Source organism: Hydrogenophaga sp. 2FB (assembly GCF_005503365.1).
In the GTDB taxonomy this organism is placed as follows: domain Bacteria; phylum Pseudomonadota; class Gammaproteobacteria; order Burkholderiales; family Burkholderiaceae_C; genus Hydrogenophaga.
Genome location: NZ_SCML01000007.1, coordinates 112,226 through 152,716, shown reverse-complemented (window position 1 = coordinate 152,716; position 40,491 = coordinate 112,226). Strand labels below are relative to the sequence as shown.

General features: G+C 67.2%; 36 protein-coding genes (1 of these 36 running past the window's edge). 16 read left to right on the top strand and 20 right to left on the bottom strand.

Annotated features, from left to right (window positions below; all coding sequences use genetic code 11):
• Positions 1-94 precede the first annotated feature (94 nt).
• Together FFS09_RS06630 and FFS09_RS06625 are read right to left on the bottom strand one after the other, a co-directional pair.
• On the bottom strand, positions 95-1,318 hold the full coding sequence (locus FFS09_RS06630) for an MFS transporter (RefSeq protein WP_137918070.1): 1,224 nt from the start codon (positions 1,316-1,318) through the stop codon (positions 95-97).
• Positions 1,319-1,376: 58 nt separating this feature from the next.
• On the bottom strand, positions 1,377-2,066 hold the full coding sequence (locus FFS09_RS06625; RefSeq protein ID WP_137918069.1) for an OmpA family protein: 690 nt from the start codon (positions 2,064-2,066) through the stop codon (positions 1,377-1,379).
• 66 nt (positions 2,067-2,132) lie between these two features.
• Here FFS09_RS06625 and FFS09_RS06620 point away from each other — a divergent pair, with 66 nt between their 5' ends.
• The gene (locus tag FFS09_RS06620; RefSeq protein ID WP_137918068.1) at positions 2,133-3,953 is read left to right on the top strand and encodes a patatin-like phospholipase family protein; all 1,821 of its coding nucleotides are present in this window, start codon (positions 2,133-2,135) and stop codon (positions 3,951-3,953) included.
• 7 nt (positions 3,954-3,960) lie between these two features.
• Positions 3,961-6,114 (top strand): CHASE2 domain-containing protein, encoded by a 2,154-nt coding sequence (locus FFS09_RS06615; protein ID WP_252374261.1) that lies wholly within the window; start codon positions 3,961-3,963, stop codon positions 6,112-6,114.
• A 5-nt stretch (positions 6,115-6,119) separates the two neighbouring features.
• On the opposite strand, the gene FFS09_RS06610 is transcribed toward FFS09_RS06615, so the two are convergent.
• Positions 6,120-6,596 (bottom strand): FecR family protein, encoded by a 477-nt coding sequence (locus tag FFS09_RS06610; RefSeq protein ID WP_137918067.1) that lies wholly within the window; start codon positions 6,594-6,596, stop codon positions 6,120-6,122.
• A 255-nt stretch (positions 6,597-6,851) separates the two neighbouring features.
• Between FFS09_RS06610 and FFS09_RS06605 the strand changes: the two genes are divergently transcribed.
• The 5 genes from FFS09_RS06605 to FFS09_RS06585 all read left to right on the top strand — a co-directional run bounded on the left by FFS09_RS06605 (position 6,852) and on the right by FFS09_RS06585 (position 11,756).
• Positions 6,852-7,844, top strand: a complete 993-nt coding sequence (locus FFS09_RS06605; RefSeq protein WP_137918066.1) for a Bug family tripartite tricarboxylate transporter substrate binding protein — start codon at positions 6,852-6,854, stop codon at positions 7,842-7,844.
• A 6-nt stretch (positions 7,845-7,850) separates the two neighbouring features.
• Entirely contained in the window at positions 7,851-8,819 is a 969-nt protein-coding gene (locus FFS09_RS06600) for a D-2-hydroxyacid dehydrogenase family protein (RefSeq protein ID WP_137918065.1), read from the top strand.
• A 96-nt stretch (positions 8,820-8,915) separates the two neighbouring features.
• The gene (locus tag FFS09_RS06595; RefSeq protein WP_171019888.1) at positions 8,916-10,049 is read left to right on the top strand and encodes a mandelate racemase/muconate lactonizing enzyme family protein; all 1,134 of its coding nucleotides are present in this window, start codon (positions 8,916-8,918) and stop codon (positions 10,047-10,049) included.
• Positions 10,042-11,046 (top strand): Bug family tripartite tricarboxylate transporter substrate binding protein, encoded by a 1,005-nt coding sequence (locus tag FFS09_RS06590; RefSeq protein ID WP_171019887.1) that lies wholly within the window; start codon positions 10,042-10,044, stop codon positions 11,044-11,046. Before FFS09_RS06595 ends, FFS09_RS06590 begins: the two co-directional genes overlap by 8 nt.
• A 77-nt stretch (positions 11,047-11,123) precedes the next feature.
• Complete coding sequence (locus FFS09_RS06585; RefSeq protein ID WP_137918062.1) at positions 11,124-11,756, top strand: MarR family winged helix-turn-helix transcriptional regulator; 633 nt, start codon at positions 11,124-11,126, stop codon at positions 11,754-11,756.
• Here the strand turns inward: FFS09_RS06585 and FFS09_RS06580 are convergent.
• The 7 genes from FFS09_RS06580 to FFS09_RS06550 are packed head-to-tail and all read right to left on the bottom strand — an operon-like array spanning position 11,714 to position 19,048.
• A complete protein-coding gene (locus FFS09_RS06580; RefSeq protein ID WP_137918061.1) occupies positions 11,714-12,712 on the bottom strand; it encodes a hydroxymethylglutaryl-CoA lyase in 999 nt (332 codons plus the stop codon). The genes FFS09_RS06585 and FFS09_RS06580 overlap by 43 nt on opposite strands.
• Complete coding sequence (locus FFS09_RS06575) at positions 12,709-14,367, bottom strand: AMP-binding protein (RefSeq protein ID WP_252374260.1); 1,659 nt, start codon at positions 14,365-14,367, stop codon at positions 12,709-12,711. Before FFS09_RS06575 ends, FFS09_RS06580 begins: the two co-directional genes overlap by 4 nt.
• Positions 14,351-15,133: an enoyl-CoA hydratase/isomerase family protein gene (locus tag FFS09_RS06570; RefSeq protein WP_252374259.1), complete on the bottom strand. Its 783-nt coding sequence runs from the start codon at positions 15,131-15,133 to the stop codon at positions 14,351-14,353. Before FFS09_RS06570 ends, FFS09_RS06575 begins: the two co-directional genes overlap by 17 nt.
• Before the next feature lie 8 nt (positions 15,134-15,141).
• A complete protein-coding gene (locus FFS09_RS06565) occupies positions 15,142-16,116 on the bottom strand; it encodes a Bug family tripartite tricarboxylate transporter substrate binding protein (protein WP_137918060.1) in 975 nt (324 codons plus the stop codon).
• 25 nt (positions 16,117-16,141) lie between these two features.
• Positions 16,142-17,338, bottom strand: a complete 1,197-nt coding sequence (locus FFS09_RS06560) for a CaiB/BaiF CoA transferase family protein (protein ID WP_137918059.1) — start codon at positions 17,336-17,338, stop codon at positions 16,142-16,144.
• Positions 17,335-18,066: an enoyl-CoA hydratase/isomerase family protein gene (locus FFS09_RS06555; RefSeq protein WP_137918058.1), complete on the bottom strand. Its 732-nt coding sequence runs from the start codon at positions 18,064-18,066 to the stop codon at positions 17,335-17,337. The genes FFS09_RS06560 and FFS09_RS06555 overlap by 4 nt, the downstream gene beginning before the upstream one ends.
• 22 nt (positions 18,067-18,088) lie before the next feature.
• On the bottom strand, positions 18,089-19,048 hold the full coding sequence (locus FFS09_RS06550; RefSeq protein WP_137918057.1) for an NAD(P)H-dependent flavin oxidoreductase: 960 nt from the start codon (positions 19,046-19,048) through the stop codon (positions 18,089-18,091).
• 64 nt (positions 19,049-19,112) lie between these two features.
• Here FFS09_RS06550 and FFS09_RS06545 point away from each other — a divergent pair, with 64 nt between their 5' ends.
• Both FFS09_RS06545 and FFS09_RS06540 read left to right on the top strand, forming a co-directional pair.
• Positions 19,113-20,381: a CaiB/BaiF CoA transferase family protein gene (locus tag FFS09_RS06545; RefSeq protein WP_137918056.1), complete on the top strand. Its 1,269-nt coding sequence runs from the start codon at positions 19,113-19,115 to the stop codon at positions 20,379-20,381.
• Between the two features lie 11 nt (positions 20,382-20,392).
• Positions 20,393-21,376 carry a Bug family tripartite tricarboxylate transporter substrate binding protein gene (locus FFS09_RS06540; RefSeq protein ID WP_137918055.1) on the top strand — a complete coding sequence of 328 codons (984 nt, stop codon included), beginning with the start codon at positions 20,393-20,395 and terminating at the stop codon, positions 21,374-21,376.
• Here FFS09_RS06540 and FFS09_RS06535 read toward each other — a convergent pair whose 3' ends face one another.
• Genes FFS09_RS06535 through FFS09_RS06520 form a run of 4 tightly spaced genes read right to left on the bottom strand, consistent with a single transcriptional unit; the run spans position 21,377 to position 26,163 of the window.
• Positions 21,377-22,255 carry an alpha/beta fold hydrolase gene (locus FFS09_RS06535; protein WP_137918054.1) on the bottom strand — a complete coding sequence of 293 codons (879 nt, stop codon included), beginning with the start codon at positions 22,253-22,255 and terminating at the stop codon, positions 21,377-21,379.
• An 18-nt stretch (positions 22,256-22,273) separates the two neighbouring features.
• Positions 22,274-24,355, bottom strand: a complete 2,082-nt coding sequence (locus FFS09_RS06530; RefSeq protein WP_171019886.1) for an acetate--CoA ligase family protein — start codon at positions 24,353-24,355, stop codon at positions 22,274-22,276.
• Positions 24,356-24,360: 5 nt separating this feature from the next.
• Positions 24,361-25,155: an enoyl-CoA hydratase/isomerase family protein gene (locus FFS09_RS06525; RefSeq protein WP_137918052.1), complete on the bottom strand. Its 795-nt coding sequence runs from the start codon at positions 25,153-25,155 to the stop codon at positions 24,361-24,363.
• Positions 25,156-25,182: 27 nt separating this feature from the next.
• Positions 25,183-26,163: a tripartite tricarboxylate transporter substrate binding protein gene (locus FFS09_RS06520; protein WP_137918051.1), complete on the bottom strand. Its 981-nt coding sequence runs from the start codon at positions 26,161-26,163 to the stop codon at positions 25,183-25,185.
• A gap of 184 nt (positions 26,164-26,347) precedes the next feature.
• Here FFS09_RS06520 and FFS09_RS06515 point away from each other — a divergent pair, with 184 nt between their 5' ends.
• Positions 26,348-27,151, top strand: coding sequence for an IclR family transcriptional regulator (locus FFS09_RS06515; protein WP_137918050.1), 804 nt, complete (start codon positions 26,348-26,350; stop codon positions 27,149-27,151).
• A gap of 21 nt (positions 27,152-27,172) precedes the next feature.
• Here the strand turns inward: FFS09_RS06515 and FFS09_RS06510 are convergent, their stop codons facing one another.
• From FFS09_RS06510 to FFS09_RS06490, 5 genes are all read right to left on the bottom strand, one after another.
• Complete coding sequence (locus tag FFS09_RS06510; protein WP_137918049.1) at positions 27,173-27,394, bottom strand: hypothetical protein; 222 nt, start codon at positions 27,392-27,394, stop codon at positions 27,173-27,175.
• 147 nt (positions 27,395-27,541) lie between these two features.
• The gene (locus FFS09_RS06505; protein WP_137918048.1) at positions 27,542-27,991 is read right to left on the bottom strand and encodes a hemerythrin domain-containing protein; all 450 of its coding nucleotides are present in this window, start codon (positions 27,989-27,991) and stop codon (positions 27,542-27,544) included.
• Positions 27,992-28,198: 207 nt separating this feature from the next.
• On the bottom strand, positions 28,199-29,383 hold the full coding sequence (locus FFS09_RS06500) for a branched-chain amino acid ABC transporter substrate-binding protein (RefSeq protein WP_137918047.1): 1,185 nt from the start codon (positions 29,381-29,383) through the stop codon (positions 28,199-28,201).
• Positions 29,384-29,569: 186 nt separating this feature from the next.
• Positions 29,570-30,007: a DNA polymerase III subunit chi gene (locus tag FFS09_RS06495; RefSeq protein WP_137918046.1), complete on the bottom strand. Its 438-nt coding sequence runs from the start codon at positions 30,005-30,007 to the stop codon at positions 29,570-29,572.
• An 11-nt stretch (positions 30,008-30,018) separates the two neighbouring features.
• Positions 30,019-31,524 carry a leucyl aminopeptidase gene (locus FFS09_RS06490; RefSeq protein WP_137918045.1) on the bottom strand — a complete coding sequence of 502 codons (1,506 nt, stop codon included), beginning with the start codon at positions 31,522-31,524 and terminating at the stop codon, positions 30,019-30,021.
• A gap of 25 nt (positions 31,525-31,549) precedes the next feature.
• Here FFS09_RS06490 and lptF point away from each other — a divergent pair, with 25 nt between their 5' ends.
• The 5 genes from lptF to FFS09_RS06465 are packed head-to-tail and all read left to right on the top strand — an operon-like array spanning position 31,550 to position 36,289.
• On the top strand, positions 31,550-32,671 hold the full coding sequence (lptF, locus tag FFS09_RS06485; RefSeq protein WP_137918044.1) for an LPS export ABC transporter permease LptF: 1,122 nt from the start codon (positions 31,550-31,552) through the stop codon (positions 32,669-32,671).
• Entirely contained in the window at positions 32,668-33,786 is a 1,119-nt protein-coding gene (gene lptG / locus FFS09_RS06480; protein ID WP_137918043.1) for an LPS export ABC transporter permease LptG, read from the top strand. Before lptF ends, lptG begins: the two co-directional genes overlap by 4 nt.
• 4 nt (positions 33,787-33,790) lie before the next feature.
• Positions 33,791-34,156 carry a sirohydrochlorin chelatase gene (locus tag FFS09_RS06475; protein ID WP_137918042.1) on the top strand — a complete coding sequence of 122 codons (366 nt, stop codon included), beginning with the start codon at positions 33,791-33,793 and terminating at the stop codon, positions 34,154-34,156.
• Positions 34,153-35,097, top strand: a complete 945-nt coding sequence (locus FFS09_RS06470) for a CysB family HTH-type transcriptional regulator (protein WP_137918041.1) — start codon at positions 34,153-34,155, stop codon at positions 35,095-35,097. Before FFS09_RS06475 ends, FFS09_RS06470 begins: the two co-directional genes overlap by 4 nt.
• A gap of 13 nt (positions 35,098-35,110) precedes the next feature.
• Positions 35,111-36,289 (top strand): pyridoxal phosphate-dependent aminotransferase, encoded by a 1,179-nt coding sequence (locus FFS09_RS06465; protein ID WP_137918040.1) that lies wholly within the window; start codon positions 35,111-35,113, stop codon positions 36,287-36,289.
• Positions 36,290-36,301: 12 nt separating this feature from the next.
• On the opposite strand, the gene hrpA is transcribed toward FFS09_RS06465, so the two are convergent.
• Positions 36,302-40,249 carry an ATP-dependent RNA helicase HrpA gene (gene hrpA, locus FFS09_RS06460; protein ID WP_137918039.1) on the bottom strand — a complete coding sequence of 1,316 codons (3,948 nt, stop codon included), beginning with the start codon at positions 40,247-40,249 and terminating at the stop codon, positions 36,302-36,304.
• Between the two features lie 42 nt (positions 40,250-40,291).
• On the opposite strand from hrpA, the gene argA reads away from it, so the two are divergent.
• A protein-coding gene (argA, locus tag FFS09_RS06455) for an amino-acid N-acetyltransferase (protein WP_137918038.1) crosses the window boundary here: on the top strand, positions 40,292-40,491 show its start. 1,141 nt of this gene lie beyond the right edge of the window; 200 of the gene's 1,341 nt are visible here — the first part of the coding sequence; the start codon lies at positions 40,292-40,294; its stop codon lies beyond the right edge, outside the window.

Sequence of the window (40,491 nt, the reverse complement as noted above, 5' to 3'; positions counted from 1 at the left end):
GGGCCGGGCGGGGACAACTCGTGCGCCTGCACATCGGCCTGGAGGACTGCAACGACCTGATCGGCGACCTTGCCCAGGCGCTGGTGCTTCTGGACTAAGAGCCCTGTGTCGCGGCGACCAGGGGCGCGCTGCGCCGCCGCTGCAACCACATCGAAGCGGCAAACACCACCATCCCCCCGACCGCGAGCAGCGCGCCGACCCAGCCGGTCGACGTCCAGCCCAGACCCGCGGCAATCGCCAGGCCGCCCAGCCACGCACCCAGGGCATTGGCCAGGTTGAAGGCCGAGTGGTTCAACGCGGCGGCCAGTGCCTGCGCATCGCCGGCCACGTCCATCAGGCGGATCTGCAGCGCGGGCGCCAGCGCCACCACGGTGCCCACCAGCAGCACGTTGAACGACACGGCGGCCGCATGGGGCGCGGTCAGCTGCATCAACAGCAACACCAGCGCCGACCACACCAGCGTGCCGCCGATGGTGGGCAGCAAGGCCTTGTCGGCCAGGCGCGCGCCCACGAGGTTGCCGGCGATCATGCCGACGCCGAACAGGGCCAGCACCAAGGGCACCGCACCCAGTGAAAGACCGGTGACCTCGATCAAGGTCGGCTTGATGTAGCTGAACACCGCGAACATGCCACCGAAGCCGATGGCGCCGGTGCCCAGCGTGAGCCAGACCTGTGCGTTCTTCAGCGCGCCCAGTTCGCGCAACGGGCTCGCGCCCTCGGGTGCCGGGATATGGGGCAGCGCGCGGTGGATCAGCACGCTGGCGAGCAGGGCAATCACCCCGACCAGCACGAAGGCGCTGCGCCAGCCCCAGTGCTGCCCCAGCCAGGCCGCCATGGGCACGCCGATGAGCGTGGCGCCGGTGAGGCCCAGCATCATCAAGCCCACCGCCTGCGCCCGGCGCCCCGGCGGCACCAGCGAGGCCGCCACGAGGGATGCCACACCGAAGTAGGTGCCGTGCGGCATGCCGGCGATGAAACGCAGCAGGTTCAGGCTCCAGTAGCCCGGCGCGGCCGCGCTGGCCAGATTGCCCAGGCCGAACAGCACCATCAACACGACGAGCAACATGCGCCGCGGCCAGTGGGCGGTGAGGATGGCCAGCAAGGGCGCCCCGACCACCACGCCCAGCGCATAGGCGCTGATCACATGGCCGGCCTGCGGAATGCTGACCGCCAGGCTCGTGGCCACCTCGGGCAGCAGACCCATGATGACGAACTCGCCGGTACCGATGGCGAAACCACCGAGCCCCAAGGCCCAGACGGTGGTGCGAAAAGCGGGATCTGTGGCAGTGTTTTCGGTAGGGGCTGGGTGGGCAGGCATGGGGCGATTTTGTTGCGACGCAGCATTCCGTGCCGGGCAAGGGTCTTCTGTTAGCGGTTCAGCGAATCGTGACCTGCACGCGGCGATTGCGTGGCTCCGCGACGCCATCCCTGGTGGGAATCAGCGGGTTCTTCTTGCCGTGCGATTCCATCGTCAACGCGGAAAACTTCAGCCCCGACGCGCGCAAACGATCGGCCACCGCCTTGGCGCGCTGCGCCGACAGCGCGAGATTGTCCTCGGCACCACCCACGGTATCGGTATGCCCAATCACCACCACCTCGACAACCGCATTCGCGTCCCTGCCCTTCAAACGTTTCAATATCTCGCTGAATTGGCTCTCTGATTCGGCGGTCAACCGGCTCCCACCGCTGACGAAATACAGCATGAAATGCTCGGGCGATGCGGGCAGCGCGGCCTTGGCTTCCGAAAAATCGGCAGCGAATTGCGCCCCACCCAGTTCGGCCTTGACTTCCCGGCCATCGATTCCAGCCATCTGCCCGGCCTGCGTCAACACCTGGCTGCCCTTTTGCCCCGTCACGGTCACCTGGCCCACGGCGCCATCCGGATCGGGCACCAGCACAACATAGGAGCGCGGAATGGTGGGTGCACAGGCCGACAGGAACAACAGGGAGAACAGAAAGCTCGGGATCGGCACCCAACGGCGAAGGTTTTTCATTTCAGATTCTTCTATTTTTTGACGCCAATGATTCGGCGATTTGCCATCAATGGGAAAGCGGAATGATGCCATTCTTGCGAAAAGCCAATACCCCCTAACAGTATCAGTACACTCATCGATTTTTCCGACCTTTGCGATATGAAAAAAGAAAACGACGAAGGCGAGCAGCGGCGCGATCTATTGGCGGTCTATCTGCGCAGCAATTTCCCCGACATTGACGCAGAGACGCTGCGTGACATGCAGGACAGCGTTCAATGGATTGAATTGCGCGCGGGCGATGTGCTGATGGAACAGGGCGCGCCTGGCGATGCCGCCTACCTGACCATCAGCGGCCGCTTGCGCGTGTACGTCAAGACCGATGACGGCGCGCCGCGCATGGTGCGCGAGCTCGGGCGTGGCGAGATCACGGGGGAAATCAGCCTCTACACCGATGCGCCGCGATCGGCCACGGTGGTGGCCATCCGCAGCACCGTGGTGGTGCGGCTGGACAAGGCGCGTTTTACCGCGCTGGTGGCGCGCAACCCGCAGGTGTCGATCGCGCTGACCCGAAAAATCATCGATCGGCTGCAGACGCAGAACGACAGACGTCCCCTGCCCCCGCCCGTCACGGTGACGCTGCTGCCGATCACCGGTGGCGTGGATACCGCGGCCATCGCGCAGCGGCTCGCGCAGGCGCTGGGCCGGTTCGGCAGTGCCTGTTGGGTGGATGCCTCCACCGTGTCATCCCCTGCGGCGGCGGTGCTGGAAGAACTGGAAGCCGAGCACGACTTCGTGCTGATGGTGGCGGACCCCGCGCCGACCGACTGGACGCGGCTGTGCATCAGCCAGAGCGACGAGGTGCTGCTGCTGGCGGACGCGACGCAACCCGCCGCCATTCACCCGGTGGAGACGGCCTGCATGGTCAACCCGCCGCAGCGCAACGAGGCCGCGGAAACGCTGGTGTTGCTGCACCCCGTGAGCACGCAGTCGCCACTCGGCATGCGCCAGTGGGTCGACCGCCGGCCCGTCACGGGCCACGTGAACCTGCGCCCCGAGCTCGATGCCGACATTGCGCGCCTGGCCCGCCTGCTGAGCCGCAACGCGGTGGGCCTGGTGCTGGCCGGTGGCGGCGCGCGCGGCTTTGCGCACCTGGGCGTCTGGAAGGCACTCGACGATCTGGGCATCGAGATCGATTGTGTCGGCGGCACCAGCATGGGGGCCGTGATGGCCGCGGCCATTGCCGCCGACCGCGACATCCCCACCACCATGGACGTGATCCGGCAGGCCTTCAAGATCAACCCCACCGGCGACTACAACCTGCTGCCCCTGATTTCGCTGATCAAGGGCCGGCGGGTGCGGACCGTTGTCGAGCGCTCCATTGCGGCGCTGATGGGTGGGCCGGTCGACATCGCCGATCTCTGGAAAGGCTATTTCTGCATCGCCAGCAACTACTCGCAGGGCTGCGAGATGCAATTGCACAAAGGCGACCTGGGCCGCGCGCTGCGGGCCAGCATTGCCATTCCCGGCGCGCTGCCGCCGGTGGTGGTGGATGGTGAACTGTTCTGCGATGGCGGCACGTTCAACAACTTCCCGGCCGATGTCATGCGCAACATGCGCGGGGTCGGCAAGGTGATCGGTGTGGACCTGAGCGCGCGGCGCGCCCGCACGCTCAATTTCGATGAGATGCCCGGCGCCTGGCAGGTGCTGTTCGACCGGCTCAAGCCGCGCGCAAAGCAGCGCTACCGCGTGCCCTCGCTCGTGGCGTACCTGCTCAATGTGTCGGTGCTCTACAGCGTGTCGCGGCAGTCCGAGTCGCGCCGGCAGACCGACCTGTATTTCAACCCCGAGCTGTTTCGCTTCGGGTTTCTGCAATGGGCACGCTTCTCGGCCATCGTCACGCAGGGCGATGTCCATGCGCGCGAGGTCATTGGCGCCCTGAGCCACACCGAGAAGCAGGCGTGGGGCATCAGGGGGTCCTGAGCGCGGCATGAAGCGAATGCTCTCCCTGCGCTCGGTCGCCGCGTTGCTCAGCCTCGCGACGGCCGCGCTCGGCCTGGTGCTGGTGCTGGCGGACCCGTTGGCGCTCCAATCGCTGCGGCACCAGGGGTTCGACCAGTACCAGCGCTGGCAACCGCGCGCCTACGAGGCGGTGCCGGTGCGGATCATCGACATCGACGAAGCCAGCCTGGAGAAGATCGGCCAATGGCCCTGGCCACGCAACAAACTGGCCGAGCTGGTGGAGCAACTGGGCGCCAAGGGTGCGGCGGCGATCGGCTTCGACGTGGTGTTTGCCGAGCCCGATCGCACCTCCCCGCGCCGCGCTTCGGTCGATTGGGCCTTGTCGCCCGGCCAGGCACGGGCGATCGAGGCGCTGCCGGACAACGACGCGACTTTTGCCAACGCCATCGCCCGGCACAACGTGGTGCTGGGCTTCGCGCTGCGCAGCGACACCGCGGCAACGTCACCGCAGCAGGCCGCCACCCCGAAAGCGCCCTACCGCTATGTGTGGATGGGTGAGCCCAGCCCCCAGGCGCTGCACGGATTTCCCACGGCGGTGCCACCGCTGCCGCCGCTCGATGCAGCGGCTAGCGGAAGCGGCGCGCTGACCTTCGTGCCCGATGGCGACGGTGTGGTGCGCCGCGTGCCCTTGGTGCTGGCGCTGGGTGACACGCCCGTGCCGAGCCTGAGCGCCGAGCTGCTGCGCGTGGTCCAGGGCACGGACAACTACATCCTCCGGCGCGCTGAGGGCGACGCGCCGGCCTTGGCGCAGGTGCGCATCGGCCAGGTCAGCGTGCCCACCAACGCCCAAGGCGAAATGTGGCTGCACTACACAGAAGCGCAGGTCGAGCGCTACGTGCCGGCGTGGAAAGTGTTGGTCGGCGACGTGGACCCCGCTCTGCTGGACGGCCACATCGTGCTCGTGGGCAGTTCCGCGCAAGGCCTGATGGACCTGCGCTTCAACCCGTTGGGCCGCGTGATGCCCGGTGTCGAGGCGCATGCACAAGCCCTGGAACAGATGCTCACGGGGCACTACCTGAACCGACCCAGCTGGGCCGTGGCGGCCGAGGCGATCGCCGTGGTATTGGGTTGTGTGGCGGTGGTGTGGATCGGCATCTTCGTGCCATCGTTGTGGGCCGCGGCCCTCTCACTCGCGCTGGTCGCCGGCGTGTTGTGGGGCGGCTGGTCGGCGTTCTCCAGCCACCGCTTGCTGCTCGACAGCTTCACGCCCGCGCTGGCCTGGGCCGTGGCGTTCGTGCTGGCCAGCCTGTGCCGGCATTTCTGGAGCGAGCGGCAGCAGCGCTGGGTGAAGGAAGCGTTTTCGCGCTACGTATCGCCCAACCGCGTCGAGTACCTGATGAACAACCCGGGGCAGCTGGAGCTGGGCGGCAAGCGCCAGCACTGCAGCTTCATCTTCACCGACCTGGCCGGGTTCACGTCGCTGATGGAGTCGATCGATCCCGCCGCGGCGGTCACCCTGCTCAACCGCTACCTGGAAGCGATGATCTCCATCGCCTTCCGCCACCAGGGCACGCTGGACCGCATCGTGGGCGACGCCCTGGCCATCATGTTCTCCGCGCCCGTGGTGCAGCCCGACCACGCGCAGCGCGCGCTGGACTGCGCGATGGAGATGCATGCCTTCGCCACCGCCTACGCGCGCGATCTGCAGCGCAAAGGCATCGCGTTCGGGCACACGCGCTTCGGCGTGCACTCGGGTGAGGTCATCGTGGGCAACTTCGGCGGCGGCGCGATCTTTGACTACCGCGCGCTCGGCGACCCGGTCAACACCGCCGCGCGCCTGGAGAGCGCGAACAAGCACCTGGGCACGCGGATCTGCGTCTCGCAGACCACGCTGTCGGCCTGCACCAACGTCCTGGCCCGGCCGGTTGGCCAACTCGTGCTCATGGGCAAGAAGCTCGCGCTGCAGGTGTTCGAGCCGCTGCCCGACGTACCGCCGCCGGGGTATGCGCCTCAGGCGACATACGAGGCGGCCTACGAAGCGGTGCGCGATGGCGACGCGTCCGCGCGGGAGCGCTTTGACCGGTTGCGGGAGAGCCACCCCCACGACCCGTTGGTGGCCTTGTACGCGGCGCGGCTGGCGGAGAACGCGCTGGGCGACCGGATCGTGCTCAGCGCCAAGTGATCACATCACTCTTCCGCGACCTTGAGCAGGAACTGCGTGCCGCGCACGCCGATCATCCCGGTGGGGGTCTTGACCGTCACGGCATCGGGCTGCAGCTTGGCGATCACGCCTGACACATAGTCCAGCGTGCCTTTGCCCATGCGCGCACCCAGCTTGAGCTTGCCTTCGCCCGGCTCGTACAGGTAGTCCTCGACGGTGAGCTCCGTGCTCGGCCCGAAGGACATCATGGTGTTGTCCTTGAACATGACGCCCATGCTCGATAACGCGGCGGTCTTGAGCGCGCTGCCCTGGTGCAGGGGTGTGCCGGGCTGGGCTTCGACCACCTTGCCATCGGTCGTGACCGTGGCCGTGCCCTTGACGTTCTTGACGTAACCCACCGGCGCCTTGTCCTGCGCGGTGGCCATGCCGGTCCACGAAGCCAGGGCCACGCCAGCGGCCATCACGAAGAAACGGGCGGAAAGGCGCTGGGATTGGGTCGGCATGGTGTGGGCTCTGTGTCAGGAAACGGGGGCGGTATCGCCCGAAATTTCCAAACACAGGGAGCGCCCAATGCAGGAAAGCGACCGACGAACGGAATGATAAACGTTATGACCGGAAATCAAACCCGCGTTTTTGCGGTGTGTCGGGACCTGGTTTTTCCGCCGGTCGCCATTTCCACTGATTGGAAATGGGGTGGTGCGCGCGCCGGGCAAGCCACCTAAGCTGCCCAGGTTCGATTCACGACAAGGAGACAAGACATGACCGATGACAGCCGCCTGTCGCGCCGCCGCTTCAACGCCTGGGTGGGCGCGGGCCTGACGACGCTGCCCCTGATGGCGCACGCGCAGCAGACGCCCTTCCCCAACCGGCCGATCCGCATCCTGGTGCCCTTCGCGGCCGGCGGGCCCACCGACCTGATGGCGCGCGCCGTGGGCAAGAGCATGTCGACCGCCATCGGGCAGACCGTCGTCATCGAGAACAAGCCCGGCGGTGGCGGCGTGATCGCCATGAGCGACGTCATGCGCCTGCCCGCCGACGGCTACACCCTGGTGTTCCCGTCGATTCTCGCGGTCACCAACCCCGCGCTCATGCCCAACTACCCCTTCGACACGCTGCGCGACTTCGCGCCGCTCACCGTCGTGGGCTTCATCCCGCACGCGCTGGTCGTGCGGCCCGACTTTCCCGCCAAGGACCTGCAAGGGCTGGTCGCCATGGCCAAGGCCAACCCGAACAGCGTCAACTACGGCTCATCGGGCAACGGCACCTCGGCGCACCTGGCCTCGGCCCTGTTCGCGCAGCGCGCCGACATCCGCGCGACCCATGTGCCCTACCGGGGCGCGGCGCCCGCGGTGCAGGACCTGCTGGGCGGCCGGATCCAGTTCATGTTCCTCGACATGAGCTCGGCGCTCACGCAGATCAAGACCGGCAAGCTGCGCGCCCTCGCGGTGGCACCGTCGCGGCGCTTTGCGGGCTTGCCCGATGTGCCCACGGTGGCGGAACAAGGCTACCCCGGCTTCGGCGTGCACGGCTGGTACGGCCTGTTCGCGCGCAGCGGCACGCCCGCGCCCGTCATGCAGGCGCTGCACGCCGAGGTCAAGCGCGCGCTCGATTCGGCCGAGGTGCGCGAACTGTTCCAGGCCCAGGGCATCGAGCCCGGCGGCATGTCTTCCGAGGACTACACGGAACTGGTGCGCAAGGACCTGGCGAGTTGGAAACAGACGGTGCAACAGCTGCAGATCACACTTCAATAAATACCCATGCACATCGCTATTCCGGACGACTACCAGGACTGCGTACGCGGTCTCAACTGTTTCGCCAGGCTCGCCGGCCACGACGTGCGCATCTACAACGATTCCGTCCAGGGCACCGATGCCCTGGCGGCGCGTTTCGCCGATGCGCAAGCCATCGTGCTCACCCGCGAGCGCACCCGCATCGACGCGGCCTTGCTGGACCGCCTGCCCCAGCTGCGCCTGATCTGCCAGACCGGCAAGCTCGCGGGCCATGTGGACCTGGACGCGTGCACCGCGCGCGGTGTGCTGGTGGCCGAGGGCAGCGGCGCGGGTTCGGCCACGGCCGAGATCGCGTGGACACTCGCGCTCGCCAGCCGGCGGCACCTGGTGAGCGAGGTCAACCGGCTGCGCGCGGGGCAATGGCAAGGGCACCTCGGCCAGCAGATGGGCGGCCAGCGCCTGGGCATCTGGAGCTACGGCCGCATTGGCCGGCAAGTGGCAGCGTACGGCCGCGCCTTCGGCATGTCCGTGTGGGTGTGGGGCCGCGATGCGTCCACCGCCGACGCGCGCGCCGATGGCTTCGAGGTCGCACCCTCGCGCGAGGCCTTCTTTGAACAAAGCGACGTGATCAGCCTGCACATCCGCCTGTTCGACGGCACGCTGGGCATCGTCACCGCCGCCGACCTGGCGCGCATGAAACCGACGGCGCTGCTGGTCAACACCAGCCGCGCGGAGCTGATCGAACGCGGCGCGCTCGAACAGGCCCTGGTGCGGGGGCGGCCCGGTTTCGCGGCCGTCGACGTGTACGAAGAAGAGCCGGTGCTGGGCGCTAACCACCCCTTGCTGCGCCTGCCCAATGCGCTGTGCACACCCCACATCGGTTATGTGGAAAAGGACAACTACGAGCGCTACTTCGGCATCGCGTTCGACCACATCGTCGCCTACGCCGAAGGCCGCCTGAACAACGTGCTCAACCCGCAGGCACGCCCTGGATGAGGGTTTTCATCTGGTTAATTTATTTACCCATATAGTTGACTTTAGAAACCAGTATGATCCAATCTGGTTTCTTGAGACATCTATATGGAGTGGCCATTGAGCAACCGCAGCAGCGCTTCACCCGACTTGACGATCGAGCAGGTGGAGATCACGCCTTGCATCCAGCGCCAGGAAGACCCCACCTGGAAGTTCGCGCGCGGCGGCATCCCGCAGATCCACGGCTGGATCGTGACACTGCGCAACGCATCGGGGGAAGCGGGTTGGGGGCACATCCTCTCGACGCCCATTGCCCAGCCCGACATTGAGGGCATGCGCACGGCCATCGAGGCCGCGGTGGGCGTGGCGCACGGTCACAGCGCGCTGGACCAGGAAGGGCTTCTGTCGGCGTTGATGGCCGTGTGCGCCGACCGGCCCAGCGTGCAGGCGGGCTTCACCAATGCCGCGCTCGAACTCGCGGCCCGGGTGTTGAACCTGCCGCTTCACGCGCTGCTCGGCGGCGCGGTGCGGCAGTCCATCCCCACCACGCGGCTGATCCCCATCAAGCCGCCGGACGAAATGGCCAGCCAGGCCCGGCGCCTGCATGCGCAAGGCTATCGGGGTCTCAAGCTGAAACTCAATGGCGATGGCGACGCCGACATTGCCCGCGTCAGGGCCGTGCGCGCCGTGGTCGGCGACAGCGTGCTGTTGACCGTCGACGCGAACCAGGCCTACGAAGCGTCCAATGCCATCGAAGTCTGCCGCGCGCTGAAACACGAAAACGTCACGCTGATGGAGCAGCCCGTGCCCGCCGCCGACGTGGATGGGCTCAAGCGCGTGACCGACAGCGGCTTGCTGCGCATCGAGGCGGACGAATCGATCGGCTCGCTCGCGGGCCTCGTGCGCCTGATCAAGATGGACGCGGCCCACTCCTACAACCTCAAGGTGCCGTACCTGGGCGGGCTGCGCAACACGCTGAAGGCCGTGCACATCTGCGAAGCCGCGGGCGTGCGCTGCCGCCTGGGCGCCATCTTCGCGCCGCGCCTTGCGTCCTCGCAAGCCGCGCACCTGGCGGCGGTGTTGAAGTCGGTCGACGGCGGCGCGGAGATCGCCGAATCGGAGCACCTGCTCGACGACCCCTTCAGCGGATTCGACGCGCGCGATGGCCATGTGCCGGTGCTGGCCGGCCCGGGCAGCGGCGTTCGACTGGCCAGCACCCCGGACAAGCTCAACACAAGGAGACAACATGCGTGATCTGACACCACCCCGCCCCGACCGGCGTCACATGCTGCGCCACATGGGCGCCGCCGCCCTCGCGTCGACCGTTCCCATGGGACAGGTCTGGGCCAAGGACACGTTTCCGGACCGCCCCGTCCGCATCGTCGTGCCCTACACGCCCGGCGCGATCAACGACGTGCTGGCCAGGGCCATCGGCGACAAGATGTCGCGCACGATCGGCCAGTCCGTCATCGTCGACAACCGGCCCGGCGGCAACACGCTCATCGGCACCCAGTTCGTGGCCAAGGCGCCGCCCGATGGCTACACCCTGCTGCAGGTGCCGGGCTCGCACGCCATCAACGCGGCGTTGTTGCCCAAGTTGCCGTACGACTCGATCAACGACTTCAGCTTCATCGCGCTCGTGGCCCGTGCCCCGTTCCTGCTGATCGTCAACAGCGAGCTGCCGTTCAAGTCGGTCGCCGAATTCATGGCCGCGGCCAAGCAGCGCCCTGGCCACTACACCTTTGCCTCGTCGGGCAACGGCGGCAACGCGCACCTGATGGGTGAGCTGCTCAACATGCAGGCCGGCGTGCAGATGCTGCACGTGCCCTACAAGGGAACGACACCGGCGATCAACGACGTGATGGCCGGCCAGGTGCACTGCACCTTCAGCACCTACTCGGGCGCCGCGGCGGCCATCCGCTCCGGCAGGGTTCGCGCCCTCGCGGTCACCAGCGCGCGCAGGGCCGCCGCGTTTCCAGACATTCCGACGATCGCGGAGTCGGGCTACCCGGCCTACGACGCGACCGGCTGGTGGGGATTTGCCGCGCCCGCCGGCACACCCGCGCCCATCGTGGCCAGGCTCCACCAGGAACTCACCACGGCATGCCAGGCGCCCGACCTTGTGCAGAAGATGAAGTCCGAAGGCGTGGACATGCAGGTCTCGAGTTCGGCCGAATTCAAGGCCCACCTCGAGCGCGAGATCGTGGTGTGGAAGGACGTGGTGCGCAAGGCGAACATCAAGGCGGACTGACCGCCTTGTGCGCGATCGCGGCGAAATGGCGCCACTTAGAATGAAACGATGTTTGATTTCCTGCGGGTGACGCATCCATGAGCCTGTCCAAGCGCACCGTGCCTGTACCGCGGGTGATGAGCGATCTCATTTCGACCCGCATCCACGCCCTGGCCAATCTTTCCTCGGCCACGACGACCTTGCGGGTGGAGCGCAAGTACGGCCTGACCTTGCTCGAGTGGCGATCGCTGGGCCAGCTCGGCGGTTTTGCACCGCTGTCGCTGAAAGAGCTGGGGCGCCGTGCGGGCCTGGAGAAAAGTTACGCCAGCCGCACGATCTCCGGCCTCATCGAACGCGGCCTGGTGGCCAGCGAGCGCAGCGATTCGGATGGCCGGGGCGTCATGCTGAGCCTCACCCCCAAGGGCAAGGCCTTGTATCAAACCGCGTTCGAAGATGCCGTCGCCCGCAACGAGCGGTTGTTGAGTCCCTTGAAAGACGAACAGCGGCTGCAGCTGATCGAAATCCTGGGCCTGTTGACGGTCAGCGCCAAACGCGCGCTGGAGAACGAACGCAATGGCGTGGACGACGGCAGCGATGGCGATGCCGGCCCGGCGTCGCGAAAGAAGGCCCGCACCGCCACCCCCGCCAAAGACAGCGCGGAGGGCTCGGTCGATCTGGTCGAGATGCGCTACCTGCTGTCGCGGTTGAACGAACTGGCGGGCATGCGCTGACGCAACGGATTGAGCCCGCTGCGCGCCACGCGCCCATGCAGCTCGCGGCCCAGGGCCTGTTCGCAAGCCTCCACCGTGGCCAGCAGGCCATCCATGTCGATGCCGGTGCGCACGCCCATGTTCTCGAACAGATCCACCAGGTCCTCGGTGCACACGTTGCCGGTGTGCCCACCGCCGTACTTCACCTTGGTCGGGTGCCCGCCCACGCCACCGAAGGCGCAGTCGAAGTGGCTCACGCCCACCTCCAGCGCGGCCACGTAATTCACCAGGCCCGTGCCCCGTGTGTCGTGGAAATGGGCGATGGGCACCACGTCGGGAAACTCGGCGCGCATGCGCGAGAACAAGGCCTTGGTGGTCACCGGTGTTGCCGTGCCAGTGGTGTCGCCCAGCGCCACGTGGCGCACACCGGCGTCGCGCATACGGCCCACGTCGGCGATCACGCTGTCGGGGTCCACGCTGCCTTCGAAGGGGCAACCGAAGGCCATGGACACCGTGCCGATGAGGCGAAACCGCCCCAGCGCCAGAGCGGCCATCTCGCGGATGTTGTTCCATTGATCCTCTCGCGTTCGCGCGAGGTTCTTCAACGAATGGGTGTCGGTGGCCGAGACCAGCAAGCTGATCTCGGTGGCGCCAAATCCGGCGTCCGCATCTGCGATGGCACGCTCGACCGCGCGCAGATTGGCGCAAGTGGCCTTGTAAAACACGCCGCTGCGGCGCGGCAGCGCCTGCAGCATCGCGGTGGCATCGCCAAACTGCGGAATCACCTTGGGGTTGCTGTACGACGTGGCTTCCACGCGCGCAAAGCCCAGCTCGGCAAAGCGCTGCACCAGCGCCACCTTGGTCTCGGTCGGCATGAAGGCCGGCTCGTGCTGCAGGCCGTCGCGGGCGAAGCACTCGCACAGCACGACGTCGCGGCCATCGTCTTCCAGTGAAAAGTTCTGCGCGTTCGTCGTCATGCGGCCACCGTGTCGTTCCGGATGTTCCAGTGCTGGATGGCATGCTCGCGCAGCTTGTTCTTCTGCACCTTGCTGCTGCCCGTCATGCCGATGTGCTCAAAGGTGTCGACCAGCGCGATGTAGCGCGGCACCTTGAAGTTGGCGCAGCGCGCCTTGCACCAGGCCACGAGCTCTTCGCCGCTGGCCTGCTGACCGGGTTTGAGCAGCACGAACGCGCCGGTCACTTCGCCCAGGCGCGCATCGGGCACACCGATCACCTGGGCCTGCTGCACGGCGGGGTGGGCATGCAGCACCTCCTCCACCTCCGCCGGCGCCACGTTTTCGCCGCCCACGCGGAACATGTCCTTCAAGCGGCCGACCATGCGCATGCGCCCATCGCCGCGCTGTTCGCCCAGATCGCCGGTGCGCAACCAGCCATCGGCCGTGAAGGCCTTGGCCGTGGCCTCGGCCATGTTGTAGTAGCCGCGCATGACGTTCCAGCCGCGCACCTGGATCTCGCCCGCACCAGCACCGGGCGCCACGACGGCGCCCGTGTCGGCGTCCACCAGACGCACCTCCACACCGGGGTGCGGGAGCATGAAGCCATCGCGCCGCAGCTCGAACGCATCGCCGTGGTCGCTGAGCAGCACGTTGGGCGAAGCCTCGGACTGGCCGTAGGCGTTGCAGATGTGCGGCACCTGCATCACATCGCGGATCTTCTGCATCACCTCCGGCCCGGCGGCCGCCCATCCACCTTGGAGGTGCAGGCGCTTCGCATCGAAATCGGGGTGCCCCATGAGCATGAGGAAAATGGTGTCGTTGCCCGAGGTCAAGGTGCAACGCTCGGTTTCCAGCACGTCCAGCGCCTGCTTCACGTCGAACTTCGGCAGGCTCAGCAGGCAGCAGCCGGACGTGAGGCTCACCAGCACCGACAGCGTGCTGCCGGCCACGTGGAAGAAGGGCCGGATGCTGAAATAGCGGTCCGCCGCCTTCACGCCCATGCGGCGCGCCACCGAAGCCGCATCGCCCAGCATGTTGGCGTGGCTGAGCATCACCCCCTTGGGGAACGACGTGGTGCCCGAGGTGTACTGGATCAGCAGCGTGTCGTGCGGCGAAACCTGAGCCGATATCTGTTCCAGCGTCGCATCCCGCACGCCAGCGCCATCGGCCAGAAACGCGTCGAAGGTGCGCGCTCCACGCGGCGCAGCGCCACCCACGACCACCGCTTGCGTCAGCAGCGGCAAGGCCTGGCCGGGCAGTTGTGCGTCGACCGCCGGTTCGACCTGGCGCAGCAGCGCCGTGAAATCGAGACCGAGGAAACTGTCGGCGTAGAGCAGCAGTTTCACGTCCGCCTGCTTCAGGCAGAACGCCAGCTCCTCCGCCTTGAAGCGGGTGTTGACCGGCACCGTCACCGCGCCGATGGACGCGCAGGCGAAGAAGGCCGCGATCCACAGCCCCGAGTTGCCCAGCATCAGCCCGACGTGATCGCCCTGGCGGATGCCGGCCGCGTGCAAGCCCGCGGCGATCTTTCGGCTCTGGGCGTTCAACCCGCTCCAGGTCATGCGCTCACCCGGACCCACATAGGCCTCTTCGGCGCCGCGCGCCCGTACCGTCGCGCTCAGCACATGCGAGAGCGTGAGTGGCACCGGCACCCGGTGTTCATCGAGCAGCTGCATCGGTGCCCTCCTTCGCGCCAAAGCCCGCGATGGCCTTCTGCCAGTCGCTGTGGCGCAGGTTCTTCTGGATCGCCAGCAGTTCGATGGCCATGGCGCCCTCGCGCGTCGTGTCCAGGCCTTCGTCGATGCTGTGCTTGGTGAGCTGCACGGTCAGCGGGTTGGCCGCGGCGATCTGCGCCGCCATCTCGGCGATGCGCGCATCGAACGCTTCGGGCGCATACACGTGGTTGACCAGGCCCAGGTCCAGCGCTTCCTGCGCATCCACCACGCGGCCGGTGAACAGCAGTTCCTTGGCCATGCGGCGGCCCACGATGCGGGGCAGGCGCTGCGTCGCACCCACCGTGCCCCAACCCACCTCGGGGTACTTGAACGCGGCCTGCGTGGTGGCCAATACGAAGTCACACGCCGCCGCGATTTCGCCGCCCGAACCGAAGGCCGGGCCCTGCACCGCGGCAATGACCGGCTTGGACAAGGCCTCCAGCGCGCCGTAGGCGGTGAAGCCTTCCACGCGGCGGGCCACCAGGTCGGCGGTGCTGAAGCCCTGGCGTTCCTTCAGGTCCGCGCCGGCGCAGAACACGGCGCCACGGGCGCGCACCACGACCACGCGCACGGCATCGTCGGCGTCCAGCGCCTCGCACACGGCGGTGATCTCGCGGCACATGGCCAGGTTGAGCGCGTTGCGGCTGTCGGGCCGGTTCAGCCAGACGGTGGCCACGGGGCCTTGCAGCTCCAGCTGCAGCATGGTGAGTTCGGGAAGTTTTTTCATCGTGCGGTTCAGTCTTGCAGTTTCATGCCGGTGACCTTCACCAGCTCGGCCAGGCGCTTGCCATCGGCCCGGATGTATTCGGTGGCCTGCGCCTTCATTTGCGGCATCACTTCCGCATTCTGCGCAGTCAGCAGCTTCTTGAATTCGGGCTGCGACTGCACTTTCTGCAGCGCTTTGGTGAGCTTGTCCACCACGGCGGCGGGCGTCCTCGCCGGCACGGCCAGGCTGTACCAGCTGCCGGTCTCCAGGCCTGGCACACCGGCTTCCGCAAACGTCGGCACATCGGGCAGATCGGCCGAGCGCTTGCTGCCGCCATAGGCCAGCGCGCGCATGCGGTCGGCCTTGATGAAGGGCAGCACGGCCGAGATGTTCAGCATGCCCACGTCCACCGAACCCGCCACCAGATCGGTGGCGGCCGGCGCCGCGCCGCGGTACGGCACATGCACCAGGCGCACACCCGCCGCGTGCTTGAACATTTCTCCGCCGATGTGCGGCGAGCTGCCCATGCCCGCCGAGGCGTAGCTCAGCTTGCCGGGTTGGGCCTTGGCCAGCGCGATCAGTTCCTTGAGGTTTTTCGCAGGCACCGAGGGGTGCACCGTGAGGATGTTGGGCACGTTGGCCACCATGCCGACGAACTCGAAGTCGGCGATGCCGTCGTACGGCACCTTGGTGGCGGCGGGCGTGACCGTGTGCGCGGCCGCGGTGCCGATCAGCAGCGTGTAGCCATCGGGTGCGGCCTTGGCCACGAACGCGGCGCCGATGCTGGCGCCGCCACCGGCCTTGTTCTCGACGATCACGGGTTGGCCGAGCGCGTCGCCCAGCTCCTTGGCCAGCGCACGGCCCAGCAGGTCGGCCGGGCCGCCCACCGCGTAGGGGTTGACCAACAGGATCGGGCGCGAGGGGTACGCGTCCTGCGCGAGCGCTTGTGACAGCGGGAAGACGGCGATGGCAGCGGCCATCAGGGCACGGCGAATGGGGTTCATGGGTGTCTCCTGGGGTGGTTGGAATTCAGATGGCGCCGATCGCGCGCAGCGCGTCCCGCTCTTCGTCGCGCAGGCCGAGCTTCTCGCGCAGCACGTCGTCCGTGTGTTCGCCGAGCAGCGGTGGGCGGGTGGCCTCGGGGTCGTCCAGGCCGTGAAAACGCAGCGGCACCTTCATGCCTTTGAAGCGGCCGATCAGGGGATGGTCGTACTCGATCACCATGCCGCGCGCGTTCACGTGCTCGTTGGCGACGACCTCGTCGACCTGCAGGATCGGCCCCGCCGGCACGCCCACCGCATCGCAGCGGCGGCAGAGTTCGTCGCGGTCCAGCTTGCGGATGGCGGCTTGCAATCCGGCCATGACTTCTTCGCGCCGCGCGAGGCGGTCGGCGTTGCGCACGAGACTGGCGTCCGTGGCCCAGGCTTCGAGCCCGAGCAGGTTGCACAGCGGCGCCCAATGCTGGTCACTGCCGGTGATCTGCACCCACTTGCCGTCCGCGCAGACGAAGGCCGCAGACGGAATGCGCCCGGGGTGTTCCGTGCCCAGGCGCTCGGGCACCTCGCCCAGCGTGAACCAGCGCGCGGCCGCAAGCGACAGCAGCCCCACCTGGCCGTCGAACATGGAAAAGTCGACCTGGCTGCCGCGCCCGGTCTTCTCGCACCCGGCCAGCGCCGAGAGGATGGCGACGCAGACCCACAGGCCCGAACTCAGGTCGGCCACGGGCAGGCCCGGCTTCACCGGCCCGCCGCCGCGCTCGCCGGTCAGGCTCATGATGCCGGCCATGGCTTGAAAGACCGTGTCGTAGCCCTTGCGTTTCGCATACGGGCCGGTCATGCCGAAGCCGGTGCAGCTCACGTGCACCAGGCGCGGATTGAGCGCGGAGAGCGTGGCGTAGTCCAGGCCGAATTTCTTCATCGTGCCGACGGGGAAGTTCTCCAGCACCACGTCGGCCTGTGTGGCCAGGCGGCGCACGATGTCCTGGCCTTCCGCGCTGCGCAGGTTCACGGTGATGGACCGCTTGCTGCGGTTGAAGGCCAGGTAATAGGCCGACACGTCACCTCCCTCGCCTTCCACCACAGGTTCGAAGGCACGCGTTTCGTCGCCACTGCCCGGCTGCTCGACCTTGATCACGTCGGCACCCAGTTCGGCCAGGATCATCGAGGCAAACGGACAGGCCAGGACGCGCGAGAGGTCCAGGATGGTGAGGCCTTCGAGCGGTCTCATGCCTTGGCCTTTCGGAAGCCGCGCATCATCACGTTGGCATCGCGGCCGATGTCCAGTGCGGGGCCCAGCGCCAGGTCGGCCACGCGGTGGAAGCTGCGCTTGGTCGTGGCCATGGCCAGCGGGTTCCAGCCCGCGATGGTGGTCGCCATCTTCACGGCCTCGTCCAGCACCTCGGCGTCGGGCACGACGCGGTTGCACAGGCCCCAGGCTTTTGCGCCCACGCCGTCGAGCGGTTCGGCCAGCGAGACGAGTTCGAAGGCCTGCTTGCGGCCCACCTGGCGCACCAGGTTGGCCATGACCACGGCGGCGACGATGCCGTGCTTGAGTTCCGGGTAGCCAAAGCGCACGGTCTCGGACATCACGCACAGGTCGCAGGCGATGGCCAAGCCCGCGCCGCCACCCAACGCGTTGCCGCGCACGGCGGAGACCACCGGTTTGTTCATTTGCGAGAACACCAGGTGCAGGGCCGTGGTGAGATCGGCGCGCGCGGTCACGGCCTGCGGGTCTTCCGGCGTGAGCGCCGAGAACTCGGTGGTGTCCGCGCCCGCGCAGAAGGACTTGCCCGCGCCGGTGAGCACCACGGCGTGGATGGCGCCGTCGCGGTCGGCGGCGCGCAGGCTGTCGAGCAGTTCCTGCGTCAGGCGCGTGTTGAGCGCGTTGTGTTTCTCGGGCCGGTTGAGCGTGAGGATGCGGACGGCGCCGCGGTCTTCGATGAGCAGGTGTTCCATAGGGGATTGATGTTGATGGTGATCAGGCGCTGACCGCGCCCATGGTCTTCATGCGTTCGGTGGCTTCGCGCAGTTCGCGCACGAGTTGCGCCATGACCTCGGCGGCGGGCTGGATGCGCTGCACCAGGCCGGCGGACTGGCCCAGCTCCACCTTGCCCCATTCGATGTCGCCATCGAGCGCGGCCTGCTTCAGGGTGCTTTTCTTGAACAAGGCTTCGTAGTCTTCTTGCGGCACCTGATCGCGCTCGGCGTCGAAGATGGCCTGGGCGAAGGCGTTGCGCAAGCCGCGCACCGGCAGGCTGCGGCGACCCACCAGTACCGTGTCGTGCACGTCGGCCTCGAGCACCGCTGCCTTGTAGTTGGCGTGCACCGTGGCTTCTTCGGTCAGCAAAAAGCGTGTGCCCAGTTGTACCGCGTCCGCGCCGAGCGCGAGCAGGGCCGCGATGCCCCAGCCATCGGCCACGCCGCCACCGGCAATCACGGGGATCGACACCTCCTGCAGCACGCGCCGCACGGTCACGAGGGTGCTGACGTCGTTGACCGGCGGATGCCCGCCGGCCTCGGAGCCCACGACGATCAACGCGTCGACACCGGCGTCCGCCGCCTTCTTCGCGTGTTCCAGCGTGGACACCACCTGGATCCAGGTGGCGCCGATGTCGCGAAAGCGTTGCAGGTGCGCGCGCGGCCCCCCCTGCGAGGCGATCACCACCGGCACGCGCCGCTGGTGCATGGCGTCCAGCAGGTCCTGCACGCCGGGCCGGTACAGCGGGATGTTGACCGCAAAGGGTTTGTCGGTGGCTGCCGCCAGCTCACCGAGCATGCGCACGAAATCGGGCGTGCGCAGCGGCCCCGCGGCCAGCACGCCCAGGCCGCCGGCGTTGGACACCGCGGCCGGCAGCGCCACGCTGGACGAGGCCCAGCTCATGCCCGCCTGGACGATGGGGTGGGCAATGCCCAGTAGCTTGGTGATTCGGGTTTTCATCAGGAAGTCGCTGGTTGATTTGGTTGTTAGAATAAACCAACTAGAAGTCAATTGCAACCAAATCATGGCCATTCAAAAATCCGCTTCCGCATCGGCAACAGGGCCTCGCCTTCCGCTGGCGGGCCTGCGCGTGGTCGACCTCACGTCGGCGGTGGTGGGACCGTATTGCACCCAGGTGCTGGCGGACTACGGTGCCGAGGTCATCAAGGTGGAAGAGAAGTCCGGCGACGTGATCCGCTGGATCTCGGGCAAGTCGCGCACGCCCGGCATGTCGGGCAAGTTCATGCACATGAACCGGAACAAGCGCAGCATCTCGCTGGACCTGAAGCAGGCCTCGGGGCGCGAAGCCTTGATGCAGCTCGTCGATACCGCCGACGTCTTTCTGCACAACATGCGCACCGCCGCGGCCGAGCGCCTGGGCCTGGGCAGCGAACAACTGACGCAGCGCTGCCCGCGCCTGGTCTATTGCGGCATCGTCGGGTTCGGCAGCGGTGGCCGCTACGCGGGACGGCCCGCGTACGACTCCATCCTGCAAGGCGGCACCGCCCTGGCCAGCCTGATGAGCGGCGCGGACGGCGCGCCGCGCTACGTGCCCTATGTGGTGATCGACCGCACGGCCGGGCTCATGGTGGCCCACGCGATCCTGGCCGCGCTGTTCGCGCGCGAGCGCGACGGTGAAGGCCGCACCATCGAGGTGCCGATGTTCGAAAGCTACGCGGGCTTGTTGTTGAGCGAGCACCTGTACGGCCACAGCTTCGAACCGCCCACAGGCCCGCTGGGTGACCGCCGTCTGCTCGACGCGAACGCCAGGCCGGTGCGCACGCGCGACGGTTACGTCTGCATCACCACCAACACCGACGCGCAGGTGCACAAGCTGTTCCATGCGCTCGGGCGCGCGGACCTCGCGGCCGATGCGCGCTTTGCCACGGCGCTGGCGCGCATCGAGCACATCGCGGCGTTCTTCGCGCTGCGCGCGGAGTTGCTCGCGTCGCGCGACACGGCGGAACTCGTCGACCTGCTCCTCGCGCACGACATTCCGTGCATGCCGTGCCACACGCTGGACTCGCTGGTGGCCGACCCGCATTTGCAGGACGTGGGCTTGCTCGAAACCGGCAGCCACCCCACGCAGGGACAGATCCGCCACATCCGCCCGGCCATGCAGATGAGCGGCTTCGAGCCCTCGGTGCGGCTGCCCGCGCCCCACATCGGCGAGCACACCGCCGCCATTCTTTCCGAGCTGGGCTACACGCCCGCGCAGATCGAAGCCTTGTTCTCGGATGGCGCGGCTTACACCGCGCCGGACGCGCCCCCGCACCCACCACAACCCACCTGAGGAGACTTCACATGCTTCAGTTCACCCGCCGCCAGGCATTGACGGGCTTGCTCGCCACCGGCATGGCGCCCTTTGCATCCACCCATGCCCAGACCAACTGGCCGCAGCGGCCCGTGCGCCTCATCGTCGGCTTCGCGCCCGGCGGCGGCAGCGACTTCGTGGCCCGCGCGCTGGCGCAGGACATGGGCGAACTGCTCGGGCAGCCGCTCATCGTCGACAACCGCCCGGGCGCGGGCGGCGCCATCGCCTCGCGCGCGGTCGCCACGGCCGACCCCGATGGCTACAACCTGTTGTTGGGCAGCGCCGCGAACTTCGTGATCAACCCGGTGCTCATGTCCAACCTGCCATACGACGCCGAAAAAGACTTCGCGCCGGTCGGCTCGGTGGCCCGCTTCGGCTACGTGCTGCTGGCCCGCAAGGGCCTGCCCTACAAGTCCGTGGCCGACGTGGTGGCGCATGCGAAGCAGAAGCCGGGTGAATTGACGATCGGCTCGGCCGGCAACGGCTCCAACACGCACCTCGCGGCCGCGGCCTTCCAGCGCGCGGCCGGCATCCAGCTGCGCCACATTCCCTACAAGGGCACCACGCCCGCGCTGACGGACCTGGCCGGCGGCACGATCGACCTGCTCTTCGACTCCGTGCCCACGGTGTTGGGCCAGGTCAAGTCCGGTGCCTTGCGCGCCCTGGCCACCACGGGTCGAACGCGCGAAACCGTGTTGCCCGACCTGCCCACCATGGTGGAAGCGGGTTTACCCAACTTCTCGGCCAGCAACTGGTTCGCGGTGTTCGCGCCGGCGCGCACGCCACCCGACGTGCTCGCGCGCATGAACGCGGCCATTCAGAAAGCCCTGGCCAGCGACCGGCTGCGCGGCCAGTTCGCGGCCAGCGGCAACATCCCGCTGCCGGGCAGCCCGCAGGCGCTGGACCAGTTGGTGAAGGACGAGCGCGTGGCCTACGCCAAACTCATCAAGGACTCCGGCATCACCGCCGACTGATCAGGCCGCGGACAGGGGCTCGCGCAGCCACGCGACCAGCATCGGGTTCACCACATCGGCGCCCTCGTACTGCACCCAGTGGCCGCAGCCACGCACGATGTGCGCGCGGCTGTGGGGAACGGCGGCACTGAGTTGCGGCACGAGCACCTCGGGATCGGCCGTGACGTCGTGCTCGCCCCAGGCCAGAAGGGTCGGCCCTTCTCGCGTGGCGAGCAACTCGATGAGCCCACCTGCGCGCCCCATGTTCTTGCTGCGAAAACGCGTGTGCACACAGGCCTCGGTGTGCACGCGCAAGGCCAGCGCATCGATGTCGTCCGCCGGCACGCTGAGCATGTGCATCGCGAGGTTGTGGCGCATGGCGCGCTCCAGCGCGGGCGCGTCGCCCGCGCGGTACGCCTCGGCCCAGTGCACGAGTTCGCCCTTGGGACGCCGGCGCGTGCCGTGGCCCGCGGAGCCGAGCAAGGCGAGCCGCTGCACGTGGGGCCGCCGCGCGCTCAGGTGCGCGGCCACCAGGCCACCAAAAGAAAAGCCCACCAGGTTGATCGGCGTGTCGGCACCGATCGCGGCATTCAAGGTGGCCAGCGTCGCGTCCAGCAACGCGGGCAGGCCTTCGCCATGCAGGTCGGAATCGCCATAGCCCGGCATGTTCGGCACCCACACCGTGTGCTGCGTGGCCAGCGCGTCGATGTTGCGCACCCAGTGCAGCCAGCTGCCATGCCCGCCGTGCAGCAACACCACCGGGCTGCCGGCACCGAAGGCGCGCCAGGTGACCACGCCATGGGCGGTCTTCACGCGTTCGATGCGGGCGCGTGCGGTGAGGTCGTCGATCAGGACTGGAGCTTCTTGAGCAGCTTGCGCTTCTTGTGAGTCGTCTTTCATGCCCTGCACTGTAGTGCCTCAGGCCAACACCACCACGCCGTCGGCGGCTTTCACCCCGCGGCCCTGGGGCAATACGAACACCGGATTGATCTCGGCCTCGAGCACGCGATCGCCCAGCTGCGCCACCATGCGCGAGAACGCGACGATGGTGGCCACCAGCGCGTCCACGTCGGCCTTGGGCCGGCCGCGGTAGCCGTCGAGCAGCGGCCAGGTCTTGAGCTCGCGCACCATCTCTTCGGCCACCGCCGGGCTCAGGCCCGCGTCGGGTGACATCATGCGCATCGTCGTGTCCTTCAGCAGCTCGGCGGTGATGCCGCCCATGCCCAGCAGGATCGCCGTGCCCAGCACGTCGCGGTGCATGCCCAGGATCAACTCGGTGCCACCCGACACCATCTCCTGCACGAGGAATCGATCGGGTCGCACACCGGCCTTGCGGTGCACCTCGTCGGCCATGGCCGCCATGCGCGCGCCGATCTGCTCGGCGTTCACGCCGACGGCCACACCGCCCACATCGCTCTTGTGCGTGATCTCACGGCTCAGCATCTTCAGCACCACGCGCCCGCCCATGGCCTTCGCGGCTTGCTCGGCTTGCGCTGCCGTGGTGACCACGGTCTCGGCGGTGCACGGCACGTCGAATCGCGTGAACAGGCGCTTGCATTCGGCCTCGTCGAGCGAGCCGATGCCGAGATCCTGCACCGACACGGGCGCACCGGCCAACGCGGCCACAGGCTCGCGCCACTGGCGCGCATGCAGCATGCCGGCCAGCGCCACACTGCAGCTCTCGGCCGAGGTGAAGGCCGGCACGCCGCGCTGCGTGAGCAGGGCCGCCACATCGGGCGCGTGCGGGCTCACGAAGGCGATCACCGGTTTGTCGCTCAGCGGCAAGCAATCCTGAATCGCCCCGGCCATCAACTCGGGCATGGCCAGGCTGGACGAGCCGACGATGATGGTCAGCGCGTCGTAGCTCGGGCTCTCGAGCAGGGCTTTGATGGCGCCGCGCAGCAGATCGGGCTGCAAGCCCGCGAGCGTCACGTCGATCGGGTTGCGGTCCAGCGCGGCGTGGCTGCCGTTTTGCAGATCGCGCAGGCGCTGGGCCGTGGCCTCGTCGGGCGCGGGCGTCTCGAAACCCGTCACCCCCAGGCTGTCGGACACCAGCGTGCCCGCCCCGCCGGTGGACGTGAGCACGGCCACGCGCTTGCCGCGCAGCACGCGCCCGGTGGACAGCGCCACCGGCATGTCGAGCAGATCGCTGAAGGACTGCGCGCGGATCACGCCCACTTCCTTGAACAGCGCGTCGTACATGCGGTCCGCGCCCGCCAGCGCACCGGTGTGCGACACGGCGGCCTGCGCGCCGGCTTCGGAGCGCCCGATCTTGAAGGCCACCACCGGCTTGCCGGCGCGCGCGGCCTTGAGCGCAGCCTGGCGGAAGCGCTCCGGGTGGCGCACGCTTTCCACATACAGCGCGATGACCCTGGTGGCCTCGTCGTCGGCCAGGTGGTCGATGAAATCGGCCAGGTCCAGGTCCACCTCGTTGCTGGTGGAGATGAGTTTGGACAGGCCAATGCCACGCGCCGCGGCGCGCGAGAGCAGCGCGCCCAGAATGCCGCCGCTTTGCGAGACCACGCCCACGGCGCCCTGCGGAAAATGGTCCATCTCCAGCGCGCCGCTGGCCGAGAGCACGATGTTGTCGGTGAGGTTGACCAGGCCGATGGTGTTCGGCCCGAGCAGGCGCATGGGGCCCGCCGCCTCCATCAGTTGCGCCTGGCGGCGCGCGCCCTCCTCGCCCGTTTCGGTGTAGCCGCTGGCGAGCACGATGGCCGCTGCCGTGCCGCGCGCCGCGAGGTCTCGCACCGCCAGGTGGGCGCGCTCGGCGCCGAGCAGCACGATGCCCACGTCGGGCACGCTGGGCAGCGAGGCGATGTCGGCATAGCAGCGCAGGCCATCGATGCTGTCCACGCGCGGGTTCACCGGAAAGATCTCGCCGCGGAACCCATGCTTGCGCAGATAGGCGACCGGACGGCCTGCGGTCTTCTGGGCGTCGGCGGACGCGCCGATGACGGCAACGCTGCGGGGCTGCAGCAGGCGGGCAATGGCGTTCATGTGTGTCATTCCTTGGCGGCGACGGTCTTGCTCAGAAACGCCATGACCGCATCGCGGTGTTCGGTGCTCGTGTAACAGATGCCTTGCGCCTGGCTGCCCTGCGCGAACACCTGGTTCGCCGGCAGCTCGAAGCTCTGGTTGAGGATGTTCTTGCCGAGCGCGAGCGCGGTGGCCGAGCCCTTGCTCAGTTCGCGCGCCCAGGCCTGTGCGTCCGACACCAGTTGTGCGGCAGCGGTTTTGCGGTCGACGATGCCCAGGGCGAGCGCCTCGTCCACCTCCACCTTGCGGCCGGTGAACACCAGTTCTTTCGCTTTGGACAAGCCGACGCGGCGCGGCAGGAAGTACATGCCGCCGCCATCGGGCACGATGCCGCGGTGGATGTAGGACCAGGCAAAGCTGCCCCACTCGCTGGCGATCACGAAGTCGCAGGCCAGCGCGGTGTCAGCGCCCAGGCCCGAGGCCGAGCCGTTCACCGCCGCGATCACCGGCTTGGGCATGGTGTGCAGCAGCATCTGCGTGTGGTGCACGCGCTGCTGGCGGTGCCAGCCGTTGAAGCCCACCTCGCCCGCCGGTGCGTTCATGCGTTTCTCCATGCCGGCGATGTCGCCGCCGGCGCAGAAGGCCTTGCCCGCGCCGGTGAGCACCAGCGCGCGGATGGCCTTGTCGGCCGCCACCTGTTCCAGGGCGTCGATGAATTCGGCGCGCATCGCGTCGCTCATGGCGTTGCGCTTGTCCGGCCGGTTCAGCGTGAGGGTGGCGATACCGGTGTCGACCTGCAGGTCGATGAGGGAGAAGGTCATGGCGGTTCCAGAAGGCGTTGGGTGGACTCAGTTCGAGGTGATGTTGTTTTCCTTGACGATCTTGCGCCAGCGCGCTTCTTCGCCACGGACGTAGCTGTCCAGCTCGGCGGGTGCGCCCGCGCTGATGACCAGGCCTTCCTGCTCCACCTTCTTGCGGAAATCGTCGGTCGCCACGGCCTTCTTCGCGGCCGCGTTGAGCTTGTGGATCACGTCGGCCGGCGTGCCGGCGGGCACGTACAGGCCGTACCAGCTCTCCACCGCATAACCCGGCACGGTTTCGCCCACCGTGGGCAAGTCCTTGAACACGGGGGAGCGCTGGGCGCCAGTGACGGCGATGGCGCGCAGCTTGCCGCTGTCGACCAGGGACGAGACCCCGGCCGCCGTGCCGAACATCATGTTGACCTGGCCGCCTTGCAGGTCGGTCAGGGCCGGGCCCGCGCCACGGTACGGGATGTGGCTGGTCTTCACCTTGGCCAGGTTGTCGAACATCTCGCCCGCGAGGTGCGCGGAGGTGCCATTGCCCTGCGAGGCGTAGGTGAGCTTGCCCGGGTTGGCGCGCGCGGCGTCCACCACGTCCTTCACCGTCTTGTAGGGGCTGTCCGCGCGCACCACCAGCACGTTCGGACCCTTGCCGATCAGGATCACGGGCGCGAAGGCCTTCTCGGTGTCGAAGGGCAGCTTGGGCATCATGCTGGGGTTGACCGCGTGGGCGAAGGTGGCGATCACCACGGTGTAGCCATCGGCCGGGCTCTTGGCCACGGTCTCGGTGCCGATGATGGTGCCGGCCCCGGGCTTGTTCTCGATCACCACCGACTGGCCGAGCTCTTTCGACATGCCCAGGCCGATCGTGCGCGCGATCATGTCGGTGCCGCCACCGGGGGCAAACGGCACCACCAGACGGATCGGTTTGTCGGGGAACTGCTGCGCCAGCGCGACCGAGGTGGTGAGCGTGGCGAGCGCGAGGACGATGCCGCGGCGCAAGGTGGAGGCTGAACGCTGAAGGGTCATGGTGTGTGTCTCCTGGAATATGAATAGGCCAGGAAATGCTACGTTTTCAGTGCCGGTTTGGCACTCCTTCAATTCCATTCAATGGAATTGAGGTGGATGCCATCGGGGTTCTTCATGAGGGCGATGGCGCCTGGATCGCGGATGATGCGGCTTCCACCTCATGGAATTTCATGGACACACGCAGATGAACGAGAACGCAGCAAACAACGAACGGTTCGGCACCTCGCCCACCAACCGCTCGCTGATCCGGGGCATCGACATCCTGCGGGCGTTCCGGCCCGGATCGAGCTGGCTGGGCAACAGCGAACTGGCGGAGCGCACGGGCCTGTCGCCCTCCACCGTCAGCCGCCTCACGCAGACGCTCGTGCTCTGCGGCATGCTGCAGCACGACGGCCTCCGCCGCGCCTACCGACTGGCGCCACCGGTGCTGAGCTTTGCCCACGCGATGCGCGCAGGCTCGTCGGTGCTGGCCCTGGCCGCTCCGCGCATGCGCGCCCTGGCCGAAAGCCAGCGCATCAACGTCGGCCTGGCCGCGCCCGACGGCGACGAGATGGTGTACCTGGAGTCCATCCGCTACAACCGCCGCGTCGCGCTGCGCAACGTGGTTTCCGGCCAGCGCGTGCCCATGGAGCTCACCTCGCTTGGGCGCGCCTACCTCGCGACCCTGTCGGCCCCTCAGAGGCAGCCCTTGTACGAGGTGTTCCAGCGCCGTTGCGGCGCGCAGTGGCGCACCGTGCAGGCCGAGATCGGCAATGCGCTCAAACAGATGCGGGAACAGGGTTTCTGCGCGGCGTCCTGGCAACCCGAGGTGGTGGCGCTGGCCACGCCGCTGGTCACGGCGGAAGGGGTCTACGTGCTGAACCTCAGCGTGTCGACCGACGAACCCCTGCCCTTGGTGGTGCGCACGCTCTCGGGGCCGTTGCAGACGCTGGCCCAGGAACTGCGCGTGGAACTCGATGCCCTGGGCAGCGCGCTAGAGGCGCTCTAGCAGCCTGCGCCGCTGGCAGCGCTAACGCACTTCGCCCGTTTTTGTCTCGCTGAGGAAGGGCGAAGCCAGGGTGCGTTGTTGCAAACGCCGCTGCTCGCCGCGTTCCGTGCTGTCGTGCAACACGGCGACGAACCAGGCCAACAGCAGACACGAGCCGACCAGCAACAGCCAGATCAGCACATGCGTGAACACGCCGACCCATGAATCGTCATTGCGGCCTGCCATGGGTGCGTTGCGGTTCATGGTGCTTCCCTGTGGTCATTGGTATGGGCGTCACTGAATGCATGATCTCAATGCGCATGCTGCGACCATGTCAGTTCCGCGCCTCGCTGTCTGTAGGAATAGGCCTACAACGCCCGTAGTACCTCTCAGGCAGCCTGTTGCCGGGGTTCAGGCCAACACGCCGCGCATGCGGTTCAGGTCGCGCCGGTACCGCGCGGCCAGGCCCACCTTCTGCTTGTCGCTCAGGATCTTGCCCGACAGCTGAAAGAACTTTTTCTCCTCTTCCCGCAGGTGGTGGTGCACCTCGTGGGAGAGCTTGCGCACCAGCTCGGGCCAGGCGTCCGGTTGGTTGCGCGCTTCTTCGATCGCCTCGACGCATTCATCAATCTCATGGTGCTCGGCCAAGGCATGGCGGGACGACTTCAAGCCCATGTCATCGAACAGGATCTGGGCATACAGAAAGCGCTCCTCGGCCGCGGCGTGTGCCGCCAGCTCGATGCGCAGCGCCTGGAACGTCTCCTGCGCGCGCGGGTCGTCCGGCTTCATGCGCGACAAGCGCCGACACAGGGTGCGCTGGGTTGCGTGGCTCTCGCGCAGGGCTTCGTAGATGTTGTCCATGGTGTTTCCTTGTCCGTCCGAGTCTAGAAACGCACCATCAAGCCCCGTGTCGGCTCATGCCGGACACCGGTGTAGGACCGCACCCACGCACGAGGACAAAAGCCCTCGAATGGAGGGCAAAAAAGAAGCCACCGCATGCGGTGGCTTCTTGGTGTGCCGCGAAATCCGGTGACGGACTTCGCGGCTCGCGTGAACGCGATGGATCGATCAGCGGATCACGGCCAGGTTGGTGCGCACACCGCCCTTGAAGGTCATGAGCGTCAGGGCGCCGTTCTTGATGTCGCCCTTTTCGTCGAAGGCGATGTTGCCCGTCACACCCTTGTAGTTGGTGGCCTTGAGCGCCGGCAGGTACACCTTCGGATCGGCGGAACCGGCGGTGACCATGGCGTTGGCCATGACCTTCACGGCGTCGTACACGTATGGGGCGTACACCTTCACGTCGTCGTTGAACTTGGCCTTGAAGTCGACGCGGAACTTGTCCATGCCGGCCTTCTGCTCGCCTTCCACGCCACCGGCTTCCGCGCAGTAGACCTGGTCGTCGCCCAGGCCATCGGCGGCCAGCTTCGGCAGTTCGGTGGTGCAGATGCCGTCGCCGCCCATGAACTTGGCCTTGATGCCCAGTTGCTTCATTTGCTTGAGCATCGGGCCGGCAACGGCGTCCATGCCGCCGAAGAACACGACGTCGGGCTTCTTGGCCTTCAGCGTGGTCAGGATGGCGTTGAAGTCGGTGGCCTTGTCGTTGGTGAACTCACGACCCACCACGGTACCGCCGGCAGCGGCCACGCCCTTTTCGAACTCGTCGGCCACGCCTTGGCCGTACGCGGTGCGGTCATCGATCACGGCCACGTTCTTGGCCTTGAGGGTTTCCACAGCGTACTTGCCCAGCGTGCCGCCCAGGTGCACGTCGTCAGCCACGACGCGGAACGCGCCTGCGTAGCCCTGACGGGTGTACTTGGGGTTGGTGGCCGAGGGCGAAATCTGGGGAATGCCAGCGTCGTTGTAGATCTGCGAGGCGGGGATGGTGGTGCCCGAGTTCAGGTGACCGATCACACCGGCCACCTTGGCGTCCACCAGCTTGGTGGCGGCTGCCGTGCCTTGCTTGGGATCGGCCGCGTCGTCTTCGGCCAGCAGCTCGAACTTGGCGGGCGCGCCGCCGATGGTCAGGCCAGCCGCGTTGAGCTCTTCGATCGCCATGCGGGCGCCGTTTTCATTGTCTTTGCCGAGGTGGGCGATTGCGCCGCTGGTGGGACCAACGTGACCGATCTTGATGACCTGGGCCGTTGGTGCGGGGGCTGCGGCAGGAGCGGCAGCCGGGGCTGCTTCTTCTTTTTTGCCACAAGCGGCAAGCGCGACAGCCGCCGCGATAACGGCCAGTTTGGTGTTCAGTTGCATGGTTTTCCTCGGAAAGGATAGGAGTTGGAATGCGGAGGGAACTTTTTCTCCCCACGCATAAAGATACTCCAAAAAACCACCAGTTTTCACGCTTTGCACCGCTGTGTCAGCGGACCGAGGGTTTTCCCAAAGGCCAGATCACCCTCTTGCAGGGCGCATAAGTGCCGCGCATGTGGCGCGTGTGCATCAGTCCTGAGGCGCGAGTTTCAGATCGTGCCGCTGCGGCTCGATGCCTTGGGCCTTGTAGCGCTTCCAGCGCTCGCGCGCGTGGCTGCGGTCGCCCTCGTCGTTGGTGACGACCTCGATCACCCGGGCAAAGCGCTCGTGCCCGGGCGGCATTTCGGCACGCAGATTCACCAGCACCGAAGCGCCGTTGCTGGCGGACGCGTCGCTGGCGAGATGGATGGGTGAACGGGCCTGCACATGCGGCGGGTCGTTCGGGCCACTGTGAGGCACGAACTCCCCAACCACCGCCGTCCAGAGCGCCGCGTCGAGCGCGGCACGCTCGCCGTCATCCACCAGCACGAGCACGCGAGCGCCTTTCAGGTAGGCCTTTCGCAGCAACCTGCAGGCGTAGCTCAGCCTGTCCGGGGCGTTGAAATGGAAGGCGACTTCGGTGGTCATGGCGGACGGCCTCAGGCCTTGGCCGCTTTCCGGGTTTTCGCGCGCGGCGTTGCACCGCCGGCTTTGCCCGAGGCGACCTGATCGAGGAGGTACTGCAGCAGCAGCGGCACGGGCCGGCCGGTGGAGCCTTTGGCCGCGCCGCCTTTCCAGGCCGTTCCCGCGATGTCCAGGTGCGCCCAGGGCAGCTCGGCGGTGAACTTCTGCAGGAACTTGGCCGCGGTGATGGCACCGCCCGCGCGGCCCGCCACGTTGCCCATGTCGGCGAAGTTGGACTTGAGACCTTCTGCGTACTCGTCGTCCAGCGGCATGCGCCAGCACGGGTCCAGCGCCGCTTCACCGGCCTGCTGCAGGGCCTGCGCCAGGTCGTCGCGCGTGGAGAACAGGCCCGAGCGCACGCCGCCCAGGGCGATCACGCAGGCGCCGGTGAGGGTCGCGATGTCGATCACGCTGTGCGGCTTGAAGCGCGCGGCGTAGGTCAGCGCGTCGCACAGGATCAGGCGTCCTTCGGCATCGGTGTTGAGGATTTCGATGGTTTGCCCGCTCATGCTGGTGACCACGTCGCCGGGCTTCACGGCCATGCCGTCGGGCATGTTTTCGCAACTGGGGATGAGCCCGACCACGTTGATGGCGGGCTGCAGTTCGGCCAATGCCGCGAAGGTGCCGAGCACGCTGGCAGCGCCGCCCATGTCGAACTTCATCTCGTCCATCTCGGCCGCGGGTTTGATGGAGATGCCGCCAGTGTCGAAGGTGATGCCCTTGCCCACCAGCACCACGGGCGCGGCGTCCTTGGCGCCGCCGCTGTAGTGCATGACGATGAAGCGCAGCGGCTCCGCCGAGCCCTTGGCCACCGCCATGAACGAGCCCATGCCCAAGGCCTCGACATGTTTGGGGCCGAGCACTTCGGTCTTCATGCGCGGTTGGCGCCCGAGCTTGCGCGCGGCCTCGGCGAGCATGCTGGGGGTGGCGTGGTTGGCCGGGCGGTTGGCCCACTCCTTGGCGAATTCGACGCCGGTGACCAGCGCACGACCCGCATCGAAGCCGTCGCGCACGGCCGGGGCCTGGGCCACGCCCACCACCACCTGCTGCAACGAACGGGCCTTGGCCGACGGCTTGGTGGCGGTGTAGACATAGGTCGCGTCCGCACACGCCTGCACGGCGCTGCGCACCGCGTGGCTGTCCGCGTCGAAGAGGCTGAGCAACAGGCCCAGCTTTTTCACGCCAGGCTGCTTGAGCGCGGACACCCCGGCCGCCACAGCCTTGCGCACCGAGGCGGCGGAGCCGTCGCCCACGCGCACCAGCAGCACGCGAGCGGCCTTGAACCCGGCCGGTCGGTAGCACAGCAACTGCTTGCCGGCGCCGCTCTCCAGATCGCCCCGCTGGACGGCCTCTGCCACCAGTTGCGGCAACGCGCCGGCTTCGGTCTTTTTCGGTACGGCATCGGGCACCAGCACCAGCAAGGCGTCGACAGCCCATGGGGCGGCCTGGGTGGGAGAAAGTGATTTGAGTTCGAAGTCCATAATCGTGTTTTCCTGTTCTCGATCGATGTTATTCCATTCCTCCATCCGCAAAGAGCTGGCGCGCAGTTTCGGGGCCACGCTGTTGGTGCTGTTCACCATCGTGCTGACCATGCTGCTGATCCGCACGGTCGGCCTGGCCTCGCGTGGCAGCGTGAACCCGCAAGAGATCGCCCTCGTGCTGGGCTACACCGTGATCGGCCGCATGCCCACGGTCCTTACCCTGGCCCTGTTCATCGCCATCGTCTTCACGCTCTCGCGCATGTACCGCGACAGCGAAATGATCATCTGGTTCTCCAGCGGGCGCTCGCTCGGGGGCTTTCTCGGCCCGGTGGTGCGGTTTTCGTGGCCCATCCTGGTGGTCATCACGCTGATGGTGTTCTTCGTCTGGCCCTGGGCCAATGCACAGACGGACGCCCTGCGCGACCGCTTCGAGCGACGCGGGGACCTCGAACGCATCGCGCCGGGGCAGTTTCAGGAATCGTCGAGTGGACGGCGCGTGTTCTTCATTGACAAGGACACGGCCGATGGCACCGAAGGCCGCAACATCTTCATCTCCAGCACCGAAAAGGATGGCAGCGAAACCGTGACATCGGCGCGCTCGGGGCGCATCGAATGGATTGAAAGCCGACAGATCCTGATGCTCAACAACGGCCAGCGCCTGGAGGCGGCAGCCGACCAGGGCAGCCTGCAAGTGAGCGAGTTCGAGGAGTACGGCACGCAGATCGGCGGATTCGAAGCCAGCGAGCGCGGCGAGGCGCTCAAGGCCCGCAGCAGCTGGGACCTCATCGCCGACCCCACCCGCGCCAACCTGGGCGAACTGGGCTGGCGCGTGGGCATGGCCCTCACCGCCATGAACTTCGTGCTGATCGCGGTGGCCACCACCACCGGCAACCCGCGCGCGGGGCGCGGCGGCAACCTGTTCTTCACCCTCTTCTCTTTCGTGTTCTATTACAACCTGCTCAACCTGGGCCAGAGCTGGGTCGCCAGCGGCCTGTTCCCGCTTGCGGGCTACATGCTCACGCTGCACGGCGGGGTGTTCATCCTGACCGTGCTCTGGATGCTCAAGCGCCACCACAATCTGAGCGTGCGTGGCTGGCTTCGCGCCCGACGGGCCCAGCGGGCCGAGGCACAAGGCGCCGCCGCATGAAGACCATCCGACGCCTCATCTATGGTGAGATCTTCGCGGCCGTGTTCTTCGTGCTGCTGGCCTTCCTCTCGCTGTTCTTCTTCTTCGACTTCGTCGACGAGTTGCCCGAACTGGGCAAGCCCTCGGCGCTCGACGCGAAACTGGTCTATGAAGTGCCGCACGCCCTGCTCTACGTGGCACTGGTCATGCCCAGCCGCATCTACGAGCTGCTGCCGATTGCCGTGCTGATCGGCTCCATCTTCGTGCTGGCGCGGCTGGCGCAGGGTTCGGAATACACCATCCTGCGCACCAGTGGCCTGGGGCCCTGGCGGGCGTTGCGCACGCTGCTGGGTCTGGGCCTGGTTTTCGTGGTGCTGACCTTCGCCATTGGCGACTACCTCGCGCCGCTCTCGGACAAGACCGCGCAATTGCTCAAGGCACGCTACCAGGGCAACATCAGCCTGGGGCAGACCGGCGCCTGGCTCAAGGAAAAGCAACCGTACAGCAACTTTTCTGTCAACGTGGGCTCCATGTCACCCCAGGGTGAGCTGGGCAATGTGCGCATCTTCGAATTCAACAACCAGGGTTTCCTGATGTCCACGGTGCGCGCGGACACCGGTCAGATTGAAAACGACGATTCCTGGACGCTGCGCCAGGTGGAGCGCAGTGAGTTCGACACCGCCGGGCAAACCTCGGCGCGCGTGCTGCGGCAGAACCTCGAGACCTTCCGCTGGCCCAGCGGCATCAACGCCGAAATGGTGTCGGTGGCCTTGCTCAAGCCCGACCGCATGCGCACCGCCGACCTGTTTGGCTACATCCGCCACCTGGAGGCCAACGGCCAGACCGCGCAGCGCTACGAGATCGAGTTCTGGCGCAAGGTGTTCTACCCGTTGAGCTGCCTGGTGATGGTGGTGCTGGCGCTGCCGTTCGCCTACCTGCACTTCCGCTCCGGCAGCATCACCGCCTACGTGTTCGGCGGCGTGATGATCGGCATCAGCTTCTTCCTGCTCAACAACGTGTTCGGCTACATCGGCAACCTCAACCAGTGGCGGCCCTGGCTGGCCGCGGCCTCGCCGGCGATGATCTATTCCGTCTTCTCGCTCGGCGCCTTCGGGTGGCTGGTGCTCAGGAGGTAGGGCCGTGCTCGGTGTCATTGTCCTGGCGCATGGGTCGCGCGACCCTTTGTGGCGCGCACCGATCGAGTCGGTGGCGCAGCAGATTGCCCGCGGCGACGCGTCCGCGGTGGTTTCGTGCGCCTACCTCGAACTCTGCGAACCCGACATCGCCACGGCCGCGCGCCAGTTGGTCGCCCAGGGTGCCACGCGCATCCGCGTGTTGCCGCTGTTCTTCGGCATGGGCAAGCATGCCCGTGAAGACCTGCCGCAGCGCATGGCCGATCTGGGCGCCGCGCACCCCGGCACCGCGTTCGAATTGCTGCCCACCGCGGGTGAAGACCCACGCCTGACCGCCTTGCTTGCAAAAATCGCGCTGGAGACCACCGCATGAACCTGCACCAGTTTCGCTTCGTGCAGGAAGCGGTGCGCCGCAACCTGAACCTCACCGAAGCCGCCAAGGCGCTGCACACCTCGCAGCCCGGCGTGTCCAAGGCCATCATCGAGCTGGAGGACGAGCTCGGCATCGAAATCTTCGCGCGCCACGGCAAGCGCATCAAGCGCGTCACCGAGCCGGGCCAGCAGGTGCTCAAGAGCATCGAGATCATCCTGCGCGAGGTCAACAACCTCAAGCGCATCGGTGAGCAGTACTCGGCGCAGGACAGCGGCACGCTCTCGATCGCAACCACCCACACCCAGGCGCGTTATGTGCTGCCGGGCCCGGTGGCCGCGCTGCGCCTGGCCTACCCGAAGGTCGGCATCAGCCTGCACCAGGGCTCACCCGACCAGGTGGCCAAGATGCTGATGGAAGAAGTGGCCGAGATCGGCATGGCCACCGAGTCGCTGGTGAACTACCCCGAGCTCGTCACCCTGCCCTGCTACGAGTGGCAGCACGTGCTGGTGTTCCCGTTCGACCACCCGCTGCTCGAGCGCGAGCGCATCACGCTCGATGACCTCGCGCAGGTGCCGCTGATCACCTACCACCCCAGCTTCACCGGCCGCACCCGCATCGACCAGGCGTTCGGGCTGCGCCACCTGCAGCCCAACATCGTGCTCGAAGCGATCGACTCGGACGTGATCAAGACTTACGTGAAGCTCGGAATGGGCGTGGGCATCGTCGCCGAAATGGCCATGCAGGGCGAGAACCAGACGCCCGATCTGGTGGCGCGCCCGGCCGCGCAGCTGTTTGGCCACAACCTCGCGCGCGTGGCCTTCAAGCGCGGCACCTACTTGCGCCATTTCGTGCTGCGCTTTGCCGAACTGCTGAGCGATCGGCTTTCGCGCGACCTCATTTTGCGTGCCATGAGCGGCACCCCAGACGACTACGAGCTCTGATTCCCCAGACACCATGACCTCGCCCGCACCCCGCACGCCCACTTTCCCCTCGCGCCTGCCCAACGTCGGCACCACCATCTTCAGCGTCATGTCGGCGCTGGCGACCGAGCACAACGCGGTCAACCTCGGCCAGGGCTTCCCCGACTTCGATTGCGACCCGGCCCTGGTGGACGCGGTCACCCAGGCCATGCGGGCCGGCCACAACCAGTACCCGCCCATGCCCGGAGCGCCCGCGCTGCGCCAGGCCATGGCCGCCAAGATCCAGGCGCTCTACGGCCTGGCCTGCGACCCGAACACCGAGATCACCGTCACGGCCGGCGCGACGCAAGCCATCCTCACCGCACTGCTGGCGGTCGTGCAACCGGGCGACGAGGTCATCGTGCTCGAGCCCTGCTACGACAGCTACGTGCCCAACATCGAGCTGGCCGGCGGCGTGCCGGTGCGCGTGCCACTCACGCCCGGCAGCTTCCGACCCGATTTCGACCGCATCGCCGCCGCCCTCACGCCGCGCACGCGCGCCCTGCTCATCAACAGCCCGCACAACCCCAGCGGCACGGTCTGGAGCGCGGCCGACATGCAGCGCCTGCAAGACCTGCTCGCACCCACCGACGTGCTGCTGATCAGCGACGAGGTCTACGAGCACATGGTGTTCGACGGCCAGGCACACCAGAGCGCGGCGCGCTTCCCCGGCCTGGCCGCGCGTGCCTTCATCATCAGCAGCTTCGGCAAGACGTACCACGTGACCGGGTGGAAGGTCGGCACCGTGGTCGCGCCCGCGGCGCTCACCGCCGAATTCCGCAAGGTGCACCAGTTCAACGTGTTCACCGTGAACACGCCGATGCAGCACGCGCTGGCCAGCTACATGGCCAACCCCGCGCCGTACGTTGAACTCCCGGCGTTCTACCAACGCAAGCGCGATCTGTTCCGCGAGGGCCTGGCGGGCACCCGTTTCCGGTTGTTGCCGGGCGAAGGCACCTACTTCCAGTGCGTGGAGATCTCGAACCTGGCCGTGCCCGAGCGCGACCTGCCCGAGGGCGATTTCTGCCAGTGGCTCACGAAAGAAATCGGCGTGGCCGCCATTCCGCTGTCGGCGTTCTACGGCAATGGCTTCGACCAGAAGGTGGTGCGCTTCTGCTTCGCGAAGAAGGACGACACCTTGCGCGAAGCGCTCAAGCGCCTCGCGCGGCTTTGAAGCGCCAGGACCTCAGGTATTGAGCTGGGCCCAGGCCTTGTCGAGCCGCTTCACGCTCACGGGCTGGGGCGTGCGCAGCTCCTGCGCGAAGAAACTCACCCGCAACTCCTCCAACAACCAGCGCAGCTCCTGCAGGCGCGCGTCCTGCACGCCCTTGCGCTCGGCCACCAGGCGCCAGAAGCGCTGGTCTTGTGGGCGCAGCTCGGCCAGTTTGGCCGCATCGCGCGCGGGGTCGGCGCGCAGCTTGTCCAGCCGCAGTTGCACGGCCTTCAAATAGCGCGGCAGGTGCTGCAGTTGCGCATACGGCGTTTGCAACAGGAAGCGCTTGGGTACCAGGCGTTGCAGCTGTTGCGCGATGTCGGCCGCCACATCGGCTGACGGCTTGCCATCCTTGAGCTTGCGCGCGGCCGCGGCGTACTCGGTGAGCACGGTGCCGGCGGTGCGCGCGATCTCGTTGGCGATCAGCGTGAGGCGGCCACGGCCCTCTTCCACCCGGCGTTTGAACGCGGCTTCGTCGGTGGGCAGAGGATCGCCCAGGAAAGCGCGGTCCAGCGCGAGTTCGAGGATCTGTGCGCGCAACTCTTCCAGCGTGCCGCCCCCGCCCGTGTCCTTGCCCACCTGCATGTAGGCCACGCCCATGGCCTGCAGGCCGGGCAGGTTTTTTTCCAGGTACTTCAGCGCGTCGCGGATCTGCAACGCACACAGGCGCCGCAGGCCTTCGCGGTGGCGCGACTGGGCCACTTCGGGTTCGTCGAACACCTCGATGCGCACCGCGTCACCATCGTCCACCAGGGCGGGAAAGCCGATCAACGTTTGTTTGCCTTGCTGGATTTCCATCAGTTCGGGCAGTTCGCCAAAGTCCCAGGTGGTGTGGCGTTGGGTGGCGCTGGAGCGATTTGTTGAAGAGGGCTTGGCATCCTTGCTCTCGGGGAGTGGCTTGGCTTGCCCCTGCTTGCCCTCACCCTGCTCTCTCCCGCTGGCGGGAGAGGGTGCAGACCCGTCGCCAGCGGCCGGTGCCAGCTTCAGTTGCGCCAGCGCCTGGAATGCGCCGCGCGCCTGCGCGCCGAGTTCGGCTTTGAGCGCGGCCAGGTTGCGCCCTTGTCCGAGTTGGCGACCATGTTCGTCCACCACGCGCAGGTGCATGAAGTGGTGCGCGCTCAGCATGTCGACCTTGATGTCGTTGCGCTGGATGTCGAGCTGCGTGGCCGCGCGCACCAGCTTGAGCAGCGCATCCATGAGGTTGCCGGAGCCAAACGTGGTGGGCTCGCACAAGGTCTGCGCGAACTTCTCGGCCGTGGCGGGCAAGGGCACCAGCCGCGACCGTGGCCGTTGGTGCAAGGTCTTGATCAGCGCCAATACCTTTTCCTTGAGCATGCCGGGCACCAGCCAGTCGCAACGGTCTTCACTGGCCTGGTTGAGCGCGAAGATCGGCAGCGTGACCGACAAGCCGTCGCGCGGGTCGCCGGGCTCGTGCAGGTAGCTGCAAACGCAGTCCACACCGCCCAGGCGCAGCGTCTTGGGGAAGGTCTGCGTGGTGATGCCGGCCGCCTCGTGGCGCATCAGTTCTTCGCGCGTGAGCAGCAGCAGTTTCGGGTTCTCGCGCACCGCGTCGCGGTACCAGCGCTCCATCGTGGCACCGGTGCAGATGTTGGCGGGTAGTTGCTGGTCGTAGAAGGCGTAGATCAGCTCGTCGTCGACCAGCACGTCCTGCCGGCGCGACTTGTGTTCGAGCTCGGACACCTGCTTCACCAGTTTCTGGTTCGCGGCCAGGAACGGCAGGCGCGTTTCCCACTCCCCCGCCACCAGCGCTTCGCGAATGAAGATTTCGCGCGCGCCCACCGGGTCCACGCGGCCGTAGTCGGTGCGGCGGTTGCTGTAGACCACCAGGCCGTAGAGCGTGGCGCGCTCCAGCGCGGTCACCTGAGCGGCCTTCTTTTCCCAATGCGGGTCGAGCAACTGCTTCTTGATGAGGTGCGAGCCCACCTGCTCCAGCCACTGCGGTTCGATGCCGGCGATGCCTCGCCCGAACAGCCGAGTGGTTTCGACCAGCTCGGCGCAGACGATCCAGCGGCCCGGCCGCTTGCTCAGGTTCGCGCCCGGGTGGCGGTGGAACTTGATGCCGCGCGCACCGAGGTAGACGTCTTCGGTTTCGTGCTTCTGCCCGACGTTGCCCAGCAGCCCCGACAACATCGCCAGGTGCAGCTGTTCGTAGCTCGCCGGCTTGTCGTTGAGCTTCCACTTGTGCTCGGCGACGACAGTGTGCAATTGGGAATGGATGTCGCGCCACTCGCGCACGCGCCGCACGTTGATGTAACTCTCACGCAGCGCGTTTTCGTACTGGCGGTGGCTCAGCTTGTGGTCCTGGCCGTGCCCACCCTTGGTGTCGTCCAGCCATTTCCAGAGCTTGAGCGTGCCGCTGAACTCGCTCTTCTCGTCGTCGAATTTGGCGTGCGCCTGGTCGGCCTGGGCCTGCTTCTCCAGCGGACGGTCGCGCACGTCCTGCACGCTCAACGCCGACGCGATCACCAGCACCTCGTCGAGCGCGCCGCGCTGCTGCGCTTCCAGGATCATGCGGCCCACGCGCGGGTCCAGCGGCAGGCGCGACAGCGTCTGGCCGATCGGCGTGAGTTCGTTGGCCTCGTCCACCGCGCCGAGCTCGGCCAGCAGCTGGTAGCCGTCGACGATGGCGCGCTTCTGCGGCGCCTCGATGAACGCAAAGTCTTCCACCGCGCCCAGGCGCAGCGCTTTCATGCGCAGGATGACGCCCGCGAGCGAGCTGCGCAAAATTTCAGGATCGGTGAACCGGGGACGGCCGATGAAGCCCGCCTCGTCGTACAAGCGAATGCAGATGCCATCGGCCACACGCCCGCAGCGCCCGGCGCGCTGGTTGGCGGCCGCCTGGCTGATGGGCTCCACCATCAACTGCTCCACCTTCTGGCGGAAGCTGTAGCGCTTCACGCGCGCGGTGCCGGCGTCGATCACGAAGCGGATGCCGGGCACCGTGAGCGAGGTTTCGGCCACGTTGGTCGAGAGCACGATGCGCCGTCCGCTGTGGTCCTGGAAGATGCGGTCCTGCTCGGCCTGCGAGAGGCGCGCGAACAGCGGCAGAACCTCTGCCGAACGCAACACCGGTTGATGTGAGAGATGTTTGCGCAGGTGGTCGGCCGCCTCGCGGATCTCGCGCTCGCCGGGCAGAAACACCAGGATGTCCCCACCCTGCGGCCCACGCCAGAGTTCGTCCACCGCATCGGCGATGGCGTTGTTCAAATCGTAGTCGCGGCTTTCCTCGAACGGCCGCCAGCGTTGCTCCACCGGGAAGGTGCGGCCAGAGACCATCAACACCGGGGCCTTGCCTTTGCTCGACGAGAAGTACTCGGCGAAGCGGTCGGCGTCGATGGTGGCCGAGGTCACCACCAGCTTCAGGTCGGGACGTCGCGGCAGCAACTGGCGCAGGTAGCCCAGCAGGAAATCGATGTTCAGGCTGCGCTCGTGCGCCTCGTCGATGATGATCGTGTCGTAGGCGCGCAGGTCCGGGTCGGTCTGCGTTTCGGCGAGCAAGATGCCGTCGGTCATCAGCTTGACCGAGGCATCGCGCGAAAGGCGGTCCTGGAAGCGCACCTTGTAGCCCACCACCTCGCCCAGCGGCGTCTTCAACTCTTCCGCGATGCGCTTGGCCACGCTGGAGGCGGCAATGCGCCGCGGCTGCGTGTGGCCGATGAGTTGACCGCGCTGCCCCGGCTTGGCGTTGCATTTGCCGCGCCCCATCTGCAACAGGATCTTGGGCAACTGCGTGGTTTTGCCCGAGCCCGTTTCGCCGCAGACGATGACCACCTGGTGGTCGCGCAATGCGGCCTCGATCTCGTGACGGCGGGCCGAGACGGGCAGCGACTCGGGGAATTCAATGTGCAGCGGGTTGGAGGACAAGTGGGGAACTTCGGTCAAAATCGGGCAACTGGCCATTATCCGCGCCCCGCCCCTCGCCCGCAGTCTTTCGACACACACATGTCCAACGTCTTCAACTTCACCTTCGTTCCCTGGTTCCGCTCGGTCGCACCCTACATCCACAAACACCGCCACAACACGCTGGTGGTGGGCATCGCAGGTGAAGCCATCGCGGCCGGCAAGCTCGAGAAGCTGGCGCAGGACCTGGCGCTCATCCAGAGCATGGGTGTGGAGATCGTGCTGGTGCACGGGTTTCGCCC

Bases quoted from the DNA above. Each gene is read 5' to 3' on its own strand.
- FFS09_RS06630 (WP_137918070.1), bottom strand. From the start codon at position 1,318: ATGCCTGCCCACCCAGCCCCTACCGAAAACACTGCCACAGATCCCGCT.
- FFS09_RS06625 (WP_137918069.1), bottom strand. From the start codon at position 2,066: ATGGCATCATTCCGCTTTCCCATTGATGGCAAATCGCCGAATCATTGG.
- FFS09_RS06620 (WP_137918068.1), top strand. From the start codon at position 2,133: ATGAAAAAAGAAAACGACGAAGGCGAGCAGCGGCGCGATCTATTGGCG.
- FFS09_RS06615 (WP_252374261.1), top strand. From the start codon at position 3,961: ATGAAGCGAATGCTCTCCCTGCGCTCGGTCGCCGCGTTGCTCAGCCTC.
- FFS09_RS06610 (WP_137918067.1), bottom strand. From the start codon at position 6,596: ATGCCGACCCAATCCCAGCGCCTTTCCGCCCGTTTCTTCGTGATGGCC.
- FFS09_RS06605 (WP_137918066.1), top strand. From the start codon at position 6,852: ATGACCGATGACAGCCGCCTGTCGCGCCGCCGCTTCAACGCCTGGGTG.
- FFS09_RS06600 (WP_137918065.1), top strand. From the start codon at position 7,851: ATGCACATCGCTATTCCGGACGACTACCAGGACTGCGTACGCGGTCTC.
- FFS09_RS06590 (WP_171019887.1), top strand. From the start codon at position 10,042: ATGCGTGATCTGACACCACCCCGCCCCGACCGGCGTCACATGCTGCGC.
- FFS09_RS06585 (WP_137918062.1), top strand. From the start codon at position 11,124: ATGAGCCTGTCCAAGCGCACCGTGCCTGTACCGCGGGTGATGAGCGAT.
- FFS09_RS06580 (WP_137918061.1), bottom strand. From the start codon at position 12,712: ATGACGACGAACGCGCAGAACTTTTCACTGGAAGACGATGGCCGCGAC.
- FFS09_RS06575 (WP_252374260.1), bottom strand. From the start codon at position 14,367: ATGCAGCTGCTCGATGAACACCGGGTGCCGGTGCCACTCACGCTCTCG.
- FFS09_RS06570 (WP_252374259.1), bottom strand. From the start codon at position 15,133: ATGAAAAAACTTCCCGAACTCACCATGCTGCAGCTGGAGCTGCAAGGC.
- FFS09_RS06565 (WP_137918060.1), bottom strand. From the start codon at position 16,116: ATGAACCCCATTCGCCGTGCCCTGATGGCCGCTGCCATCGCCGTCTTC.
- FFS09_RS06560 (WP_137918059.1), bottom strand. From the start codon at position 17,338: ATGAGACCGCTCGAAGGCCTCACCATCCTGGACCTCTCGCGCGTCCTG.
- FFS09_RS06555 (WP_137918058.1), bottom strand. From the start codon at position 18,066: ATGGAACACCTGCTCATCGAAGACCGCGGCGCCGTCCGCATCCTCACG.
- FFS09_RS06550 (WP_137918057.1), bottom strand. From the start codon at position 19,048: ATGAAAACCCGAATCACCAAGCTACTGGGCATTGCCCACCCCATCGTC.
- FFS09_RS06545 (WP_137918056.1), top strand. From the start codon at position 19,113: ATGGCCATTCAAAAATCCGCTTCCGCATCGGCAACAGGGCCTCGCCTT.
- FFS09_RS06540 (WP_137918055.1), top strand. From the start codon at position 20,393: ATGCTTCAGTTCACCCGCCGCCAGGCATTGACGGGCTTGCTCGCCACC.
- FFS09_RS06535 (WP_137918054.1), bottom strand. From the start codon at position 22,255: ATGAAAGACGACTCACAAGAAGCGCAAGCTGCTCAAGAAGCTCCAGTC.
- FFS09_RS06530 (WP_171019886.1), bottom strand. From the start codon at position 24,355: ATGAACGCCATTGCCCGCCTGCTGCAGCCCCGCAGCGTTGCCGTCATC.
- FFS09_RS06525 (WP_137918052.1), bottom strand. From the start codon at position 25,155: ATGACCTTCTCCCTCATCGACCTGCAGGTCGACACCGGTATCGCCACC.
- FFS09_RS06520 (WP_137918051.1), bottom strand. From the start codon at position 26,163: ATGACCCTTCAGCGTTCAGCCTCCACCTTGCGCCGCGGCATCGTCCTC.
- FFS09_RS06515 (WP_137918050.1), top strand. From the start codon at position 26,348: ATGAACGAGAACGCAGCAAACAACGAACGGTTCGGCACCTCGCCCACC.
- FFS09_RS06510 (WP_137918049.1), bottom strand. From the start codon at position 27,394: ATGAACCGCAACGCACCCATGGCAGGCCGCAATGACGATTCATGGGTC.
- FFS09_RS06505 (WP_137918048.1), bottom strand. From the start codon at position 27,991: ATGGACAACATCTACGAAGCCCTGCGCGAGAGCCACGCAACCCAGCGC.
- FFS09_RS06500 (WP_137918047.1), bottom strand. From the start codon at position 29,383: ATGCAACTGAACACCAAACTGGCCGTTATCGCGGCGGCTGTCGCGCTT.
- FFS09_RS06495 (WP_137918046.1), bottom strand. From the start codon at position 30,007: ATGACCACCGAAGTCGCCTTCCATTTCAACGCCCCGGACAGGCTGAGC.
- FFS09_RS06490 (WP_137918045.1), bottom strand. From the start codon at position 31,524: ATGGACTTCGAACTCAAATCACTTTCTCCCACCCAGGCCGCCCCATGG.
- lptF (WP_137918044.1), top strand. From the start codon at position 31,550: ATGTTATTCCATTCCTCCATCCGCAAAGAGCTGGCGCGCAGTTTCGGG.
- lptG (WP_137918043.1), top strand. From the start codon at position 32,668: ATGAAGACCATCCGACGCCTCATCTATGGTGAGATCTTCGCGGCCGTG.
- FFS09_RS06470 (WP_137918041.1), top strand. From the start codon at position 34,153: ATGAACCTGCACCAGTTTCGCTTCGTGCAGGAAGCGGTGCGCCGCAAC.
- FFS09_RS06465 (WP_137918040.1), top strand. From the start codon at position 35,111: ATGACCTCGCCCGCACCCCGCACGCCCACTTTCCCCTCGCGCCTGCCC.
- hrpA (WP_137918039.1), bottom strand. From the start codon at position 40,249: ATGGCCAGTTGCCCGATTTTGACCGAAGTTCCCCACTTGTCCTCCAAC.